The following is a 55,717-nucleotide window of genomic DNA, read 5'->3' as shown; positions in this document are numbered from 1 at the left end:
CTTCGCATTGCTGGTCGAGCTGGTCGGAGCGCTGCGCGCCGACGGACATGCGATCGAGCATGTCGATCTTGGCGGCGGCCTCGGCATTCCTTACCGCGTCGACAACAGCCCGCCGCCGCTGCCCGACGCCTATGCCGAGATCGTCAGGAAGCACGTCACCAGGCTCGGCCTGAAAGTGATGTTCGAGCCAGGCCGGCTCATCGTCGGCAATGCCGGCATCCTTGTGTCTGAGGTCATCTATGTGAAGGAAGGCGACGCCAAGAACTTCCTCGTCGTCGACGCCGCCATGAACGACCTGATCCGGCCGACGCTCTATGACGCCTTCCATGACATCAGGCCGGTGGTGCAGCCGCCTGCTTCGGCGCCGCGTATGAAAGTCGACGTCGTCGGGCCGGTCTGCGAGACCGGCGATTTCATCGGCCTCGACCGCGACCTTCCGAGACTGGAGTCGGGCGACCTGATTGCGGTTTCCACCGCCGGCGCCTATGGCGCGGTGCAGGCCGGCACCTATAACACCAGGCTCCTGGTGCCCGAGGTGCTGGTCGATGGCGACCGCTTCCATGTCGTGCGGCCGCGCCAGACCTATGAGGACCTGATTGGATTGGATTCGGTCCCCGACTGGCTAAGGTAACCGAGCGGCGCCTTAAGGAGCTGGCCATGCTGGAAAAAAAGACGATCACGCGCGAACGCATCGCCGCCGTGGAGCCGCGCATCCGGCCCTATGTGCGCCACACGCCGGTCATGCGCGTCGACATGGCGGATTTCGACCGGCCCGCCTTTCCGGTCGACCTGAAGCTCGAATGTCTCCAGCATTCCGGCTCGTTCAAGGTGCGCGGCGCCTTCGCCAACCTGCTCGAACGCCAGGTTCCCGAAGCCGGCGTGGTCGCCGCGTCCGGCGGCAATCATGGCGCCGCCGTCGCTTACGCCGCCATGAAGCTCGGGCACAAGGCGACCATCTTCGTGCCCGAAGTCAGCCCGCCGGCGAAGCTCGCGCGCATTCGCGGCTACGGCGCCGAGCTGATCGTCGGCGGCGCGCGCTATGCCGAAGCGCTGGCCGCCAGCGAAGACTTCGCGGTCAGGACCGGCGCCCTGCAGATCCACGCCTTCAACCAGGAGGAAACGCTGCTCGGCCAGGGCACGCTCGGTCTGGAGATCGAGGCCGATCTGCGTGGGATCGACACGCTGCTGGTCGCGGTCGGCGGCGGCGGCCTTATCGGCGGCATCGCCGCCTGGTTCGCTGGCCGCATCCGCATCGTCGCCATCGAGCCGGAAGGGGCGCCGACGCTTTACCGCGCCCTGGAGGCCGGCCAGCCGGTCGATGCGCCCGCCGAGGGCATTGCCGCCGATTCGCTGGCGCCGAAGCGCGTCGGCGAAATGATGTTTCCGATCGCCGAAGCCTTCGTCGAGCGCTCGATCCTGGTCGGCGACGACGACATCGTCGCGGCGCAGAAGGCGCTGTGGGACCGCGTGCGAATCATTGCCGAGCCGGGTGGCACCGCCGCCTTCGCGGCCATGCTTTCCGGACGCTATGTGCCCGGAGACGGCGAGCGCGTGGCCGTCCTCGTCTGCGGCTCGAACACGAATCTCGCCAATTTCTGATCATAACCCGGCCAAACCGCTTCACGTTTTTTGGAACCCGCCTCGCCTTTGCCGTGTTTGCTGGTATCCTTCTGGCGATGACGTCCGGGCTATCGTGCCCGGGCAGGAAGGGCCGATGACCGAACGACCCATTTCCAGCGGCGAACGCAGCCGGGCCAGCGATGGACGCGGCCTTGCTGGGCGCTTGGCGCTCAGCCGGTTGGCGACGCGGGCCTCGATGACCTTCGAGCGCGCCTGGCCGCTCGTGCTGCCGCTGCTGGTCGTCGCCAGCCTGTTCTTCAGCTTTTCGTGGTTCGGCCTGTTCCCGCGCCTGCCGGACACGGTACGCATCGGCCTTCTGATTCTGTTCGCGCTGGCGGCGGTCGCCGCGCTCTACCCGCTGCGCTTCTTCCGCATGCCCTCGGCAGCCGAGATCGACCGGCGCATCGAGGCGGCGAACGAATTGCTGCACAGTCCGGTGCAGGTGCAGACCGACCGGCCGAGCGGCGCCGAGAGCATCTTCTCGCAGGCGCTGTGGCGCGAGCACCAGAAGCGCATGGCCGAGCGGCTTTCGAGCCTCGGTGCCGACCGGCCGCGCACCGGCGTGCCGGACTACGACCGCTGGGGCTTGCGCGCCGTGGCGGGGCTGCTGTTCGTCACGGCGCTTGCCTTCTCCTTCGGACCCTTTGGCGGCAGGATCAGCGACGGTTTTGTCGCGCGCGCCTCGCACGATGCCGTGCCGCCGCGCATCGACGCCTGGGTGACGCCGCCTGCCTATACCGGCAAGGCGCCGGTGTTCCTGACGGCCGATGCCAACCAGGCCGTCCAGACCTTTTCCGTTCCGCAAGGCAGCGACATCTCGCTGCGCGTCACCGGCGGTTCGGGCGAGGAGACGCTGAGCTATGCCGATCAAGGCGGCAATGACCGCGCCATCGAGCCCGCCGCGCCCAAAGGTCCCGCGCCTGCCACCGGCCAGACCGCACCAAAAGTGCGCCAGTTCTCCGGCAAGCTGAACACCAACGGCACGCTGACGCTGAAATCCGGCGAAGGCGATCTCGGCCACTGGGCCTTTGCCGTCATTCCCGACAAGCCGCCGACGATCCGCTTCGTCGGCGAGCCGAAGCGCGCCGTCAACGGCGCCATCGAGCTCAATTACGAGATCGCCGACGACTATGGTGCAGCCTCCGCCAAGGCTGTTTTCGAGCTGTCGGATCGACCCGCCGCCAACGCGCATCCGCTTTACGGCGCGCCCGACATGCCGTTGACGTTGCCGCGCCGCGGCGGTAAGCCGAGCGCGGCCAAGACGACCAAGGACCTGACCGAGCATGTCTGGGCCGGCAGCAACATCAAGCTGACGCTCACTGCCACGGACGACGCCGGCCACACCGCGACCAGCGAAACCAAAACGCTTGTCATGCCGGAGCGGCCCTTCGCCAACCCGCTGGCTAGAGCGGTCATCGAACAGCGGCGGCTGGTGGCGCTCGACACCAATGCCAAGCCGCGCGTTCTCGACCTGATGGATGCGGTCACGCTGCGTCCCGAGGACACGTTCGACAACATGTCGAACTATCTTGCCATCATGAGCGCGAGGAGCCGGCTGAAGCTCTCCGAGAGCGACGATCAGTTGCGCAACGTCGTGTCTTATCTGTGGGAGATCGCGCTCGGCATCGAGGAAGGCAATCTGTCGGCCGCCGAGCGGCGGCTGCGCCAGGCGCAGCAGGCGTTGCAGGACGCCATCAAGAACGGCGCCAGCGATCAGGAGATCGAAAAGGCGATGAAGGAACTGCGCGAGGCGATGAACCAGTTCCTGCAGGAATTCGCCCAGCGCGCGCAGCAGAACCCGAACGCGCCGCAGATGCAGCAGAACGGTCGCGAGCTGCGCCAGAGCGATATCGACCGCATGATGGACCAGATCGAGAATCTGGCCAAATCGGGTGATCGCGACAAAGCCCAGCAGCTTCTCTCCGAACTGCAGGACATGATGAACAACCTGCAGGCCGGCCGCCAGCAGCCGGGCGGCGAGCAGGACAGCGAGCTGCGTCAGCAGATGGACAAGCTCGGCGATATCATGCGCCGCCAGCAGGAAATGATGAACGACACCTTCCGGCTGGACCAGATGCAGCGCGGGCAGCGTGGCGAAGGCGGCGAGCAGCAGCAGCTTGGCGAGGATGGCGAACAGGGCCAGTCCGACGACCAGCAGCAGCGGCCCGGGCCCGGCCAGGACCGCGATCCGCTGGGCCGGCCGAAAATGTCGCCGAAGGATTTGGCCGATGCGCTGAAGCAGCTGCAGGAAGGCCAGGGCCAGTTGCAGAGCGAGCTCGATCAGTTGAAGAAAGGCCTCGAAGGCATGGGCATGGAGCCCAATGAGGGCTTCGGCGAGGCCGGCAAGTCGATGGGCAATGCCGAACAATCGCTTGGCCAGGGCGACGGCGACCAGGCCGTCGGCCACCAGGGCCGCGCGCTGGAAGCGCTGCGCCGCGGCGCCAAGGAAATGATGAAGCAGATGCAGGCCATGCAGGGCGACCAGGGCGGCAGCGAGCAGGGCGGCCGCGAGCAGAATGCCGATCGCGATCCGCTGGGACGCCCGCGCGCCACCAACGGCCCCGATGACGGCACCTCCGTCAAGGTTCCCGACGAGATCGACGTCCAGCGTGCGCGCCAGATCCTCGACGCGATCCGCAAGCGGCTCGGCAACGCGCTCAGCCCCGATATCGAGCGCAGCTATCTCGAACGGCTGCTGGAGCTGAAATAAAGCTCACCCGTTCCGTTGCGCACCGCTAACTTCCCACGAATGTCCGTGAGATGATCGCTGCCAATTTGTCGGCTAGGTGTCGAGGAGCTTTCGGTGAGCCGCTGAGCACCAGATGCGTTTCGCCTAGCTGAGGCAGCTTCTCATCGCTCAGCGCCCTGATACGATCGGTCAGGGTGCTTTGCGGCAATACGCCGATCGCGACTCCCGCAGCAATCGCGGCCCGAACCCCTGAGACGCTCTGACTGGTGCAAACGATCTGATAGTCCAGTCCGGATTTCCGAAGGAGGTCAAGGCAGCGCTCTCTCCACCAGCAAGCTTTGTCGAACAGCGCCACGGGCAGAGGTCGCCGGGTCTCGACACTGTGGAAAGCGGAGCCGGCCCACACGGCTCGCTCACTATGAACAACGACGTCGCCGTTCGAGACGCGCTCAGGCGAGTGCAGGGCGATATCCAATTCGCCGGCAGCGAGCGCATGCGGAAACTCCATGCTCGAACTGCATCGCACGAAAATGCGAGCTGCAGGCTCCTCCTCGGTAAAGGTGGCCAAAATAGACGGTAGAATCGTGTCGCCATATTCCTCGGGTATACCGAGTCGGACTTCCTCCTCGGCTGGCAACCCGCGCAGATCGGCCACCACCTGGTTCAGCATTTCGACCACATCGCGGGCGACGGGTAGTAAGCGCTCGCCGGCAGCAGTCATGGCAACTCCGCGCCCATGCCTTTCAAATACCCGCTGCCCGATGGCACTCTCCAGCTTCTGCACCTGGAGGCTCACAGCGGACTGCGTTCGAAACAGACGGGCCGCGCCGCCGCTAAGACTCCCTGCCTTGGCCACAGAGAGGAACGTACGCAGCAATTCGCTGTCCAGTTGAGTGCTTTTCCCATCGTCAATGCTCATAGCTGATATTTAAGCTATTCGTTTCACATATGGAAGACAGGCGACCTATAGATGCCACAAAGAGAGTAATGCCGTGATCGTCACGCTCGCGAGGCTTCAAAGAAGGCAACTCATGTGGGCGACCGCCGCTGTGACAGTTGCTGTCGCGCTCACGTGGCCGCAACGGGCATATGGGACGCTCCATTTCGTCCTGCAGAGTTTTATGGACGTCGCGTTGATGATTGCAGCTGGGCTAATCATCTCGGCATGGGTTGCAGCCAGTGGAGCGGCGACCATTACAGCGCGATGGTTCAAAGGGCGCCCGGTCGCAACTGTTTTGATCGCGTCGGCAATCGGCACCGTGACACCTGTGTGCGGCGTGACGGTGCTGCCGCTCACGACGGGGCTTCTTGCTTCGGGCGTCCCGCTTGCGCCCATTATGGCATTTTGGCTTTCCTCGCCCGTTACCGGACCCACCATGCTCACCGCGACCTGGGCGCTACTCGGCCCTGGATTCGCCATTGGAAAGTTGCTTGCGGCGTTTGCGCTAGGAATCTTTTCTGGCGCGATGACAGCTCTGCTGGCCCGGACACAGATGGTCCAAAACCCGCTGCGGGCATCGGGCATCAGGCAGGTGGGACTGTGTGGCACATGCATGCCAACGGGCTTATCTTTCAGAATTTGGCGCGACCCGGCGCGTGTGCGTGCATTTGGAGAAAATCTCGTTCCCACGACTAGAACCGTCGTGACTTGTTTGACGTTTGCCTTTTCGGCTGAATTCCTGCTGCGCGATCTTCTGCCGCCCGAGATCCTTACCGCTTATGTCGGTGCAGACTCTCATTATGCCATCCCCCTTGCCGTGCTGGTCGGCGCACCGATGTATCTCGATGGTCTTGCGGCACTGCCACTGGTTCAAGGTTTGCTTGCTCTCGGCATGTCACCCGGTGCGGCAATGGCGCTCCTCGTCTCAGGGGGCGCGGTGAGCATTTGGGGCGTCATGGCAGTCGCTTTGGTCCTCAGACCGGCAACGATCGTCCTGTTCGTCGCGCTCGCGGTTTCCGGATCATTGGTCATTGGCTATGTCTTCCAGGCGCTCTGGACGCTTTTTTCATGAGCACCGAAAGCCGCAGGGCGAGATGACCGCCGGATTGAGCGCACTCCGGCCCTAAAGCCCGACCGCCACGCCCGTCTGCCGGGTCAGCATGAACGCCTCGCGGATCGCGTTCTCCATGCCGTCGATCGCTTCGCCGGTCGCCAGCGGATTGCGGTGCAGGACGACGTTGGAGGAATCGATGTCGCCGAAGCCGTCGGCGGCCGTCAGTTCGCGGCAATCAGGCGGGATGTTGCTGCGCGAGATCGGCGCGATCGCCAGGCCGGACGTGACGGCGAGCGTCAGGCCGCCATTCGTGTCGCTGGTATAGGCGACGCGGTAGTCGAGGCCGCGCTGCTGCAGCGACTTGATGGCGAAGTCGCGGCACCAGCCGTTGCGGCTATAGAGCGCGATCGGCACCGGCCGTTCCTCATGCATGTGGTGCAGCGTCGACGTCACCCAGACCGTCGGGTCGTGCATCAACACCTCGCCGCCGGAAGAGCCCTCCCATTCGAACACCACAGCGAGGTCGAGCTCGCCGGCCGCGAGCGCCCGCACCTGCGAATCCGAATGCGCGTAGCGCACCGTGACCTCGACGCGCGGATGCCGCTTGGCGAATTCGCCCAACGCCCGCGACAGGATCGAACGTCCATATTCGGCCGGGATGCCTATGCGCACCAGCCCGCCGAGCGGCGGCGCCACCAGCGAGGCCGCCGTCTCGTCGAGCAGCGAGACGATCCGGCGCGCGTTGGCGATGAGCTCGCCGCCGCGGCGCGTCAGCGCCACGCCGCGCGAGCCGCGCTCGAACAGATTGTCGCCGACCATGTCCTCCAGCTTCTTCATCTGCATGGACACGGCCGATTGCGTGCGCCCGGCTTTCTCCGCCGCGCGGGTGAAATTGCCGGTTTCGGCCACAGCCACGAAGGTGCGCAGGAGGTCGCTGTCGAGGACTGGTCGCATCGAGTCGCCATAAGCAAAGTTGATTGCTGGCATCATTCCAATTCGTTTGCCAGATGTCAAACGCCGCAGGATAGTCATGACACCCATTGGATATGCGGCCGCGAAATCGGTCGCGGACCAATCGAAGAGTCCTCACTCGTACCCGCTGCCTGAAAATGGTGGCGGGTTCTTTTTCGCTGGATCGATCATGCAGAACCGGACGGTGCTTGGCATTCTGAGCCTCTGTCTCGGCGTGCTGGTCTTTTCGCTGCAGGATCCGCTGGTGAAGGCGGTTTCCGGCGGCTATCCGGTGACCGAGGTGATGGCGATCCGCGCCATCGTCGCGCTGCCGATCCTGATCGTGCTGGTCCAGGCCGATGTCGGCCTGAAGGCGGTGCTGTCGAAGCGCTTCGGCATGCTGACGCTGCGCGCCTTCATCCAGTTCTCGTCCTACACGGTCTATTATCTGGCGATCGCCGCCTTGCCGCTGGCCGATGCGGTGGCGCTCTATTTCATGGCGCCGCTGTTCATCATGGCGATGGCCGGTCCCTATCTCGGCGAGCGCGTCTCATGGAAAACCCTGTCGACGGTGCTGATCGGCCTGGTCGGCGTGCTTGTGATGGTGCGTCCCGGCGGCGGCGTGTTCGACTGGGCGGCGCTGCTGTCGCTGGGTTCGGCCTTCCTCTACGGCTTCTCGCAACTGATGGCGCGCCGTATCGGCGATACCGAATCATCGACGGTGATGGCCTTCTACCAGAACGGCGCCTATCTCAGCGGCGCCGTTGCCGTCGCAACCGTCTTCCACCTTGCCGGCATCACCCATGCGGCGCATCCGAGCGTCGAATTCCTGGTGCGGCCATGGGTATGGCCGACCATGCCGGACTTCCTGAAGATGGCCGCCTGCGGCCTCGTCGCGTCCGCCGGCATGGTCCTGCTGTCGCAGGCCTACCGGATGGCGCCCGCCAACCGCGTCGCCACCTTCGAATACACAGGCATCCTGTGGTCGCCGCTCTGGGGGTTCCTGTTCTTCGCCGAAGTGCCGCGCGAAACCACCGTGCTGGGCGCGGCCCTGATCATCGGCGCCGGCCTGCTTGCGCTCAGCGGCGGGCGTCGGCGAAGTGCAGCGCCGGCCGCGCCTGTTACGACCGATGCGGTCTCAAGCGAAGCAGCTTAATGCCTTGCCGACGCGGCCACGGATCTCGGCAAGCGTGAACGGCTTCTGCACGACGTCGAGGATGATGCCGTCGAGTTCCTCGGCGCGCTCGCGCTGGTCGGCATAGCCGGTCATCAGCATGATCCGCATCGTCGGGAACTCTTTTGCAGCCGCCGTCGCCATCTTGATGCCGTCCATCTCCGGCATGCGGATGTCGGACACCACCAGATCGAAGCCGCCGCGCGCCTGCCGGATCATGTCCAGCCCTTGCGCGCCGTCGGTGGCGATGGTGACATTATGGCCATCGCGCTCGAGCGCGCGGGCAGCGAGGGTGCGGACGGACTCATCGTCCTCGACGATCAGAAGCTTTGCCATGCCGAGATTGATGCCGCCGAAATGTTGATGTTTTCTGAAAATTCTAACGATCGGCGGCTTTTCGCAATGGCCACTGCCTCCTCAGGCGTCGCCTTTCACCACCCCGACAAACGGCAGCTCGCGGAATGCGTGGGCGACATCCATGCCGTAGCCGACGACGAAATAGTCCGGGCAGTCGAAGCCCACATAGTCGGCGTTGAGCGAGGTCTGGCGGCGCATCCGCTTGTCGAGCAGCACGGCGACGGCGCAGCTCTTGGCGCCGCGCGAAAGCATCAGGTCGCGGGTGTAGGAAAGCGTCTTGCCGGATTCGAGTATGTCGTCGATCAACAGCACGTCGCGGCCGGCGACTTCGTTGTCGATGTCGCGCAGCACCCTGACCTCGCCGCTGGTCGTGCCGGCGCCGTAGCTGGAGATGAAGATGAACTCGACTTCCGGCGACAGGCCGACATCATGCATGGCGCGAATGAGATCGGCGGCGAAGACGAACGAGCCCTTGAGGATCGAGATCACCAGCAGGTCATGGTAGTCGCGCCCGGCGATTTCCTTGGCGAGCTCGAGATTGCGGCGCGCGATCGCCGACGCCGAAAACAGGACCTCGATGTCCTTGCCGCGTACAACTGGCATAGTTTTTCCTTCAAAAAAACGGCAGCGGTGTCGATAGACGGGTTGAGATTCAGGTCAGGCCGAGCCGAAAATAGCGGCTGCCGAGAACCGGAGCGGAGCGTACATTTCAGTACGTGAGCACCGGAAGCGTAGGAAGCCGCTATTTGCAGGCCGGCCTCACCTGAATATCGACCCGTCTAGCCGGCGAAGATGACTGCGACGGTTCTGACGCCGTCTTTAGGCACATCGAGGCGGCTCGAAAAGCCGAATCTTTCGCCCGGGCCCAGCGAACGGTTGGATGTCCCCAGCCTGTAGCGGATGATGTTGGAATTGTTGTCGGTAACGCGGATTTCGAGCGGCGGCAGCGTTTCCGACCCCATCCCGTCATTCGCGGCCTCGCCATCCACGAACAGCACCGGCTTCAAGCCCGACGCATCGATGCGCGACGTCACGCCGGAAATGGTGAGCGCGCTTGCCGGCGCGGCGATCGCCCAGAATGGGCCCTGCCGGACCAGCGCGTGGCCGCCCGACACCCAGAAGGAGATCAGCGCTATGCCGACGCCGGCTATCCAAAACAATGGCCCGCCACGCGAGGATCGCGACGGCGCCGCCTCCGGTCTGCGCAGCATGCCCATGCCGCCGATCGATGGCGTCGACGGCATCTGCGGCGGCGGTGCCGATTCTGGATAAGCGGCAAAACGCGGCAGCACCACATAATCGGCATCGACGATGTCGGCCGCATCGAACATGATGCGTTCCGGCGCGGCATTTGTTGCCGTGGCGGTCATGATTTCGCCGGAAACAGGGCGCGCGGTTCTCTCGTCAGCCATTACGGCACCAGTCCAGTCTTCGTTTCTTTTGCGTAAACGCAATTGGTTAACGCTTCCCCACCGGAATGGCTTTGATGCATGCTGGGCGTTGCAAAATTAACCGCCGGTTAACCATGCCGGCCGATGGTCTGTTAAAGTAGATTGTGGCGCGTCGCCGCCGCGAGTTTCAGGTCGCCGAACGTGATCCGCTTCGAAAATGTCGGCCTCCGCTATGGCATGGGTCCGGAGATCCTCCGCGATATCTCCCTGCACATTCCGGAGCGCTCCTTCCAGTTCCTGAGCGGCCCTTCGGGCGCCGGCAAGACGACCTTGCTGCGCCTTTTGTTCATGTCGCTGAAACCGACGCGCGGCCTGATCACCATCTTCGGCAAGGACCGCTCGCGCATATCGCGCGGCGAACTGCCGCTGCTGCGCCGCCGCATCGGCGTGGTGTTCCAGGACTTCCGCCTGCTCGACCATATGACGACTTACGAGAATGTCGCGCTGCCGCTGCGCGTGCGCGGGCGCGAGGAGGCGAGCTACCGCACCGACGTCACCGAGCTGCTGAAATGGGTCGGCCTCGGCGACCGCATGCATGTGCTGCCGCCCGTGCTGTCGGGCGGCGAGAAGCAGCGCGCCGCAATCGCCCGGGCGTTGATCGAACAGCCGGAGATCCTGCTTGCCGACGAGCCGACCGGCAATGTCGACCCGCCGCTGGCGCGCCGGCTGCTCAGGCTGTTCATCGAGCTTAACCGGCTGGGCACCGCCGTGGTGATCGCCACCCACGACCTCGGCCTGATGGAACAGGTCGATGCGCGCCGCATGATCCTGGCCGGTGGAAGGTTGGACGTTTATGACTGACCTTCCGGCCGATCACCTCCAGCACGAAACGCTCGAGACGACGACGGTCCGGCGTGTCCAGCGCAAGACGGCGCCGATCGTGCCGGCGCAGAACATCGCTGGACGGGCGCTGGTGCTGGTCATCGCCATCATGACCTTCCTGTCCTGCCTCACCTTCGGCGCCGTGACGCTGGTGCGCGATACCGCCTCCGTCTGGGAGAACCAGATATCGCGCGAGGCGACGATCCAGATCAAGCCGGCCGACGGTTTGGACATGGAGGCGGCCCTTGCGCAGGCCTCGCAGATCGCCAGCGACTTCCCCGGCGTGAAGGGCACCAAGATCATCGACCGCGACGCGACCGCGCGTCTTCTGGAACCGTGGCTGGGCAGCGGCCTCAACATTGACGAACTGCCGGTGCCGCGCCTCATCGTCGTCACCATCGACGAGGCCAGCCCGCCCGACTTTGCCGCCATGCGCGCCGCCATCACGCCGAAAATACCGACCGCAGCACTCGACGATCACCGCACCTGGGTCGACCGGCTGGTCGCCATGGCGCGCACGACCGTGACGATCGGCATTGCCGTTCTGGTGCTGATGCTGTCGGCAACCGTGCTGACGGTGGTGTTCGCCACGCGCAGCGCCATGGCCGGCAACGGGCACATCATCGAGGTGCTGCATTTCGTCGGCGCCGAGGCGCGCTTCATCGCGCGCGAGTTCCGCTGGCATTTCCTGGTCACCGGCATGAAGGGCGCGGCCGGCGGCGGCGCCCTGGCGATCGCCGTCTTCATCGTCTTTTCCTGGTGGTCGTCGCGCAACATGGCGACGCCCCAGGCCGACCAGGCAACCGCGCTGTTCGGCAATTTCGCCATCGGCTCAGCCGGCTATTTCGGCGTCGGCCTGATGGTGCTGGTGATCGGCGCGCTGACCGCGGCCACCTCGCATGCGACCGTCGTCGCCTATCTCAGCGACATCGACGTTCGCCAGCCAGATGCGGGCTGACCCATGAGATCAATCCGGAAACCAGCGCAAAGCGCTATAAACAAACAAGACAACGATCACACACGGGACACTTGCCGTAACGCAATGTGCGCCGTCTTACCTATCAACGGCTGCATTTCGGAGTTAACCATTAGAGGCTTTCAGGATTAACCTGAGGATGATGGAAGCGCGGGATTCGATCGAGACGGCTGGACGAATGCCGGCGATGCGCGTGCGCAGCGCTGCCTTCGCCGGGTTCGGTCGTTTGAGGCTCGCCCTGCGCGTCTGCGGTTTCGTGGTTCTCGCCGCGCTGGTGCTTTTTGCCGGCGGCTTCGGCTGGTTTGCCGACAAGGTCAGCCATATGACGACTCCGGCCAATCCGGCCAGGGCCGACGCCATCATCGTGCTCACCGGCGGGCAGTCGCGGCTTGACGCGGCGATGGAGCTGCTGGCCTCCGGCAAGGGCGAACGGCTGCTGATCAGCGGCGTCCATCCGTCGGCTACCAAGCGCCAGCTGCAGGCGGCGATGGGCGGCGACAAGCAGCTCTTTTCCTGCTGCGTCGATATCGACCGTGCCGCGCTCGACACCATCGGCAACGCCGAGGAAAGCGCCAAATGGGTGGAAAACCACGCCTATGGCAGCATCATCGTCGTCACCAACAACTACCACATGCCGCGCAGCCTGCTCGAGATGGGCCGGCTGCTGCATGGCGCGCGCCTCGAGCCTTATCCGGTGGTCAATACCAATCTCGGCAACGGGGGCTGGCTGACCAAGCCGGAGGCCCTGCGCGTGCTGCTTACCGAATACAGCAAATATGTGCTGTCTCTGGCGCGCGGCTTCCTGCCGCTTCGCACGGCACCCGAGGGCGTCACGCTCGCCGAAGCCTCGACGGTGGTCAAGAACTAGACTTCGCCTGGCGCGCTGTTGCGCAGGCGCGCAATCTCCTGCTCCAGGCCGGCGATGCGCCGGTCGCGCTCGGCAAGTGCGGCCGCGACATCCGCCGCCTCGAAGCGCTGCGGGATGTGCTGCGGGCAATTGGCATCCCAGGCGGAGACCGTGAACAGGATCGCCTGCTCCGGCCGCGCCTTGTAGTCCGCGGGCATCAGCTTCGCCGTCAGCTCCGGATCATTCTCGACGACACGCGCCCTGCCCCAGATCTTGATGCGCTGCCTAAGCATGTAATCGATCAGAAACAGGAAGGCCTGGTCATTGTCCTCGAGATTGCCCTGGGTGATGAACTGCCGATTGCCGGAAAAATCCGCAAAGCCGATCATGTGCTCGTCCAGCACCTTGAGGAAACCGGCCGGCCCACCGCGATGCTGGATGTAGGGCTGGCCTTCGGCGTTGGCCGTCGCCAGGAACACGCTGGTTTGCGCTTCGATGAAGGCGGCTAGATCCGGTGTGATGGTTGCCCGCCAGCCGCCGCGATGCTCGACGCGCGCATAGGAATCGCGCGACCCCTTGCGGGACTGGATGGCCTTGACGGTCGGCGTGAAGGCGACGTCGCTGGTGAATTCATTCATGCTGGCGCTCCGCGGACAGGATCGCACATCAATTAGGCTCTTCCGAAAACCGGATGTAGAGAGCATGTTTGCAATCTATCTTTCCATATTTCGGAAGAATAATGGACCGCCTCGACGCTATGTCCCTGTTCGTCGCCACAGTGGAGGCCGGCAGCCTTTCCGCTGCAGCCAAGCGCGCCGGCGTGCCGCTGCCGACGGTGAGCCGCAAGCTCTCCGAACTGGAGAAGCACTTGAAGACGCGCCTGCTCAACCGCTCGACGCGGCGGCTGACGCTGACCGATGCCGGCCAGTCCTATCTTGCCGCCTGCCGTCGCATCCTCGACGAGGTGAGCGAGGCCGAGCGCGATGCTGCCGGCGAATATTCGAGCCCGACCGGCGAGCTGGTCATCACGGCGCCGGTCGTGTTCGGCCGCCTGCATGTGCTGCCGGTGATCACCGGCTTTCTCGCCGTCTACCCGCAAGTGGATGTCCGCCTGACCCTGTCGGACCGGATCACCCAACTGGTCGAGGAGCATATCGATCTCGCCCTGCGCATCGGCGAGCTGCCGGATTCCGCCATGGTTGCAATCCGCGTCGGCTCGATCCGCCGTATCGTCTGCGCAAGCCCCGCCTATCTCGCCTTGCGTGGCACGCCGACGACCCCGCAAGACCTTGCCGGCCACGACTGTGTCACCTTCGAAGGTCTCGCCGCTCCCGCGGCATGGAGCTTCGGAACCGGCAAGACGGAAACGACAATCCCTGTTCGCTCGCGCCTGCAGATCAACACCGCCGAAGCGGCCATCGATGCCGCGATTGCCGGGCTCGGCCTGACGAAAGTGCTCTCCTATCAGGCCGATGCCGCCGTGTGCGCCGGCGCGCTGCGGCTGGTGCTGGAGCCGTTCGAACCGCCGCCCTGGCCGGTAAGCCTTGTTCATGCCGGCCAGGGCCGGCTGCCGGTCAAGCTGCGCGCCTTCCTCGATTTCGCCGCGCCGCGTCTCAAGGAACGGCTGACCAGGTCACTCTAGCGGCACCATTCGACAATGGCGGCGTTTCCTTTTTGCCGCCGCTTGGTGTAACCAACGCACACTTCCTCACGGGCCATTTGCATGCTCATCATCCGCTCGCTGGCGTTCAACTTCGTCTTCTATCTCAGCCTGATCGTCCAGATGATCTTCTGGACGCCTTTCTATTTCCTGTCGCCGCGCCACCGCGCCTGGTTCGTGCCGAAATTCTGGTCGCGCACCTCGATGTGGCTCTATGACAAGATCGCCGCGACGAAGAGCGAGATCACGGGTGTCGAGAACCTGCCCGAAGGCTCCTTCATCCTGGCGCCGAAGCATCAGTCCTTCTGGGATGCGATCGCCTTCTTCCCCTATCTCGACGATGCGCTCTACATCCTGAAGCGCGAGCTGACCTGGATCCCCTTTTTCGGCTGGTACATCTTGAAGATGCGCATGATCCCGGTCGATCGCGGCAGCCGCTCGAAAGCGCTGAAAGCGGTCGTTACCGCGACCAGGCAGGAGATGGACCGCAATCCGCGCCAGCTCATCATCTATCCCGAAGGCACCCGCCGCCCGCCGGGCGCCGAGCCGTCCTACAAATACGGCATCGTCGAGCTCTATACGCAGCTCGGCGTTCCCGTGGTGCCGGTGGCTCATGTTGCCGGTCTCTACTGGCCGCGCCGCAAGTTCCTGCGCTATCCGGGCACCATCAAGGCCCGCTTCCTGCCGCCGATCCCGCCAGACCTCGAGAAGGAGGAATTCATGCAGCGGCTGATCGGCGAGACCGAAGCGGCCTGCGACCAGATGCTTATCGAGGCGGCGCAGGCGCCGAACCCGCCGCCGATGCCGCCTACGGCGGTGAAGCGGCTGGCGGAGCTCGGCGTGACCGTAAAGACCTGATCCGCTATCGCAACACCGCCAGCGCAGTGGTCAGCACCAGCGTGCCGGCAAACACCAGATTGATGATCCGCGAGACCAGCGGATCGCGCAGGACGCGCGCGAACGCCGTTCCGGCGAGCAGCCACACCACGTGGATGGCGACGATCATCGCGGCAAGCACCAGCAGCCTGGTGGAGACGCCGAGCGCATCGGCCTGCGACGCGGCGCCGGCGAAAACGGCGGCGATCGCCACATAGGCTTTCGGGTTGGCGACGGCGAGCATGAAGCCGCCGAGAAAATCGGGCTTCGTCCCGGTGCTCCCGCGCTCCGCCAGTGGCGGTGCTGTCGCTATTCTGAAAGCGAGATAAAGGATGTAGGCGGCCGAAAGGATCGCCAGCACCGGCGCCACTCCCGGCACCGAGGTCAGCATGCCGAAAATCCCGCCCGCCACCGCCAGAAGCACGGCGATCGTGCCGAGCGCCACGCCAGACATGTAACCCAGGGAAGGACGCAGACCGAAAGCCGCGCCGACGGCGGTCACGCTGATGGTCGCCGGTCCCGGACTGCCCATGACGACAGTCGCGGCCACGATAAGCGCCAGCACTTGCTGCCAAGGCTGTGCCGCGCCCAGAACACCACCAGCCATGCCGAACCTCCTCCTGCCGCGATGTGGCAGGACTTAGGAGAGATCGTCATGGCCGTCTTGGACGTTCGTGCGCAGCGCCCGTCTCAGGCGCTGGCCCGGTCCAATGCCGCGATGTCGTCGGCCGAAAGCTTGAGCGACGCGGCCCGGATCAGGCTGTCCATCTGGGCCGGCGTGGTGGCGCTGGCGATCGGCGCGGTGACGCCCGGCCGCGCGATGATCCAGGCCAGCGCCACTTCGGCTTGCTTGGCCGAATGGCGCTCGGCCACGGCATCCAGCGCGGAAAGGATGCGCATGCCACGCTCGTTGAGATATTCGGCGACGTCTTCGCCGCGCGCGCTCTGGCCAAGATCGGCCTTGCCGCGGTACTTGCCGCTCAAAAATCCCTTGGCGAGGCTGAAATAGGTGATGACGCCGATATCCTCTGCCTTGCAGAGGTCGAGCAGCGGTCCGTCGAGCGACGAGCGGTCGTACAAATTGTATTCGGGCTGCAGCACCTCGTAGCGTGGCAGGCTGCGCAAGCTGGCGACGTCGAGCGCGGCGCGCAGCTGGCCGGCATCGAGATTGGAGCAGCCGGGATAGCGGATCTTGCCCTTTTCGAGCAGGCGCTGATAGGCGCCGAGCGTTTCCTCGTAAGGCGTGGCCGGATCCGGCCAGTGCGACAGATAGAGGTCGATTACATCGGTTTGCAGCCGCTTCAGTGAAGCGTCGACCGCCTTTTCGATATAGGCAGCGGAGAGGTCGCGCTTGCCCTGGCCCATGTCGGAGCCGACCTTGGTGATGACCACGACCTTATCGCGGTTGCCGCGGCTCTTCATCCAATTGCCGATGATGGTTTCCGATTCGCCGCCCTTGTTGCCGGGAACCCAGCGCGAATAGGCATCGGCCGTATCGACGGCGTTGAAGCCGGCAGCGACGAACCGGTCGAGCAGGTCGAAGGAGGTCTTCTCGTCGGCGGTCCAGCCGAAGACGTTGCCGCCCAGGACCAGCGGCGCGATGGAAAGGTCGGTACGACCGAGACGACGTTTCTGCAAGACTGATCTCCGTGATGCTGGAACGGGCCTGACGCCCAAGGATGCGATGCCGCTAAGCTAGGTCGTGCCCGGGCGAGGTCAAAGGCATGGTTTTGTTTTTTGATCGGACCAGAGCAATTCCAGCAAAAGTGCGCCGCGGTTTTGCGTCCGGAATTGCGTAAAAACAAAGAGATAGAGCATTGGAGGCGAAATTATTTCGCCGAAAATGCGCTTCACGAAGACGCGACCCGACGGCCCACCTCCTCCAGCCAGTGATCGCGGATGCCGAGCGCCTCGAGGTGATCGAGCGTGCTCAAGACATAGTCCTCGTTCCGCCCGGATTGGCCGACGGCGCCGCGAACGATCCTCGCCGCATGATCGGCATCGAGCGCGCCGGCATATTGCTCGTGCCGGCGGTCGACGATGTAGGCGACCGCCTCGACCGAGCCGCCGCCATCCAGCCGGACATCGAGAATGCGTTCGAGATAGACGCTGGTGACCAGCTCGCGCTCGCGCAGATAGGAAAGCACCTCGTCGCGCAGATTGCCGGGAACACGGTAAGCGAGGCCGACGCAGGAGCCTCCCCGGTCGAGGCCGAGCACCAGGCCCGGCCGTCCGCGCGTGCCGCGATGCACGAAGGAATAGACGCAAAGCGAGCGGCGATAGCCGTAAAGCCGGGCGCGGCGCGTCTCGACATGGGCAAATCCGGGCCGCCAGATCAGCGACCCATAGCCAAAAACCCAAAAATCGCCCATATCGCCAAGCCTGATCGCATTCGAGTGAACGACACCGCACCGCCAAGGTGCTTCTTCTGGCCCCCGCTGTTTGCGTATTGGTAAATGCCCGCTCGCCGGGTTAACGAGAGCCGCAGCATGACGTCAAGTGACGAGCGATCGCCCAAACTTCGCCGCCGGCTGTTCTGGCTTGCGGCGTTCATCCTCGTGCTGTTCGCCATTTACAGCGGCGGCTGGTTCTATCTCGCCGACAGGCTCAAGACCGAGGCCGATCAGGCGGTGGCGAGACTGGGCAGCAAAGGGATCGCAGCCGGCTGCGCCAACCTCGCCGTCAGTGGCTACCCAATGAGCTTCACGGTCTCCTGCGACAACATCGCCTATGAAGACGACGCCCGGAAGGTCGCCGCCTCCACCGGAAGCTTCAACGCCGTCGCCGGGATCGCCGGACCCTTGTCGCCGGTCGCCGACCTGCGCGGGCCGCTGAGAACGATGGCGCCCGGCATGCCGCCGCTCTGGATCGACTGGGACCGGTTGCAGGCCAATGTCAAAGTGTGGTGGCCGTTGCCAAGGAGCGTTTCCCTGCAGGCTGAAGGCCTGAACGGTCAGACCGATCCGCAGGACGACACGGATCCGATGCAATTGTTCAGCGCCGGCAAGGCGGCCGGCCAATTGCAGCCGGCCGGCCAGGACATCAACTATGTCGGCGGCTTCGGCGACCTGGAGATCAACGCGGATGCCATCGACGGACGCGTGCTGCCGGCGCTTGACGGCAGTGGCGACGTGACGCTGAAGAACGGCGTGGCGCTGATCGCAGCGCCCCCGAAGAGCCTGCGCGGCCAGTCGATCGAGATCGCTAAGCTCGACCTGTCGTCGGGTACGGCGCGCATCACCGTGTCCGGACCGGTCTCCGTCGACGCGGAAGGGCTGGTCGACGGCGACCTGACGATCAAGCTCAAGGACCCGAAAGCGGTGGCATCTATCCTTGCCGGCGCGATTCCCGAGCATAAAAGCGAAATCGAGCAGGGTTTTTCTGCCATTGCCATGCTTGGCAAGGAACCCTCCTTGCCGCTCAAGATCGTCAAGGGCAAGGCCTCGCTGGGCTTCATCCCGCTCGGCAAGATCAAGCCGCTTGAATAGAGCATGGTCCCGAACCGAAGGTCAGCGTAGCAAAAAGTGGGAACCGGTTTTCGGGTGAGACCATGCCGACTGAGAAGAGTAACGCAACGATGCCGCAGCCGGTCAGAGTGCTCAGCGTCGGCGCCTTCACCCTCGACACGATCCTTCGCGTCGAAACGCTGCCCGCGCATCAAGGCAAGTTCATCGCCAGCGACGGCGTCCAGATCGCTTCCGGCATGGCGACAAGCGCCGCCTGCGCCGCTCGGCGTCTCGGCGCGGAAGTCTCGCTATGGGCGAGCGCGGGCGACGATCCGGTCGGCGACCAGCTTATCGCCGACATTCAGGCCGAAGGTATCGACTGCAGCCTCATCCGTCGCGTCGCCGGCGCGCGATCGGCGCTGGCCGCGATCCTGGTGGACGCGCATGGCGAGCGCGTCATCGTCCCCTTCTACGATAAAAAGGCGCAAGCCGATCCCGAGGCCCTGCCGCTTGCCGACCTCTCCGGCTTTGACGCCGTGCTGGTGGATGTCCGCTGGCCGGGCGCCGCGGCGCTGGCTTTGGGCGCGGCCAGATCGACCGGCCGCCCGGCGATCCTCGACGCCGACACTGCGCCCGTCGAGGTGCTGGAGCGGCTCTTGCCCTTGGCCTCGCACATCGTCGCTTCCGAACCGGCTGCGCGCATCGTCTGCGGCCACGCGCTCGACCCCGAAAGCGCCTGCGCCGACCTCGCCTCGCGCACCGACGCCTTTGTCGCGGTGACCGGCGGCGCCGCCGGAACCTGGTGGCATGATCGGGCGACCGGGCGCATGCGCCATGTCGAGACGCCGAAGGTCAAGGCGATTGATACGCTCGCCGCCGGCGACGTCTTCCACGGCGCCTTCGCCGTCGGCCTCGCCGAGGCGATGCCCGTGGAAGAGGCCCTGCGCTTTGCCAGCGCCGCCGCGGCGCTCAAATGCCTGCGCTTCGGCGGCCGCCTCGGCGCGCCGGATCGGGCCGAGACGCTGGCGATGATGGCGGCGCACTGGCCGCCAGCCCAGGGCTAGAACGCAAGATTATCTCGGCCATTTCCGCGAAATCGGCACAAACGCCGGGGATTGGCTAAAGCCCCTCAACCTCGTCATTCCAGGGCGGAGCAGCCGCGAAGCGGCGTCGCGGAGACCCTGGAATCCATTCCGCGACCTGAGCCGTGGATGCAACGGAGCAGAATTCTGCACCGCAGCAGCGCTCGGAAGTCACGGAATGGATCCTCGGGTCTGCGCGCGTCGCTTCGCTCCTTGCTCCGCCTGTGGATGACGATCGCGACGGGTGTTTCGGCCAATCTTCAACGCATGCACCTGTCAAGGCTGGCCGAGCGGCAGGTCAAATCCACGCCGGCCAACCAGGGAAAAGCCTAGGGCTTGGCCGGGTGCTCGACCGCCTGGCGACCAAAATCCGGCACATCAATATCCTGGCCGGCCTCGATGATCGAGCGGCGGATGGCGCGGGTGCGGGTGAAGAGGTCGAACAGCTTCTCGCCGTCGCCCCAGCGGATCGCCCGCTGCAGCGAGGCCAGATCCTCCGAGAACCGCGCCAGCATCTCCAGGATCGCATCCTTGTTGTGCAGGCACACGTCGCGCCACATGGTCGGGTCGGAGGCGGCAAGACGGGTGAAGTCGCGGAAACCGGAAGCGGAATATTTGATGACTTCGCTCTTGGTCACCGCTTCCAGATCGTCCGCCGTGCCGACGATGTTGTAGGCGATGATATGCGGCAGATGCGACACGATCGCGAGCGTCATGTCGTGGTGCTGCGGGTCCATCGTGTCGATGTTGGAGCCGCAGCGCCGCCAGAATTCCGAAAGCGTATCGAGCGCGGCGGGATCGGTGCCCGGCAGCGGCGTGAAGATGCACCAGCGATTCTCGAAGAGATCGGCAAAGCCGGCATCGGGTCCGGACTTTTCCGTGCCGGCCAGCGGATGTCCGGGGATGAAATGCACGCCTTCCGGCACATGCGGCTGCATTTGCGCGATGACGGAGGCTTTGGTCGAGCCGACATCGGTGAGGATGGCGCCCTTTTTCAGCGCCGGCGCGATCTCGGCCGCGACCTCGCCGGACGAGCCGACCGGAACCGAGACGATGACGAGATCGGCGTCAAGCACCGCTTGGCTGGCGTCGGTGCTGTAGGAATCGCCAAGGCCAAGCTCCTCGGCGCGCCTCAGCGTCGATGCGCTGCGCGTCGCGATGGCGATATGGCGGGCCAGCCCTTCGCGGCGGATGACGCGGGCGAGCGACGACCCGATAAGGCCGATGCCGACCAGAGCTATTTTCTCGAACATCGGTGATGCCATGGCGTTCTAGCTTTTCAGGAAGGTCTTGAGCGCATCGATGACGCCGCGATTGGCTTCCTCGGTGCCGACGCTCATGCGCAGCGCGTTGGGGAAGCCATAGCCGGTGACGCTGCGCAGGATATAGCCGCGCGCGCTCAGATATTCGTCCGCGGCCGCTGCCGAATGCTTCTTGTCGTCGGGAAAATGGATCAGCACGAAATTGCCGACGCTGGGCGTGACGCGCAGGCCGAGCCCGGTCAGCTCGGCGCTGAGCCAGGCCAGCCATTTCTCGTTATGCGCCACGCTGCGCTCGATATGGGCGCGGTCGCGGATAGCGGCGATACCGGCCTCGATCGCTGTGGCGTTGACGTTGAAGGGGCCGCGAATGCGGTTGATCGCATTGACGATATGCGCCGGCCCATACATCCAGCCGATACGCGCGCCGCCAAGCCCGAGCTTGGAGAAGGTGCGGGTCATCACCACGTTTTCGGAACTGCCTGCCAGCTCGATGCCGGCCTCGTAGTCGTTGCGCCGCACATATTCGGCATAGGCCGCGTCGAGCACCAGGAGCACGTTCTTCGGCAAGGCCGTGTGCAGCCGGCGCACTTCCTGGAACGGCACATAGGTGCCGGTCGGATTGTTAGGGTTGGCGAGGAAAACGATCCGCGTCGCCGGCGTTACCGCGGCCAAAATCGCGTCGATGTCGGCGCGCTCCTCGGTTTCCTTCACCGCTACCGGCTTGGCGCCAGCCGCCTGGATATAGATTTTGTAGACCATGAAGGCGTGCTCGGTGAACACGGCCTCGTCGCCTGGCGCGAGATAGCTCTGCGCCAGCAGCCCCAGGATCTCGTCGGAGCCGTTGGAGCAGATGATGTTGGCCGGGTTCAGCCCGTGCACCTCGGCGATCGCCTCGCGCAGCCGGCGGGCAGAGCCGTCCGGATAGACATCGAGCTTCGCCGCCACCTCGCGCGCCGCCTCGATCGCCTTCGGCGAGGGCCCGAGGGGGTTTTCGTTCGCCGACAGCTTGTAGACTTTCGTCACGCCGGCCGGCGCGGTGCTTTTTCCCGGCACATAGGCCTCGATGTCCATGATGCCCGCGCGGGGCGTCGGACGGGGCTGATCCTGCTTCATGTCACAAATCCGTCGAGAAGGCCTTCAAGGCCGCAGCGGAAATACAGGCCACGGGCTGGAATGTCGAGTGGCGGCGCCTGGCACCCGCATCCGGTCGCGAGGGGGCCACCCGTTGACGAAGCGCGGCGCTGGTCCTAGAAGGATTGCCAGACTCCCGTGGTGATTTGGCCGGTCGGCTTGCAGCCACGTTAAACAACTCGCTAAAGGGCCGTTTGCAACCTGTAACCGGCTTTGCGACGGCAATGCCGGTTTTTTGTTGTCCGCTGCCGGCCGGACACCGCGTCGGGACGAGACCGATGCGGGACAGGATGAGGACGGACATGGCCGCTCAGCGCGCTGCAAGAACCAACGACGAGGCCGACCATCCATCGAGCCCGGTGCTGCAGTTCGGCCCCGACAAGCCGCTGAAGCTCGACGCCGGCACCTTTCTTGCGCCTTTCCGGATCGCCTACCAGACCTACGGCACGCTCAACGACGCGCGTTCAAACGCCATCCTCGTCTGCCACGCGCTGACCGGCGACCAGCATGTCGCCAACACCAATCCGGTGACCGGCAAGCCGGGCTGGTGGGAGGTGCTGATCGGTCCCGGCAAGATCATCGACACCAACCGTTTCTTCGTCATCTGCTCCAACGTCGTCGGCGGCTGCCTCGGCTCGACTGGTCCGGCCTCCACCAATCCGACGACCGGCAAGCCCTACGGGCTCGACCTGCCGATCATCACCATCCGCGACATGGTGCGCGCGCAGACGATGCTGGTCGATCATTTCGGCATCGAGAAGCTGTTTTGCGTGCTTGGCGGCTCGATGGGCGGCATGCAGGTTCTTGAATGGGCGGCGAGCCATTCGGAGCGCGTGTTCTGCGTCCTGCCCATCGCCACCGGCGCTCGCCATTCCTCACAGAACATCGCCTTTCATGAAGTCGGTCGACAGGCCGTCATGGCCGATCCGGAGTGGCATGGCGGCAAATATCTCGATTTCGGCAAGCGGCCGGAAAAAGGGCTCGCCGTCGCGCGCATGGCCGCTCACATCACCTACCTTTCGGAAGCCGCGCTCCACCGCAAGTTCGGCCGCAATTTGCAAGACCGCGAGGCACTGACCTTCGGCTTCGACGCCGATTTTCAAATTGAAAGCTATCTGCGCCATCAAGGCATGACTTTCGTCGACCGCTTCGACGCCAATTCCTACCTCTATCTGACCCGCGCGATGGACTATTTCGACCTTGCCGCCGATCACGGTGGGCGCCTCGCCGACGCCTTCGCCGGCACCAAGACGCGTTTTTGCCTGGTCTCCTTCACCAGCGACTGGCTGTTCCCGACCGAGGAGAGCCGATCGATCGTGCATGCCTTGAACGCGGCGGGCGCTTCCGTCTCCTTCGTCGAGATCGAGACCGATCGCGGCCACGATGCCTTCCTGCTCGACGAGCCGGAACTGTTCGCGGCCATCAACGGCTTCATCGCCTCCGCCGCCCGCGCCAGGGGGCTCAGCCTATGACCCCGACAAGTCGCGGACCTTTCGGACCGGGATCATGCGCCATGCAGGAGGCGAAGCCATGAGCGTCAATCGCGCCCAGCGTGTCGACCTCGAGGTCGTCACCGATCTCATCCCGGCCAATTCGCGCGTGCTCGATGTCGGCTCGGGCGACGGACTGCTTCTGGAACTCCTGCAGGAGACCAAGCAGGTCGACGGCCGCGGGCTGGAACTGTCGCAGCGCGGCGTCAACGAATGCGTGGCGCGCGGCCTTTCCGTCGTCCAGGGCGATGCCGACAAGGACCTCGAATTCTATCCCGACAAGGGCTTCGACTTCGTCGTGCTCTCACAGACCCTCCAGGCGACCCGCAACCCGAAGCTGGTGCTCGACGAGTTGCTTCGGATCGGCAACCGCGCCATTGTCTCCTTCCCCAATTTCGGCCACTGGCGCGTGCGCTTCTCGCTGCTGGTCAAGGGCAGGATGCCGGTCACCAAGGACCTGCCCTACTCCTGGTATGACACGCCCAACATCCATTTCTGCACCATCCGCGATTTCGTCAACCTGTGCGAGGAGCTTGGCGCGACCGTCGAGAAGGCGACCGCACTCGACGCCAACGGCCAGAAGATCGGCCTGTCGATGCCCTGGTGGTTCTGGAATTTTTTTGGTCAGCAGGCGGTGTTTTTGTTGAGGCGATGACGGAAATGCGTTTCTTTCGTCGGTCGCCGGCAGTGGTGGAAATCCCTCCGAACATTCGTTCTGAAATACGGGCGGGAATTCTCGTTTGCACATCGCCGCGCAGCGGTAGCAATCATCTTGCAGGTTTGATGGCTTCCGCCGGGCTGGGCCATCCGCTGGAATGGTTCGGCGGGCGACGTCTGCTAGAGCTGCCGGATTATCCGCGAGATCCCCGCGCCCAGCTTCTGCGTGCGCTGACACAGGGGCGGTCCTCTACCGGCGTCTACGCAATCAAGCTCTTTGCGAGCCAGTTCGCACAACTTGCCAAGAAGGTGAAGCTGCCAGCCAGCCTTCCGAATTTGAGTTATGTGCGGTTAACACGTGACGATCTGCTCGGCCAGGCGATCTCATGGGCACGTGCGCGTCAAACCCGCGAATTCCGATCCACCGAGATCAGTCATCTGCCGCCACGCTATAACGGCCGGGCAATCGTGGAGTCTCTGGATAAAATTCTGATGGAGAACCTCGCATGGGATGCTTGGTTCGCGAAGAACGGCCTGCTCTGCCTTTCCCTGACCTACGAGCAGATTCAGCGCGATCCGGCAGACAGCCTGACGAAACTCGCGCAGCTGGTGGATGTGGAACCCAACTGGGAAACCGACCTGCGATCGGGTCTCGAAATCCAGCGCGATGCAATCAATAAAGAATGGCGAAAGCGTTTCCTGTCCGAATATGCCGACCCGTCCAGCTTCCGATACCGAATGATAAGATAGCTTAACTGACAAATTCGCAGCGCATAATTGCATCCCGATCGTTTGACAGCATGCCGTCACGGCTATAGCCACTGGTTTGATTAACCGGTGTGCCGCGATGGCTGGACATCCCACCTATTCTATCGTCTTGGAGATGGAGAATGCCAAATCCATCGACTGGGACGAGATTGGCCTTGGCCTGAAGGCCTTGGCGCGCGAGATCGCCCAGGCTTCCGCTACCGGATTTTCGAAGCCGAAGGTCATAATCTCGCATGGCGGCGTCGAAACTGACGCAGTCTCACTGCGAAGCAGCATTGGAGCTGAAGCGCCACAACTGGAGCAGGTTGCCGATCTGGCCTTCGCGTCGTGCCCTGGCGGCAGATATTACGACCTCAAGAACAACGGCATTCCCTCGTGCGAAGGGAGCGTCCTTGTTTTTCTCGATTCCGATACAGTTCCGGAAAGGAACTGGCTCTCAACTCTACTGAAACCCTTCGTCGACCAGCCTGAAACCATCTGTGTGAATGGACACACCTATCTTTCATACGACGACTTCTTCTCGCGAACTTTCGCGTTGATCTGGTTTTTCCCGATGGCTGAGGGAGACGAGAGATTCGCCTCGAAGCGTGCTCTCAACGCCAACAACATCGCCTTCCGGCACGACTGGATATCCAGTCACCCATTTCCAGCCCACAACGGCTTTAAGGTCTCGTGCACGTTGCTGATGCACCAGCTTTGGAGCGAAGGCCACAAGATAGTCAACGTGGACGCACGCGTTCACCACTACTCGCCGCGGGGCTGGGGGTTCTTCTTTTGGCGCGCGCTGGTAACCGGCAGGGACGCCGATCGAAAATTCGTCGAGCTTCATGCACCTGGCAGAGCTCAGCGTATCGTCAAATCCTTCACGCGCTGGGGGACTATGTCTTGGCGCACGATCCGGCGAGTGACAGGCCATGCGCGGCAGACCGGCATGCCGTTCTGGCAAATCCCGTTTGCTGTCATTGTCGGACTGGCGTTCTATACGCTGGCGTTTTTCGGCCATTTCAGCCTGGCGGCCGGCCTTGTTCGCGACGAGGTCGAAATGGTGCCGGACCATATCGGGCACAGCTAACGTCAATCTTTTCCCGCTGGCCAAGCACATCCGTAGCATTGTGCGGATGCTCGACGCCGTCGACGAAGATCACGTCGGACTGCGAGTTCTCGGTGCGCAGCGAAAGGATCGCCTGATAGGCCGGTGAATTGTACCAGTCCCGCACATGCTGCCTGCCGGGGAATTCGATGACGATCAGGTGCCCGGGCCAGCTGTTCTCGACGACCTCGACGTCGCCGCCATGGACGACGAACCGCCCGCCGAACGGCGCCAGGGTGGCGTCTATCGTCTCGAGATATTCGACTATCCAGGGCCCCGGGGTGACTTGGCGCATATGGGCAACGGCGTAAGCGGTCGTGATCCTGCTCCTTGATGAAACAAAGCCGATCGCTCGGCTTCTTGGAGATCACCATGCGGGAACCAGGTAATTCGGTCGATTACCTCAGACGTCATCGGGACAAAGCCGCCCGTTGGTTCGTGTTGGCGGGCCGCCGAACTAACAGGAAGGCCAGTTGTGTTGCCATCAGACCGCAATGTTGCGGAAAAACCGCCAATTTCGGCATTTCTGGGCCGGCCTGGCGTGACACAAAGGTGGCTTTTCTGTAGCGTCGGCCGCAAATCAGAGGTGGACACGAAGATAGCCGTCAGACCTATCCGACAAACGCCAGATCCGACCGGTGGTGGCAGCTCGATGCCGAACCAAGAGGTTCCGCTGATCTCAGTGATCACGCCGACCCACAACCGCCGCAGCCAGGTCGTGCGCGCGGTGGAAAGCGTTCTGGCGCAGACACTTACCCGCTTCGAGCACATTGTGGTAGACGACGGTTCGACCGACGGGACGGCCGCCGCGCTCGCCGAAATCCGCGACCCGAGGCTGATTTATGTCGGCGCCAAATGGCGCGGCGCCAATGCCGCGCGCAATGCGGGCATCGAGCGCGCGCGGGCGCCGGTCGTGACGTTCCTCGATTCGGACGACGTCTATCTGCCCGACCGGCTGGAACGAACACTGGCGCGCTTCGACGGGAACCCCTCGCTCGAAGTCCTCATCAGCTCGTTCGTATCGCTGAAGGGCGGCCGCAGCACCAAATGCATCAATCGCGACGCCTTCCTCGACAAAAGCACGCTGCAGCGCGCCCTGGTCTCGCAGACCATCTTCATTGCCGGCTCGGCGATCACCGCAAGACACGAGTCGCTGCTCGCGATCGGCGGCTATGACAGCGACATCACGCGCATGCAGGATCGCGAATTGCTGCTGCGCTTTGCCCAACGCGGCGGCGCCTTGCTGTCCGAGGACATCGACTGGAAGAAGTACAATTCGGAGAATTCGATCTCCGGTCGCCGCGATGGCTATGTCGAGGCCTATGCCAGTCTGATCGACAAGCATCCTTATATCGCCGACCGCTATCCCGACGTTCCGCCTTACATGATAGCGCGCCAGATCATCGCCGATATCCTCAAGGGCAGGTTGCCGCAGGCGTTTTCGGGCTATCATGCCAACCGGTCGTCCAAGTCGCTCGGCTACTCGCCCGCCGAACTCTTGCGCGGCTATGTCGTCGGCCGCCGCTGGCGGCGCGACTGCTACGACGAGTTCCGTGCCAAATACGGCGCCCGGGCGGTCTGAGAAAACCGCAAGACGGCTATCTGTCGAGTTCCGGAAAATAAGGATCGGAAAACCGCTGCCGCAAGCGCTCGCCAAGCAGGCAATCGACCGGCGTCGCATCCTCGACATGGAAGGATCTGGCGTCCGTCAGGCCGCTGACTTCCTGGACCAGCTTGCGGCGGACGGCGGTCGAGAATTCGGACGCCGCGTAGATCGGCAGCACGAACGAACCGGCTCCCCCGGTCACGCAGTCGGCGTAGTAGCGGTCGAGACGGGCGACACTCGGCGACGGACTGATCAGTATGGGTAGGCCGTTGATGACGATACCGCTGGCAACGGCGGCATCGCGGATTACCGTGACGGGCAGCCCGCTATTGTTGGGCCCGTCTCCCGATATGTCGATGACGCGGCGTGGCGCCGAAAAGCCGGTTCTCTCCAGGAGCCCCGCGCCGAAGCCGAGGGCGCCCGAGATCGAGGTGCCGCGGAAGCTGCGGAACGGCCGCGTGGCGATCTTGTCGGCGAAGGCATGGGCGCTGTCCTCCCCGTCGATGATCTGCCAGGCGATGGCCCCGTCCTCGCGCACGACGCCCGCCCATTCGAAATAGGCGAGCGCAATGCGGCCATGTGGACCCGAGCGTACGGCGTTGATGAAGTCGGGGTGGCGCAGCGCGTCGACATAGCCGGCGCGCTGCAGGGCGAGTTCACGCTGGTCCATCGACTGCGAGATGTCGACGGCAAGCACAAGTTCCACGTCCACCGGCGCGCCTTTGCCCGGCATGGGCAATGGCGCCGCCTCGGCGCAGGCAAGGCACACAAGCAGGCCGAGCATCGCAAGCATGGCAGCCTCGAACGACCCGGCGGATTTTCCCGGCGATCGCGGCGAAAATAAAGCTATTTCTTCCCGTGACGGGCAGCGATGGGTGGCGGCTCGATCGCGCCGGCGCGGACACGGGCCGGCTTCAAAGCCGGTGCGCCGGTATCCTTCACGATATTCAGCGCGCGCGGGAAGAACTGAGTGTTGTGCTGGCCCCGCCCGATATTGATGATCGCGGTTTCGGGCAGGCGCTTCTGCAGCATGGACAGCACCCGCCGCAACGTCGGTCCGTCGAACGCATCCAGGGCTTCGTCGATGATCACCCATTTCGGCTTGCGCAAGGCGAGCCTGGCGAAAGCCAGCGCCCGTTGTTCGTCATCGCCGAGCTCGCGTTCCCACCGCCTGGGACGGTCAAGGGTGGTTGCCAGTGGATCGAGGCCGACCTCGCCAAGCACGGCCGCGATCTCGGCATCGCTGGCCGGGGCCTTGCCGTTCGGATGATCGAGCACCTCGCGCAGCGTGCCGGCCGGGAAATAGGGCACGCGCGGCACGAAGATGGGGGCCTCGCCGGCCGGCAGGCCGATCCGGCCGCTCCCCCATGGCCACAGGCCGGCAATGGCGCGGAAGAACAATGTCTTGCCGGCGCCCGGCTCGCCGGTGATCATGACGCGCTCGCCGGCGTGGATTTCGACATCCGTATGGGCAAGCTTGGTGCAGCCTTCCGGCGAAGCCACCTGAAGCATGTCGAAGGTCAGGCTGCCATTGGCGTTTTCGCCGAACTGGATGTGTTTTTCGGTATCATGCAGCGCGTCGGTTTCGGTGAGCGCGATGCGGAAATCGGCCACGCGCATCAGCGTCGCGCGCCAGTCGGCTATGCTGCCGATGTTGTTGATGAACCAGCGCAGGGACGAATGAACCTGGTTGAAGGCGCCGACCGCCATCATCAACCCGCCGAATGAGATGTCGCCCGAGAAATAGACCGGCGAAGCCACCAGGATGGGCGCCACGACGGTTATCCAGCCATAGGTGTCGGTCACCCAGGACAGGTTGATCTGGGCGGTGAAGATGCGCCGCATGGCGCCCAGCACCGTGCCGAGATCGAGCTCGAGCCGGCGTCTGGCGTCGGGCTCGCCATGATAGAGCGCGATCGCATCGACATTCTCGTTGACCCGCACCATGGAGGAGCGCAGCTCCGCCTCGCGGGTGTAGCGCTCGCTGTTGAGGCCGATCAGCGGACGCCCGACCAGCCAGCTCAGCCACGACGCGATGCCGGCATAGAGGAACGCGGCCCAGACCATGTAGCCCGGTATCTCCAGCGAATAGCCGCCGACATGGAACATGAAGCCGGAAGACAGCTCCCACAGCACGCCGATGAAGGAGACCAGCAGGATGAAGGACTGCAGCAGGCCGACGCCAAGATCCGTCGACAGATCCGACAAGTGAGCGGCGTCCTGCTGCATGCGCTGGTCGGGATTGACGCCGATGGCGCCGGCATTGGCCAGCCGGAAGGCCCGCGCCGGGCGCATCCATTGGTCGATCAGGTCGAGCGTCAGCGCCTCGCGCAGCCTCAGACGGATCATCTGGTTGAGCCAGGTCTGGCCGATATTGAGCACCAGAAGCCCGCCGGCGATCATCGCAAAGACCAGAAGCTGGTGCAGGAAACCCGTCATGTCGCGCCGGGCCAGCGCATCGTAGAAAGGCTGGTTCCAGCGATTGAGCAGGACCTGTCCGATCGAGGTTGCGACGATGACTGCGACGATGCCGGTGGAGATCCCGGCAAGTTGCCTGCGCACCGGCGACGACTTCAGCCCCAGCTTGATCGTCGCCACCTGGTCGGCGAGGCTGCTCGCCTCCACCGAGACAACGGGTTTCTGCGGCTCCGGCTTTCTATCGGTCTGGTCGTCCATGAAGGATATTCCTGGTTTCCGCTGCGGTCATGAACACCGCGCCGAGCGAGCATGCCTTAGATCGGGCATGCCTCAGATAGGGTGACGATTGCCGCGCGATGCAAGGCGCGGCGATCACGAACGCGTCACTTGGCCAGGCGCGGCGTCAGCCGCACGCCGGCCAAGCCGCGTTGCGCCCTGCGGCGAGAAGACCGGCACGAAGACGCGGCGAGAGGCACGCTGCGCGACCGGCACACCCTGATAGAGCCGCTTCTGCGCCTCGACGACGATGACGCCGGAAAAGATCGGCCAGAACCGCCGGCCGGCCTTCTCCAGCACATTGTGGAAGCGCATCATGAAACGCCGCGGCGACGGCGGGAAGAACAGCGCATCGCTCCATGTCGCCGGGGTGAAATTCGCCTCGCGCAGCAGCTCGGTCAACTGGCCGCGCGAGAACGGCCGGCCATTGCCGAAGGGCGTGTGCTCGAACCGCGCCCAGACGCCGCGCCGGTTGGGCACGACGATGACCACGCGCCCGGCCGGCGACAGCACCCGCCAGATCTCGTTCAGCGTCTCGCGCGGATTTTCGGCATGTTCGAGCGAATGCACCAGCAGCACGCGGTCGATGCAGGAATCGACCAGCGGCAGCTCCTCGTCGAAGACCAGCGCCGTCGCCGTCGGCCCCGACACTGGCCACACCACCGCGCCTTGCGTTGCCGGCATGAAGGCGAAGACGCGCTCGGCATCGGTGCCGAAGCGTTCCAGCCATGGCAGCGCATAGCCGAGGCCGACCAGCCGCTCATTGGGAACGGTCGCCCATACGGTCGACAGCGCCATGGTGATCGAATGCTCGGCCAGGCGCCCGAGCGTGGTCGAATAGAAGGAACGCAGGTCGACGATATCCGAATGCATGCGCGCGACGGTAGCTGTGAAGGGGCCCAAGTTCAACAAAGGCGGAAAGTTCAACAGAGGCGCCGAGTTCAACAAACCCGGATGACATCGGCGGCCGGCCGCCCTATGTCTGCGACGACAAAGGGAGACATGCGATGCCGGTCGAAATCGAGCAGTTCATGTGCCGCACCGACAATTTCGGCGTGCTGATCCATGATCCGAAAAGCGGCGAGACGGCAATCATCGACGCTCCGGAAGAAGCGCCGATCCTGGCGGCGATCAAGCGCACCGGGTGGACGCCGACATTGATCCTCACCACGCACCACCATGCCGACCATGTCGAAGCCAATCTGGCGCTGAAGGAACGCTTCAAATTGCACATCGTCGGCCCGGAAGCCGAGAAGGCGAAGATCCCCGGCATCGACGAGACGGTCAGCCAGGGGTCGGTCGTGCTCCTTGGCGAGGAACGCATCGAGGTCATCGAGACGCCCGGCCATACCGCCGGCCACGTCTCCTACTATCTGCCGGCTTCGAAAGTGGCCTTCACCGCCGATACGCTGTTTGCGCTGGGTTGCGGCCGCCTGTTCGAATGCAAGCCGCCGGTCATGTATGAATCGCTGAAGAAGCTAGCGGCGCTGCCGGCGCAAACCGCCATCTATTGCGGCCATGAATACACCTTGGCCAATGCCCGTTTCGCGGTGACTGTCGACCCGAGCAACCCGGCGCTGAAGCAGCGCGCGGCGAGGGTCGAAGCGCTGCGCGCCGACAACAAGCCGACATTGCCGACGACCATCGGCGAGGAATTGTCGACCAACCCGCTCCTGCGCTGGCACGACCCGGCGATCCGCAAGCATCTCGGCATGGAGAAAGCCTCGGACGCCGAGGTGTTTGCCGAGATCCGCAAGCGCAAGGACAATTTTTAGTTCCACCGCATGTCGACCAAAAGGCTCGAGTTCGTCGCAGCAAAGACCGCCAATGACCAGCGCCGCCGAGATCATCGCAACGCTAGGCCTCAAGCCGCATCCCGAGGGCGGCTGGTACGCCGAGACCTTTCGCGACGCCGCGGGCGGCCCGCGCGGTCATTCGACCGCGATCTACTTCCTGCTCGAGCACGGCCAGCTTTCGGCCTGGCACCGGGTGAAGGACGCGGCCGAGGTCTGGCATTTTTATGCCGGAGCGCCGCTGGCGCTGTCGATGCATGAGGAAGGCGCAGGCGCCGTCATCGAGCAGGTGCTTGGCGCGGCCCTTGCCGCCGGCGAGCGGCCGCAGATCGTCGTGCCGGCCGGCTGGTGGCAGTCGGCGCGCAGCCTCGGCGAATGGACGCTGGTCGGCTGCACCGTGGCGCCAGGCTTCGATTTCGCCGCTTTCGAGCTGGCCGAGCCGGGCTGGCAGCCGGTCTAGAGCAATTCCAGGAAAAGTGTGAGCGGTTTTCCTTCCGCGTAAAAAACAAGGAGATAGGGCGTTTCGTCGTTTCCGTGAAACGGTGAAACGCACTAGGCGAGTAGAATTCCCAGCGTGATCGCCAGTTGGGCGGCGTAGTAAAGCACCCAGACCGCGTGGCGCATCCACAGGCGCTGCGGCGAGATCGCCGCGACCAGGAAGCGCTCGGCCGCCAGCAGCCCGTCCGAGGCGATGAACAGCACCGCGCCGGCAATCACCCAGGGATAGTCCGTGGTGAGCGCCGAAATGCCCATGGCGAGGATCGCCGCGACATAGACGGCAACCGGCGCGCGCAGTTGGGGGCCGACGCGGCGCCAGAGCGCGGCAAGCATGACGATGCTGAATGCGGCCATGGTCAAGGCGATCGCGCCGCGCCAGGATTCGGCCCTCAACAGGCCGAGCCCGCCGCCTGCCTGCGAAAACAGCGCGACATAGGCGATATGACCGGCGAGAAAGCTCGCCAGCCCGCCGAGAAAGGCCTTTTCGCCGTCGCGCGACAAGAAGGCGTCGCCGACGGCGCTGAGTGCCAGCGCCGCGACCAGCAGCAGCGGACCGCCCTGCATGGCGGCAAGCACGGCCAGCAAAGCCACGGCAAGCGTCTTTGCCGCCGTGCGCGTCCATTTCGGCGGCATGTCGAGCGCAAAGGCGTAGATCACGGCCGCGACGAACGAGAACAAAAGCGTCGCGTTGGCGTTGGCCTCGATGCCGCCGGAAAACGGCATCATGCGTTGACCTCCTTGGCCGCCGGCTTGCGCATCAGCAGCGACTTCGCCGCGAGCGCGGCGCCTCCGGTGATGAGCACGCAGGCCGCGAGGATGCGCAGTGACGGCTCGGCGACGCCAGCGGCGATCAGCACCAGCGTCGACAGAAGCGGCGCAGCGTAGCTCGCGGCGCCCAGCACCTGGATGTTGCCGCGCTTGACGCCGATATCCCAGGCATAGAAGGCCGCGCCCACCGGCATCAGGCCGAGCCCGATGACGGCCAGCCATTGTCCAAGGCTGTCCGGCAGCACCGTCTTCTCAAGCAGCAGATGGCAGGCCAGCGACAGCACCGACGTCGCGGCGCAGAACCAGGTGACGATCGAGGTCGGCACCGACGGAAAGCGCCGTGACAAGAGCGAATAGGACGACCATAACAGCGCGCAGACGGCCGCCATAGCATAGCCGAAGGCGTAGCGCGCGTCGAAGGTCAGCCCGCCGCCCTTGGTGACGATCAGGAAGGTGCCGGCAAGGCCGAGCAGCGCGCCGACGACATGGTTCCAGGCAAGCCGCTCACCCGGCATCAGCGCCGAGCCGAGCACGATCAGCAGCGGCCACAGATAGGCGATCAGGCTCGCCTCGACCGCCGGCGCATTGCGCAGCGCCGTGAAGTAGAAGAAATGATAGCCGAACAGCCCGGCAATGCCGATCACCCAGACCTGCGGCGGGATCTTCCGGCTCCGGTCGGGAGCCGGCATCACCAGCCGCGCCGCAAGGCCGACGCAGGTGCCGATGGCGAAGGTGATGGCCGATAACAGGAAGGGTGGCACCTGTCCGGAAGCGCTGGTGAGCAGCGCCAGCAGCGCCCACATGGCGACCGCCGAAAACCCGATCAGTGTTGCGCGCCCCATGTTTCCCCCGCCGGCGCGCGGTGGCGCCTGTCCTAATTTACCGCCTCGAACCGTCTCGCGCTGATGGTCAGCGGACCGATCTGGGTCCCGACCGTGGCGCGGATCGGCGCATATATGCCGGATTGGCCGAGCGGTGCAAACGTCACCAGCATGCGGCTCCTGTTCTTCAGGAAATTCAAAGCCTTGCGGCCCTTGCGATAGCCCGCCACCGGCTCGAAGCCCATTTTGCAGGTCACCGTGTCGCCCTTGTAGCCCGGCACCGAGATCGAACCCTTGGAGGCATAGGTCAAGGTCAGGTCGGCGCGCATCTCGCCATCATAGAACTTGACCGTGCGTCCGCAGACCTTGTCCAGGCTGTCGGCATGGATGACGGTCGCGGCCATCGGATCGAGCACCGATTTCAGGTCGCTATCGCCGAGCGGCACCCAGCTCTTCGGATCGCGCTTCTTTGGCGCGGGAACGACTTGCGTGGAGGTGACGGCGCCGTTGTTGAAGCGGATGTCGACCATCGAGGCATTCTTGCCGGACGTATAGTCTGCCCGGAATGCATGCGGCTGCATCTGCTTGCCGGAAATGGTGCCTTTCGAGGAAATCGTGCCTTTCGTGTCGTCGAACAACTTGCCGAGGCCGGCGGCCGAGACGGTGCCGTCGATGGCATAGCTGTCGCCTTGGTATCGGCTGGAGAAAGTCGCCCTGGCGATCGAAAGGCCGAGAAAGGACACCGTATACTCGCCCCTGAAGGACTGAGGCGCGGCGGCGAAGCTCGGTGCCGGCACGGCAACGGAAAGCAGGGCGGCGAATGCATGGGAAGGACGGAGCATGGCGGCTGACTGATCCCTGGCGGTTCGGCCGGAACGCAGAGGCTCCAGCCTGGCATTTCCCTTCGCGATGGGCTTATACTGTGAAATCCGGCCTTTATATGGAGCGTGCCTGACAACGGGGCGCGTGCCGGAGCTTGACGCAGTGGTGAAATGCCACTATGGAACGCCAACTTTTCCAAAGGCCGCCTGACCGAGACCGCGCGCCGCCCGGCGCGGGCAGAATGGTTTGGCAGGCTTAGAACTGAGGTTAGACAAGATGTCCCGCACCTGCGAACTCACTGCCAAGGCAGTCCAGACCGGCAATAATGTGAGCCACGCCAACAACAAGACCAAGCGTCGCTTCCTGCCGAACCTGGTCAATGTGACGCTGATTTCCGAAGCGCTGAACCAGAATGTTCGCCTGCGCATTTCGGCCAACGCGCTGCGTTCGGTCGAGCACCGCGGCGGCCTCGACGCTTTCCTGGCCAAGGCCGACGTCAAGGAATTGTCGCAGCGCGCCCGTCTGCTCAAGAAGCAGATCGCCAAGAAGCTGGCCGAGCAGTCGGCCGCTTAAAGCAGCAGCTTTCAGGCGGGGGACGACCGCCTCGAGCCCGGCCAGACCGGTGCTCGAAACAGGAGCGAGCGTCGGCATGACGCTCGGCTGGTTCCATTACCCAGGATAAAAAAATGTATTTCCTGACGCGATATTTGCCCTTCGTGGCCGCCATGGCGTTTGTCGTCGTGGCGTCGAACATCCTCGTGCAGTTCCCGATGCAGGGCCAAGTCGGCGGCTTGTCGCTGGCGGACCTGCTGACCTGGGGCGCCTTCACCTATCCTTTCTCATTCCTGGTCACCGACCTCGCCAATCGCCGCTATGGCCCGGCCGTGGCGCGCAAGGTGGTGTTCGTCGGATTCATGACGGCGGTGACCTGCTCGATCCTGATCCCGCCCTTCCTGTTCCGTCATGGGCTGATCGAGTTCGAGACCGCCGCCGACCGGCTGGTGCGCATCGCAGCCGCCTCGGGAGCTGCCTTCCTCGCCGCGCAATTGCTCGACGTTGCCGTCTTTAACCGGCTGCGCCGGCAGAGCTGGTGGCGCGCGCCGATCGTCGGCACGCTGGTCGGCTCCATCTTCGACACCGTCGTTTTCTTCGGCGTCGCCTTCTCCGCCGCCTTCGCCTTTGCCGGTCCCAACGACAGCTTCGCGCTGGAGACCGCGCCGCTGGTGGGCGTGCTGCCGGTCGAGACGATGCGCTGGGTCTCCTGGGCGCTCGGCGACCTTTCGGTGAAGCTGATCATCGCCGTGGTGGCGCTGATCCCCTACCGGCTGCTCGCTGCCCGCTGGAGCCAGCCGGCAGTCGCTTTCTAGGCCATGAACCCGGCAAGCGGAATCAGGCCGTGATCCCCTGGGTTCAGCTTGACTCCGCCCGCACGCCCGATGGCGGCCAGGAGCTGCGCCTGAAGCGGCGCGGCGCTGAATTCTCGATCATGCTCGGCACCAACGAGCTGATGAACAGCCGCCTCAGCGGCTCCGAGGAAGCGTTGGCCAGGCTTTCCTGTCAGCGTATCGCCGGACGCAAGCGGCCAAGCATCCTCATCGGCGGGCTCGGCATGGGCTTCACCTTGCGCGCCGCCCTCGCCGCGCTCAATGGCGATGCTGCCGTCACCGTTGCCGAACTCGTCCCCGCGGTCGTCGCCTGGGCACGCGGCCCCATGGCGGAAATCTTCGGTGGCTGCCTCGACGATCCCCGCGTCGCCATTCGCGAAGCCGATGTCGGCCAGGTGATAGGGGCGGACAAAGCCGCCTGGGACGCGATCCTGCTCGATGTGGACAATGGTCCCGAAGGCATCGTCCACAAGGGCAATGATGCGCTCTATGGCGCCGCCGGCCTTGCGGCCGCGCGCGCCGCGTTGAAGCCCGGCGGCGTGCTGGCGGTCTGGTCGCAGGGACCGGACGGCGGTTTCACCCGGCGGCTGAAACAGGCCGGCTTCGCGGTCGAGGAGATCAACATCCGGGCCAACGGCAAACGCGGCGCCCGCCACGTCATCTGGATCGCAGCCAAGGGGCTGTGATCTGGATCGCAGCCAACCAGGCCTGATCCTTCAGCTACGGCGGCTTTACGCTTTGTTACGCCCGATCGTGCAGGATCGCGAAAATTCTCCAGGGCATCGCGACCAGCATGACCATGCCAGGCACCGGTTGGAAAAACGACCTTCTGCTTGCGCTGTGCGCCACGCTGGTGGTGCTGACGATCAACGCCGTTTCCGGTTTTCCGACCCTTGGCGACTACGGCGCCGACAATGACAGCATGCTGCGGCTGGTCGAGGTTCGCGACCTGCTCGGCGGCCAAAGCTGGTTCGATCTCCACCAATACAGGATGGGAACCTCGGGCGGCTTCGTCATGCATTGGTCGCGGCTTGTCGATACGCCGCTCGCGCTGATCATCATGGCCTTCGATGCGCTGGGTACCGGCCCTGCCACCGCCGAACGCGCCGCGCAGATCATCTGGCCGACCTTGCTCTACGGTCTGACCATATTCGTGCTCATGCGCGCCTCGCAGCGCTTCGCCGCCGCGAATGTCGCGATGCCGGCGGTCATTCTGTCGACGGCGGCGCTGTTCTATCTGGTAATCTACAGCCCGGGCGTGATCGATCACCACAATGTCCAGCTGTTGCTGACGGCGGCCGGCCTCTGGCTCCTGATGGAAGCTCGCTCCTGGCGCCCTGCGGCTCTTCTGTCGGGCATTTGCGCCGGCCTGACGCTCGCCATCGGCATGGAGACCGCTCCTTATGTGGCGGTGCTCGGCATCTGCGCCGCGGTCCTGTTCATCCTCGACGAGGAGGAGCGCGTAACGGCGCGAGGCTTCGGCCTCGGATTTGCCGGCATCGCCTCCTTGGTCTTCGTGGCGACCATCCGGCCGGCCGACTGGGGCGTGGCCCAATGCGACGCCTTCTCCTCTTTCCAGTTCGCCGTTGCCGCATTATCCGGCTTCGGCCTCGTGATCGCCAGTACCTTTGCCGCATCCAGCCGCCGGGCGCGGCTGGTTTCGATGCTGGCGCTGATGGCGGTGGTCGCGGTCGTTGTGATCGTGTTCTTCCCGCAATGCCTGGCATCGCCCTATGCGGGCATGGACGAACGTATCCGCACCTATTGGCTGGCCGACGTGGTCGAAGCGCAGCCCTTCTGGAGCGTCGCCATCCACCAGCCGAAGCTGATGGCGGCGCGCTATGTGACGCCCTTCATCGCGATCCTGCTGGTCGGCTTTCAGCTCCGAACCCGGCTGCGCCGCGCCGAGATGCTCGGCGCCATCCTGCTCGTCGTCGCCTTCGGCGTCAGCCTCTGGCAGGTGCGCGGCTCGACCTTCTCCGTCGCCTTCGCCGTGCTGCCGCTTTCGGCCTGGATCGCGAGAACCCGCCTGCGGGCGGACGCCGCGCCCTCATGGCGCCTTTCCACCGGCATCGTCATGGCGTGGCTGGTCTCGCTCAACGCGACCTGGGCCGGGGTCGCGGTGGCGGCGCAGTCCGTGGTCCAGCAGGCGCCGCAGCGGGTTAGTTCCGATCCCGACCATGCCGTGACCTGCGGCAAGCCGGGCGACTTCCACGATCTTGCCGCGATGCCGGCGACGACGGTGCTTGCCTCGTCCAATCTCGGCTCAGGAATATTGACGTTCACCGGCCACCGGGCGCTGGCCGGCCCTTACCACCGCAATGTCGGCGGCAATCTCGCCATGCTCGACGCGTTCATGGGGACGCCGGACGCCGCCCGCGCCGTCATCGAACGCGAGCATGTCGGGCTAGTCGCGATCTGCCGCGGCAACACGGAAGAGATATCGCTGGCTCTGGACGCGCCGAAGGGTTTTGTCGCGGCGTTGCTGCGGGGCGACCTGCCGGAATGGCTCGAACTGGACCAGTCTACCGCCGGAAAGCCGATCGAGATCTACAAGGTCCGTTGAATATCGGCCCGCGGCCATATCAGCATCGTCGACAGCGCCCCTCGCAACACAGCTGCTTTGCGCTGATGCAATTTCACTGCGTGATTTAGAAAACCGCTATCGAAATCAGTCCGTGAATCGTTGCAGTCCAGCCTGTGCTTTGGTTAGCATTTCGCTCGGGCGGCGATATATGTATTCAAGAAATTTGAATTCGGGGTTTTAGCTTGGGGAGAAGACATCCATGTCGGCCATAGAGGGCGCGGCGGCGCCAGCATCAGCCACGCTGCAGCATGTTATCTCCCACATGGTGGACGCCGTGAACCGCGCCGCCTTTGTGGAAAAGCCTTTCTGGCATCTGGAAATGACCGATGTTTTCCCGGCGGACCTTTATCAGCGCATGCGCGCCGCCATGCCGGAGGCGCGCGAATATCGTGCGCTCAAGGGGCGCAACAATGTGAATATCAAGGCCGACGGCACCCCGACGCGCATCAAGATCGACCTCTACCCCGAATACATCCGCCATCTGCCGCAGGAGAAGCGGGCGATTTGGTCCCTGGTTGGCAAGGCATTGCATGCGCCGCAGCTGAAGGACGCATTCATGCGCCGCCTTGCCCCGGGCTTGGAGCGCCGGTTCGGCTCGGACTTCATGAAGGTCGGCATGTATCCGGTGCCGATGCTGACGCGCGACGTGGCGGGCTACAAGATCGGCTTCCACACCGACACGAAATGGAAAGGCATCACGGTCCAGTTCTACCTGCCGGAGGACGACTCGATCAACCATATCGGCACCCGCTTCGCCGAGCGCATGCCGGACGGGCGTTTCGAGAATTCGCACCGGATGTCGTTTTCGCCGAACACCGGCTACGCCTTTGCGGTCGGCACCGACACCTGGCACGCGGTCGACACCGTCGGACCGGAAGTCCGCACCCGCGACAGCATCCTTCACACCTATTTCGTGGACAACACCGCGACGCTCAAGATCCGCAACCGGAGCAAGCGCGCGGCCAATTTCGTGATGAACGAAGTCCGCCACGTCGGCCGGTAATCTCTCGGCGCCCGCCGTCGGCACGGCTGAATCCATGCCGGCCAGCCGTCGTCAATCCTGGTGCAGGATGAATTCCAGGTAGAGGTTGCGCTGCAGGATCGAATGGTTGTCGTCGGATATCAGCGACACCATCAGCGCGCCGTCGTCGCGGGTCCAGACGTCGAGCCCTTCCATATTGTCGATCTGGTAGCCCATATCGGCCTCCATCAGCACCGGCCCGTCGGCGACCGCGCCCTTCTCGACGCTTTCGCCATAGATGCGCCGCAGCCGCATCTTCACCCCGCGCGCGATCGAAAAACTGCGCTCCAGCAGCAGCAGATCGCCGTCCGGCAGGAAGGCGCCGTCGGTTACGTCGAAATCGCCGTCGCGTCTGACGGTGAAGACGCCCTTATGCGGCCCCTCGATGATGGCGGCATAGACGTTGCCAGCTTCGTCGAGGCTCCTCTCCGAGACCACGATCAGGCCGCCCGCGTGCTGCCCATAAGCGTTGGCATGGGTGACGGTCTCGAAACCGCGGTTCTGGCGCAGCTCCTCGGCGGGGACCTGATAGTCGAGCTGCCTGACCGGGGCTTTCATATTGTCGGGATCGATCTTGAACTGGGCGACGCGCTGGTCGCGCTCAAAGCCGACGGTGGCGATACCGTCCCTGACCGCGAGCCCCTCAGCGTCGACCTCCCATTTCCGGTCGATCGGCCGGCCCGAAGCGTCGACCATCTGCTGCATGCGGAAGTTCGAAACGCCCGACGGACGTCGGTCGGCGTCATGCGTGATCGTGCCGAAGAACCAGAAGCCGGTGTCGGCGACGCCGATGAAATCGCTGCCCGGCTTCAGAAAGCGAAAGGCCGACAGCGCGCCGAAATCGCGCGCCGGCGAGGTCATCTCCAGTCCGCCGACGAATTCGAGCGGCCCGAACCGCGTCTCGTCGCGGCCGATATGGAACTGCCCGATCGGCCGCGCCGAAATCTCGGCCGTTTCGACGGGAGTTCCCGGAGCGGCAATTGCCGGCGATGCGCAGGCCAGCACGCAGGCGAAAAGCGTCCGCCGCGCACACCGCCCCGAAAGGATCATCCGGCGCGTCGCAATCCGCCGCGCCGCGTGTCGCGCGCGCTCTCCTCGCCGAACAGCGAGGCGAGCTGCTCGGTCATGGCGCCGGCGAGTTCCTCGGCATCGACGATCGTGACGGCGCGGCGATAATAGCGCGTGACGTCGTGGCCGATGCCGATCGCCAGCAGCTCGACCGGCGAGCGCGTCTCGATCAGCTCGATGACCGCCCGCAGATGCCGTTCCAGATAGTTGCCCGGATTGACCGACAGCGTGGAATCGTCGACCGGCGCGCCATCCGAGATCATCATCAGGATCTTGCGCTGCTCGGGCCGGCCGATCAGGCGGTTATGCGCCCATAGCAACGCCTCGCCGTCGATGTTTTCCTTGAGCAGGCCCTCGCGCATCATCAGCCCGAGATTGCGGCGCGCGCGCCGCCATGGATGGTCGGCTGATTTATAGATGATGTGGCGCAGGTCGTTGAGCCGGCCGGGGTTAGGCGGCTTGCCGTCCTTCAGCCATTTCTCGCGCGCCTGCCCGCCTTTCCACGCCCGCGTGGTGAAGCCGAGTATCTCGACCGATACGCCGCAGCGCTCCAGTGTGCGCGCCAGAATGTCGGCGCAGGTCGCGGCGACGGTGATCGGCCGGCCGCGCATGGAGCCCGAATTGTCGAGCACCAGCGACACCACCGTGTCGCGGAACTTGGTGTCGCGCTCCTGCTTGAAGGACAGCGGCTGCATCGGGTCGATGACGACGCGCACCAGGCGGGCCGGATCGAGATAGCCTTCCTCCAGGTCGAAATCCCAGGAGCGGTTCTGCTGCGCCATCAGCCGGCGCTGCAGCCGGTTGGCGAGCCGCCCGACGACGCCGGAAAGGTTGGCGAGCTGCTTGTCGAGGAAGGCGCGCAGCCGGTCGAGCTCCTCTTCCTCGCACAGCTCCTCGGCGCCTACCGTCTCGTCGAAGGCGGTGGTGAAGACCTTGTAATCGATCTCTTTCGGCAGGTTCAGGAACGGATTGTCGTTGCGCTTGGCCTCGCCCGGCGACTCGGCGTCGGCGTCGTCCTCATCTGACAGGTCGTCGGAGGTGGCGTCGGTCGCTTCGGTCTCGGCCGACTCTTCGTCGTCGGCGGAGGCTTCGGCATCTTCCGATTGCGACTGCTCGGAGCCTGAATCCTCCTCGCCGCCTTCCTCGCTCTGTTCCTCGCCCTGCTGCTCGTTCTCTTCGTTTTCCTCCGAGTCGTCGGTTTCCTGGTCGTCGCCGAGTTGCTCGGCCATCTCCATGGAAACCAGCATGTCGCGCACGACGCGGGCAAAGGCCTGCTGGTCCTCGAGCTTGGCCGACAGGCCGTCCAGGTCGCTGCTCGCCTTTTCCTCGATCCAGGGACGCCAGAGATCGACCAGCCGCTCGCCGCTCTTCGGCACGGAACGTCCGGTGAGCTTCTCGCGCACCATCAGCGCAATCGCTTCCTCGAGCGGCGCGTCCGCCTTGTCCCTGACGTCGACGAGGTTCGCCTTGGCGTATTTGTCCTCAAGCATCGAGCCGATATTGTCGGCCACGCCCTGCATGGCGCGGCTGCCGATCGCCTCGACGCGCGCCTGCTCGACGGCGTCGAAGATGGAACGCGCCAGCTTGCCTTCCGGCGCCAGCCTGTTGTGGATGCGCTGATCGTGACAGGCGCGCTTCAGCGCCATGGAATCGCCCAGGCCGCGCGTGATCGCAATGTCGTTGCGGGACGCTTTCTTCGGCAGTTCGGGCAGGCGCGCGCGGTTGCCGGCCAAAGCCGGCCGGTCCTTGGCAAAACCGACCTCGAGGTCCTTGTCGCCGGCGACGGCGCGCATGCACACGGTCACCGCGCGCTTGAAGCTGTCGGCTTCAGACCCGTTCTTCGGCTTGTTGCGCGTGTTGTCGCCTGGACCCGCCATGATCATTCCCTGCGCGATTCATGCTGAAAGGCTGGAGGCCTTTTCAGCCGCGCGCCTACCCCAGCACCACGTTCGCGGCGCTCTCCGGCAGATCCTCGCCGAAGGCGCGCTGGTAGAACTCGGCCACCACCGAACGCTCCAGCTCGTCGCATTTGTTGAGGAAGGTCAGCCGGAACGCCATGCCGATATCGCCGAAAATTTCGGCGTTCTCGGCCCAGGTGATGACGGTGCGCGGGCTCATCACGGTCGACAGGTCGCCGTTGATGAAGGCCGAACGCGTCATGTCGGCGACGCGCACCATCTTGTTGACGATGTCCTTGCCCTTGCTGTCGCGATAGTGCTTGGCCTTGGCCAGGACGATATTCACTTCATTGTCGTGCGGCAGGTAATTGAGCGTGGTGACGATCGACCACCGATCCATCTGCGCCTGGTTGATCTGCTGGGTGCCGTGATAGAGGCCCGTGGTGTCGCCGAGGCCTACCGTGTTGGCGGTGGCGAACAGCCGGAACGCAGGGTGCGGGCGGATGACCCGGCTCTGGTCGAGCAGCGTCAGCCGGCCCGACGATTCCAGCACGCGCTGGATGACGAACATCACGTCCGGACGGCCGGCATCATATTCGTCGAAGCAGAGCGCCACATTGTGCTGATAGGCCCAGGGCAGGATGCCGTCGCGGAATTCAGTGACCTGCAGCCCTTCCTTGACAACGATCGCGTCCTTGCCGACGAGGTCTATGCGGCTGACATGGCTGTCGAGGTTGACGCGCACGCAGGGCCAGTTGAGCCGCGCCGCGACCTGCTCGATATGCGTCGACTTGCCGGTGCCGTGATAGCCCGACACCATGACGCGGCGGTTGTAGGCAAAGCCGGCGAGGATCGCCAGTGTCGTCGCCTTGTCGAACAGATAATCCGGGTCGATGTCCGGTACATGCTCCGTCGCCGCCGAATAGGCGGGAACGACCATCTTGGAATCGAAGCCGAATTTCTCCTTCACCGGCACGGTCGTGTCGGGCAGGTTGGCGATGTCGCGATCGACCTTGTTCATCACTATCAACGTCTCCACGGGCGAAACGCCGCGTTTCGCCGGCAATCGATTTTGTCCGGGGGCGGTCTTAGAGCCTTTTCCAACCATATGAAAGTTGGAAAAACGACTTGGTACCGTGGGGCCGCTCAGCACAATCCTGCTTGCTTGAGCACGCGATAGGCCTGCAGCACATCGCGGAACCGGTCTTCCGAACCTCTGTCGCCGCCATTCGCATCCGGATGGTGACGCTTAACGAGTTCCTTATAGCGCGCCTTGATGTCCTGACCAGTCGCCTTTGTGTCAAGGCCAAGCGTTTCCAGCGCCTTGGCCTCAAGTGGCTTTGCCTTGCGCTCGCGCGGCTCGCGTGCTCCGCCGCTGAACAGGTTGAAGGGATCGCGCATGCGGTTGTAGTAGCCGGCCCGCCCCGAACGCTGCTGCGCGAAATCCGGCGCCGAGCGTGTCCCGCCGACATTGGCGCCCATGCGCCATGTCGGCCTGTGGCCGGTCAGCGCCTCCTTCTGGAAGCGGGCGATCTCTGTGTCCGATACGCCGGAGAAGTAATTGAAGCCCTTGTTATACTCGCGCACATGGTCGAAGCAGAAGCGAAAATACTCGCCCTCCTTGAGGCGCCCGACCGGCGCGCGATGCGTGCCGGCTTCGTTGCAGCCGTCCCACTGGCAGATCGGCGCGCGCGACTTCAGCTCCGCGTCCTTCTCCGGCCGAATTCGAATTTTCTCGAAATATTTGGGATACGCTTTCATCTCACCCATTTATGGGCTGTTCGCATATGCGAAACAAGAATTGACATTTCGCCGATGATCGCCCTAACCGCTGAATCGCGGCTTAAAAGCGGTCGAAATTCAAGATTTTGCGGCTACGCCGTCAACAAAATGCGGCTATGCCCTCGCCAACAAGGTGCGGCCACGCCGTCAACAAATTGCGGCCAACCGTCAACAACTTGCGGCTATGCCGTCAAATGGGGAAGGGAAACCCGGATGTCCATACAGTCGACAATTGAAAACAAGCTGAAAGCGGCATTTTCGCCCGAACGGCTTGCCGTCATCAATGAGAGCCACCTTCACGCCGGTCATCATCACGTCGAGTCCGGCCACCACGCGACGTTCGACGGCGCCGGCGAGACGCATTTCCGCGTTCGCATCGTTTCGCCGAGCTTTGCCGGCATGGCTCGCATCGAGCGCCACCGTGCCGTCAACGAATTGCTCGCGGACGAACTGAAGGCCGGCGTGCATGCGCTGGCGATCGAGCCGGCGGCACCCGGCGAGAAGACGCGCTGGTAAGCTCTCAGCCGACGCTCGCCTTGAGGAAGGCCAACACAGCCGCGGTCAGGGCGTCGCCGTCCTGGCCGAAATCGCGATTGATCGACATATGCGTATAGGCGCTGCCGTCGAACAGCGTGACCTTGGCGCCGGTGGCGCGCAGGCGTCCCGCGAAAGCCTTCGACGCTTCGCCTCGCCCGGGCGCGCGCGAATAGGCGATGAAGGTCGGCGGATGTTTCCTGCCGTCGACATGGGTCGACGGCGATAGCGCCGCCCATTGTGTCGGGTCGGGAAAGGCACGCGCATAGGCGCCCACCATGCCGCCATTCCTGGATAACGCCACAAGATCATAGGCCCTGGTATCGTCCAGGATCAGCGCGGCGACACCGGGCAACCCGCCGCGCATGCCGGTCAAGGCGATAAGATGGCACCCGGCCGAATGGCCCATGCCGACGATGCGACTGGGATCGCCGCCGTATCGGGCGATGTTGGCGCGCACATAGGCATAGGCCTTTTCGACGTCGCCGGCCTGGGTGGCGACATCGGCTTCCGGCAGCATGCGGTAATCGATCGAGATGAACACGAATCCATTGGCGAGCAGGAAGTCCGGCTTTGAGCCGACTTGGCTGCGTTTGCCGAACCGCCAGGCGCCGCCATGGACAAAGAAGACCACCGGCAAGTTGTTTGCGTCGTCCGGCGCGTAGATGTCGAGCTTAGCCGGACCGTAATCGACGGTTTGCGGTGCCTGCCGGCCCGGACGACTGGCGGCTGACGCACCTGCCGGCAGCAGCGCCCCCAGCGATGCCGCGATGAAGCCGCGTCGATCGATCATCGTCATCTCCGGCCAGGTTGCGGCGCAAGCGCGCCGCGCACCTCGATTGGATCAATAATGACAACTTGTGGGTAGCAAACCAAATCAGGACCTTGAAGCTCCGCCGGCAATCACCACGTATTTCTGGGGCGAGCATTTTCGGCCGCGTCGGGTATCCCCCGGGTCAATGCCAGATTGCATGCGCTATCCTTCATGTGAAGGGAACAAACAGTGCTTTCCGGCAGTTGATGCAGCGATGAGCCGATTGGCAGCCCACCGGCTCCGAGGCAAAGCACCATGCGCGAGAACCAATCAGACGTCTTCGATCTGTTTTCGGAGATTTATTCCAACGCGGCTCAGGAAGAGATCAGCCTGCAGCAATATCTCCTGGCCTGCCGCGAAGACAAGTCCATGTATGCGTCGGCGCCCGAACGCATGGTCGAGGCGATCGGTGAGCCGAACCTGGTCGACACCAGCAAGGACGAGCGGCTCGGCCGCATTTTCTCCAACCGCACCATCAAGGTCTATCCCTCCTTCTCCGATTTCTACGGAATGGAGGATACGATCGAGCGCATCGCCGGATATTTCCGCTATGCCTCGCAGGGCCTCGAGGAGCGCAAGCAGATCCTCTATCTCCTCGGCCCGGTCGGCGGCGGCAAATCCTCACTGGCCGAACGGCTGAAGAAGTTGATGGAGGAGCGCCCGATCTACACGCTCAAGGTCGGCAACAAGATCAGCCCGGTCTTCGAATCGCCGCTCGGGCTTTTCCATCCCGATCGCATGGGCGATCTGCTGGAGGACAAATACGGCATCGCCCGCCGCCGCCTGAACGGACTGATTTCGCCCTGGGCGGCCAAGCGCCTCGACGAACTGTCGGGCGACATCTCCAAATTCAGCGTGGTCAAGCTGATGCCGTCGCGGCTGCGCCAGATCGCCATCGCCAAGACCGAGCCCGGCGACGAGAACAATCAGGATGTCTCGGCCCTGGTCGGCAAGGTCGACATCAGGCAGTTGGAGCACTTCAGCCAGTCCGACCCGGACGCCTACTCCTACAGCGGCGGCCTCAACCGGACCACGCAAGGGCTGCTCGAATTCGTCGAGATGTTCAAGGCGCCCATCAAGGTCCTGCACCCATTGCTGACGGCAACCCAGGAAGGCAGCTACAACGGCACCGAGAATTTCGGTGCCTTCCCCTATCAGGGCATCGTCGTGGCCCATTCCAACGAATCGGAATGGCAGCAGTTCAAGAACAACAAGAACAACGAAGCCTTCCTTGACCGCATCCTCGTGGTCAAGGTTCCCTATTGCCTTCGTGTTACCGAGGAGAGGCACATTTACGAGAAGCTGCTGCGCGAGAGCGAGCTGGCAAACAGCCCCTGTGCGCCCGAAGTGCTGGACATTCTCAGCCGCTTCACCGTCTCGACCCGCCTTGCCGAACATGAGAACTCGCCGCTCTACACCAAGATGCGCGCCTATGACGGCGAGAACCTCAAGGAGATCGACCCCAAGGCCAAGTCGGTCCAGGAGTATCGCGACGCCGCCGGCGTCGACGAGGGCATGACCGGGGTCAGCACGCGCTTTGCCTTCAAGATCCTGTCGCAGACGTTCAACTACGACACCAAGGAGGTGGCGGCCGATCCCGTGCACCTGATGTACATCCTCGAGGAGGCCATCAAGCGCGAGCAATTCCCGAAGGAAACGGAGGCCGCCTTCCTCGAATTCATCAAGTCGGAACTCGCGACGCGCTATGCCGAGTTCATCGGCCATGAGATCCAGAAGGCCTATCTGGAATCCTACAGCGAGTACGGTCAGAACCTCTTCGACCGCTACATCGCCTATGCCGACGCCTGGATCGAGGATCAGGACTACAAGGACCCCGACACCGGCCAAATCCTCAACCGCGAGGTGCTGGACAAGGAATTGTCGCAGGTCGAAAAACCGGCCGGCATCGCCAACCCCAAGGACTTCCGCAACGAAGTGGTCAAATTCACCTTGCGTGCCCGGGCGCGCAACCATGGCCGCAATCCCTCCTGGACGAGCTATGAAAAGCTTCGCGAGGTCATCGAGAAGCGCATGTTCGGCCAGGTCGAGGACCTGCTGCCGGTGATCAGCTTCGGCTCCAAGCAGGACAGCGTCACGGAGAAGCGGCACAACGAATTCGTGCAGCGTATGGTGGAACGCGGCTACACCCAGCGGCAGGTTCGCCGGCTGGTCGACTGGTACATGCGCGTGAACAAGGCGGGTTGAGCAAAGCCGGGACGGTTCCATGCCGATCTTCATCGACCGCCGCCTGAACCCGAAGGACAAGAGCCTGGGCAATCGCCAGCGCTTCCTCCGACGCGCCCGTGATGATCTCAAGCGTAGCATCCGCGACCACGTCCGGACAGGTCGTATCGCCGACATTGACCGCGAGCATGCCGTGCCGATGCCTCGCAAGGGCACAAGCGAACCGACCTTCGGCGACGACAAGGAAAGCGGCAGGCGCCAGCACATCCTGCCCGGCAACAGGACATTCAGCCCTGGCGATCTTATCTCCAAACCGGGCGGCGGCGGAGGCTATGGATCGGCTCCAGGGACCACGGAATCCGAAGACGACTTCCGCTTTGTGCTGTCACGCGAGGAAGTGCTCGACCTTTTCTTCGAGGACCTCGAACTGCCGGATCTGGTCAAGCTCAATCTCAAGCAGATACTGAGCTTCAAGCCGAGACGGGCAGGCTTCACGGCAAGCGGAGCGCCGACCAACATCAATGTCGGACGCACGATGCGCAACAGCCATGGGCGCCGCATCGCGCTCAGGCGTCCCAAGCAGGCGGAGTTGGACGCAATCGCCCTGCAGATTGCCGAGCTTGAAGCGAAGCCGGCAAGCGCGGCGATGAGCGAACGCATCGCTGCCCTGCGCGAGGAGTTCGACCGGATCGAGCGCAGGCGCAGGCGAATTGCCTATGTCGATCCGGTCGATATCCGGTTCAATCGCTTCGATCCCCAGCCGGTGCCGAACGCCAGCGCGGTGATGTTCTGTCTGATGGACGTCTCCGGCTCGATGGGTGAGCGCGAGAAGGATCTGGCCAAACGCTTTTTCGTGCTGCTGCATCTGTTTCTGACACGGCGCTACGAACGCACCGAGGTCGTCTTCATCCGCCACACTCACGAAGCCAAGGAGGTGGACGAGCATACGTTCTTCTACCACACCGAAAGCGGCGGCACGGTCGTCTCCACCGCGCTCGAGGAAATGCACCGCATCATCGAGGAACGCTACCCGGTCGCCGAATGGAACATCTACGCCGCCCAGGCCTCCGACGGCGACAATTTCGCCACCGATTCCGAGCGCTGCATAGAACTGCTCGACCGCAAGCTGATGCGGCTTTGCCAGTATTTCGCCTATGTGGAGATCATCGACGAGCGGGAGAGCCACATTTTCGGCTCGACCGAGAACGGAACGTCGCTCTGGCGCGCCTATAACGCCGTCGACGGAAAATGGCCGAATTTCCAGATGAGGCGCATCGCCGCGCCGGCCGACATATACCCGGTCTTCCGCGAGCTCTTCGCCAGGCAACCTGATCTGCGCAAGAGCGCTTGAGGACTGAGGCTCGAAGGGACATAGGCCGATGGTCAGCCAAGCGCGCAAATCCGAATTGCTGTTTTCCGGGTCGGACTGGGATTTCAACAAGCTGTCCCGGGTCTATGACGAGATCGAAGCGATCGGCCTCGAAGAGCTTCGCCTCGACATCTATCCGGTGCAGATGGAGATCATCTCTTCCGAGCAGATGCTCGACGCCTATTCGTCGGTGGGCATGCCGCTGATGTACCGGCATTGGTCATTCGGCAAGCACTTCCTCTATAACGAACTGCTCTACCGTAAGGGCGCACGCGGTCTGGCCTATGAACTGGTCATCAACTCCAATCCCTGCATCGTCTACCTCATGGAAGAAAACACCATGGCCCTGCAGGCTTTGGTGACGGCGCATGCCGCGCTGGGACACAACCATTTCTTCAAGAACAATCACCTTTTCCGGCAATGGACGGACGCCGGCGGCATCCTGAGCTATCTGGATTTTGCCAAGAGCTACATAGCCCGATGCGAGGAACGGCATGGCCTGGCAGCCGTGGAGGCAATCCTGGATTCGGCCCACGCGCTGATGGAGCAGGGTGTGTTCCGCTATCATCGGCCGCCGAGACTGTCGTCCGAGCAGCAGCGCGAAGGGCTGCGCGAGCGCCTGGAATACGAGGAGCGTTCGTTCAACGATCTCTGGCGGACACTACCGCCTTCGCAAGAGAGCGACGATACCAAAACAGCCGGTGACGACGACGCGGCCGAGCGGAAGAAATCGCTCAATCTGCCAGAGGAGAACCTGCTCTATTTCCTCGAGAAGAACAGTCTCGTCCTTGAGCCCTGGCAGCGCGAGATCGTCAGGATCGTGCGCGTCATCGCCCAATATTTTTATCCGCAGCGGCAAACCCAGGTGATGAACGAAGGTTGCGCGACCTTCGTGCATTACACGCTCATGAACATGCTGTTCGACCGTGGCCGCATCAACGAAGGCGCCATGCTCGAAATCCTGCGCAACCACTCGAACGTGGTCTTCCAGCCGGCCTATGACGACCCGCGCTTTTCCGGCATCAATCCCTATGCGCTGGGTCTCGACATGATGCAGGACATCCAGCGCATCTCGACCGCGCCGACCGCCGAGGACCGCGACTGGTTTCCCGACATCGCCGGCCGCGGCGACTGGCGCGACACCTTGCTCGACGCCTGGGCCAACCATCGCGACGAATCCTTCATCCGGCAGTATCTGAGCCCAAGGCTGATCCGCAAATGGCGCCTCTTCGTGCTGGCCGACGGTGCCGACGAGCCGCACTATGAGGTGGCCTCGATTCACAATGAGCGCGGCTATGGCAAGATAAGGTCGGCGTTGGCGCAAAGCTACGATATCGGCGCCAACCGTCCCGATATCCAGGTGGTTGACGTCGACCTGCTCGGCGACCGGCATCTGCGGCTCAAGCACGTGGTCAAGGATGGCGTCATGCTCGAGGGCCAGAGCCGCGACGCGACGCTGCGCCATATCCGCAACCTCTGGGGCTATGATGTCAGCCTGGCGGCAATCGATGCCGGTACCGGCGCGATGCTCAGCGAGCGTTGGACCAAGGAGCTTTGAGCCGGGTCTCTGAGACGCCTGCTTTCTTAGGCGTACGGGTTTTGAAAGGTTGTCGGGCGGCAAGATTTTCACCGTTCGCTTCGGTGAGATCAGCGCAAACGCGGGTCATTGGCTGAAGCCTTCCAACCTCGTCATTCCAGGGCGGAGCAGCCGCAAAGCGGCGTCGCGGAAACCCTGGAATGACGAGGCCGGACAGTTTCGGCCAATCTCCAAGACATGCCGCCTGCCAACGCGACATAGCCGACCAGTCAAGATCTCCGTGTTAGTGCTCTAACCCTCGCTGGCGGGACGTATCCTCAATCGGGCGATGCGGTTCTTCTCGCGCTTCATCACCACGAAACGCTTGCCGTGGAAGGTGAAGGCCTGCTTCTCCTCCGGGATCGACTGCGTCTCATGAATGACGAGGCCGGCGATCGTCGTGGCTTCCTCGTCCGGCAGGTCCCAGTCGAGCGCGCGGTTCAAATCGCGGATTGGCACCGTGCCGTCGACCACGACCGAGCCGTCGGCCTCTTTTTTGACGCCCTGCATGTCGATGTCGTGCTCGTCGGCGATCTCGCCGACGATCTCCTCGATGATATCCTCCAGCGTCACCAGCCCTTCGACCTCGCCATACTCGTCGACGACGATGGCGAAATGCGCCTTGCGCCGCAGGAAGGCGTTGAGCTGTTCCTGCAAGGTGGTGGTGTCCGGCACGAACCACGGCTTGGCCGCGATCTTCATGACGTCGATCCGCGAAAAATCGTTGCCGACCTCGTTGAGGGCCCTCAGCAGATCCTTCGCGTGCAACATGCCAACGATGTTGTCGAGCGAGCCCTTCCATAGCGGCATGCGGGTGTGCGGACTCTGCAGGATCTCGCGCACCACCGCCTCCGGCGCATTGTCGGCATTGACTGAGCGCATATTGGTGCGGTGGACCATGACATCCGACACTTCGAGCTCGTCGAGATCGAACAGGCCCTCGAGCCGATTGCGCTCCTCGGCAGCCGTGCCCTCGCGGCGGGGTTCGTCGCCGTCTTCATCCTTGCCGTTGCGCTCGGACCGCTGCGGCGGCTCGATCGGCCGCAACGCATAGCCGCAAGCGGCAAGCAATCGCGCGCGGAAGAAAAGCGCCAAAAGCACGATGGCGGCAAGGACGGCGGCGACGATCCAGCCGACGCCGTTCATCTGGGATGGCTCATCTCGAGCCATCCGGGATGGCTCGATTTGAGAAAGGAGAGCACTTCCGAGGACGGCACGTCCTTGGCGATGAAAGCCTGGCCGATGCCGCACGTCAGGATGAAGGTCAGGGCGCCGCGCGAAACCTTCTTGTCCTGGGTGATGAAGCCGAGCAGCGCCTCGGCATCCGGCAGCTCGCCTGGAATATCGGCCATCCGCCACGGCAGGCCTACGGCGCGCAGATGCGCTTCGACGCGCTCCGCGTCGTCGGGGCTCGCCAGGTTGAGACGCGCCGAGAAGCGGTGCGCCAGCGCCATGCCGACAGCGACGCCCTCGCCATGGACGAGCCGGCTCCCGTCATACTGCGTGGCAGCTTCGAGCGCATGACCGAAAGTGTGGCCGAGATTGAGCAAGGCGCGGTCGCCGGTCTCGAACTCGTCGCGGGCAACGACGTCGGCCTTGGCGCGGCAGGCCTCGGCGATCGCCTCGACCCGCGCCGGACCGCCGGCGAAAACGTCCCGCCAGGTCTGTTCGAGCCAGGCGAAGAAGGCCGGGCGGTCGATCAGCCCGTATTTGGCAAGCTCGGCATAGCCGGCGCGGAACTCGCGGATCGGCAGCGTGTCGAGCACCTGGGTGTCGGCGAGTACCAGCCTGGGCTGGTGGAAGACGCCGACGAGGTTCTTGCCGCGCGCGCTGTTGATGCCGGTCTTGCCGCCGACGGAAGAATCGACCTGCGCCAGCAGCGAGGTCGGGATCTGCACGAAATTCATGCCTCGGCGCACGATGCCGGAAGCAAAACCGGCAAGGTCGCCGATGACGCCGCCGCCGAGCGCGATCACCACGTCGCGGCGTTCGAGCCTTGCCCCGAGCACGCCGTCGACCACTTCCTCCAGATGGACGAAACTCTTGGTCTTCTCGCCCGCGGGCAGCGTGATGACAGCGGACTGGATGCCGCCTTTGTCCAACCCAGCCTTCAGCGTGTCGAGATGCGCGGCGGCGACATTTTCGTCGGTGACGATGGCCGCGCGGGTACCGGGAAGCCGGCGCGCGATCTCCTCGCCGGAGCGCGCCAGCAATCCTGAGCCGATCAATATGTCATAGGCGCGGTCGCCGAGACCGACCTCGACCTTCACCGGTTCGCTCACGACTGAACCTCGTCAGTTGTGGCGCTCGTAGCGCCCGTTGCGATCGCGTCGATGCCAAGATGGGCGCAAAGCGCCGCGACGACTTCGCCGGCGATGATCTCCTTGCGGTCGTCGCGCGTCGGCACAGTCAGGTCGGCGATGGCATAGACCGGATAGCGCTCGCCCATCAGCTTCTCCAGCACGCCACGCGGATCGGGATTCTTCAAGAGCGGCCGGTTCTGCTTCTTCGAAACGCGCTCCATCAACAGGTCCAGATCGGCCTTCAGCCAGACCGATACGCCATGCGCGGAAATCGCCTCGCGCGTTTGCGCATTCATAAAGGCGCCACCGCCGGTCGACAGCACCTGCGGTCCGTTCTCCAGCAGACGCAGGATCACCCGCTGCTCCAGCGCGCGGAATTCCGGCTCGCCATAGCGCTCGAACAACTCCGGCACCGTCATGCGCGAGACGCTTTCGATCTCCTGGTCGCTGTCCATGAAGGGCAGCGACAGCATCGTCGCCACCTTGCGGCCGATCGCGGTCTTGCCGGCGCCCATCAGTCCGACGAAGACGATCGACCGGCTTCCGAGCCGTTCGATCAGCGCGACGCGGCCTTCGTCCGTCGGATTTGGTGGCAGAGCGTTCATCGGGGCCTCTTTGCGCCGTATCGACATCAAAAGCCTGTTTGCGTCAAGCACGGCCGGACAAACGGCCGCGAAGCTTCACCGGCAAAACCTCCTGTTCAGCGGAGTGCTTCGTGCTTGAATTGGCCGGATTGGCGTCCCATAAGGGCACAGGGCTTTGGAAACGCAGAACAACAAGACGGGCGAAAATTGAATGCCGACTTTGTTTCGCTTCGTCGTGACGCTGGCGGTTCTTGCAGGCATTGCCTATGGCGCGATGTTCGCGCTGGCGATGTTCGTGGAGCCGAAAAAGGCGGAAATGAGCATCCGCATTCCGGCTGAAAAGCTCAACCCGAAGAAAAACTGACCCACGAAAAACCAACAAAGAGCTGATCCCGGCCCGATGAACAGCGCCGCCCGCATCGAAGCCTTCCTCGAGATGATGAGCGCCGAGCGAGGCGCGGCCGAGAACACGCTTTCGTCCTATCGTCGCGACCTGGACGATGCTTCCGAAGCGATCAAGGGCGGACTGGCGGGCGCGGGATCGGCCGACATCCGCGCCTATCTCGACGACATCGCCGCGCGCGGCTTCGCGCCGACCTCGCAGGCGCGCAAATTGTCGGCGATCCGCCAGTTCTTCAAATTCCTCTATGCCGAAGGGCTGCGCGGCGACGACCCGACCGGCACGCTGGACAGCCCACGCAAGGGCCGGCCGCTGCCGAAGACGATGAGCGAAGCCGAGACCGGGCGCCTGCTCGACCGGGCTGCGCAGGAAGCCGGAGAATCCGGGCCGGACGGCGACAGGCTGGCTGCGTTGCGCCTGCACGCGCTGGTAGAAGTGCTCTACGCAACGGGCTTGCGCGTGTCGGAACTGGTCGGCCTGCCGGTCACGGTGGCGTTGCGCGACGATCGCTTCTTCATGGTGCGCGGCAAGGGCGACAAGGAACGCATGGTGCCGCTCTCGACCAAGGCGCGCGCCGCCATGCGCGCCTGGCTCGCCGCAAGGGCCGAGCGGCCGGCCTTTGCCGAGAGCCCGTTCCTGTTTCCGGCCTCTTCCGATAGCGGCCATCTCTCCCGGCAGGTTTTCGCCCGCGATCTCAAGGGGTTGGCCGCGCGGACGGGGATCGCCGCGGCAAAAATCTCGCCGCATGTGCTTCGCCATGCTTTTGCCAGCCATCTCCTGCAGAACGGCGCCGATCTCAGAGCCGTTCAGCAACTGCTGGGCCATGCCTGCAAGAACCGCCAGCGTCACGACGAAGCGAAACAAAGT

The 55,717-nt window shown here is 63.9% G+C and carries 56 protein-coding genes and 1 riboswitch (1 of these 57 cut by a window edge); of the genes, 30 read left to right on the top strand and 26 right to left on the bottom strand.

Features of this window, described 5'->3' with window-relative positions; all coding sequences use genetic code 11:
* From lysA to FJ980_RS09135, 3 genes are all read left to right on the top strand, one after another.
* A protein-coding gene (lysA, locus tag FJ980_RS09145) for a diaminopimelate decarboxylase (protein WP_140542587.1) crosses the window boundary here: on the top strand, positions 1–631 show its final stretch. Its footprint begins 638 nt before the window's first position; the window shows 631 of its 1,269 coding nt (coding positions 639–1,269); its start codon lies beyond the left edge, outside the window; the stop codon is at positions 629–631.
* A gap of 26 nt (positions 632–657) precedes the next feature.
* Positions 658–1,599, top strand: coding sequence for a threonine/serine dehydratase (locus tag FJ980_RS09140; RefSeq protein ID WP_140542586.1), 942 nt, complete (start codon positions 658–660; stop codon positions 1,597–1,599).
* Positions 1,600–1,714: 115 nt separating this feature from the next.
* Entirely contained in the window at positions 1,715–4,330 is a 2,616-nt protein-coding gene (locus FJ980_RS09135) for a TIGR02302 family protein (RefSeq protein ID WP_140542585.1), read from the top strand.
* 25 nt (positions 4,331–4,355) lie between these two features.
* Here FJ980_RS09135 and FJ980_RS09130 read toward each other — a convergent pair whose 3' ends face one another.
* The gene (locus tag FJ980_RS09130; RefSeq protein ID WP_140542584.1) at positions 4,356–5,228 is read right to left on the bottom strand and encodes a LysR family transcriptional regulator; all 873 of its coding nucleotides are present in this window, start codon (positions 5,226–5,228) and stop codon (positions 4,356–4,358) included.
* Between the two features lie 73 nt (positions 5,229–5,301).
* Between FJ980_RS09130 and FJ980_RS09125 the strand changes: the two genes are divergently transcribed.
* The gene (locus FJ980_RS09125; RefSeq protein ID WP_210243735.1) at positions 5,302–6,321 is read left to right on the top strand and encodes a permease; all 1,020 of its coding nucleotides are present in this window, start codon (positions 5,302–5,304) and stop codon (positions 6,319–6,321) included.
* A gap of 51 nt (positions 6,322–6,372) precedes the next feature.
* On the opposite strand, the gene FJ980_RS09120 is transcribed toward FJ980_RS09125, so the two are convergent.
* Positions 6,373–7,257, bottom strand: a complete 885-nt coding sequence (locus FJ980_RS09120) for a LysR substrate-binding domain-containing protein (protein WP_140542583.1) — start codon at positions 7,255–7,257, stop codon at positions 6,373–6,375.
* Between the two features lie 187 nt (positions 7,258–7,444).
* Here FJ980_RS09120 and FJ980_RS09115 point away from each other — a divergent pair, with 187 nt between their 5' ends.
* The gene (locus tag FJ980_RS09115; protein ID WP_140542582.1) at positions 7,445–8,410 is read left to right on the top strand and encodes a DMT family transporter; all 966 of its coding nucleotides are present in this window, start codon (positions 7,445–7,447) and stop codon (positions 8,408–8,410) included.
* On the opposite strand, the gene FJ980_RS09110 is transcribed toward FJ980_RS09115, so the two are convergent.
* The 3 genes from FJ980_RS09110 to FJ980_RS09100 form a co-directional block, all read right to left on the bottom strand.
* The gene (locus FJ980_RS09110) at positions 8,393–8,764 is read right to left on the bottom strand and encodes a response regulator (protein ID WP_140542581.1); all 372 of its coding nucleotides are present in this window, start codon (positions 8,762–8,764) and stop codon (positions 8,393–8,395) included. The two genes, FJ980_RS09115 and FJ980_RS09110, sit on opposite strands and share 18 nt — an antisense overlap.
* Before the next feature lie 81 nt (positions 8,765–8,845).
* Positions 8,846–9,388: a hypoxanthine phosphoribosyltransferase gene (gene hpt / locus FJ980_RS09105; protein ID WP_140542580.1), complete on the bottom strand. Its 543-nt coding sequence runs from the start codon at positions 9,386–9,388 to the stop codon at positions 8,846–8,848.
* A 176-nt stretch (positions 9,389–9,564) separates the two neighbouring features.
* Positions 9,565–10,155 (bottom strand): hypothetical protein, encoded by a 591-nt coding sequence (locus FJ980_RS09100; RefSeq protein WP_246676365.1) that lies wholly within the window; start codon positions 10,153–10,155, stop codon positions 9,565–9,567.
* Between the two features lie 222 nt (positions 10,156–10,377).
* On the opposite strand from FJ980_RS09100, the gene ftsE reads away from it, so the two are divergent.
* The 3 genes from ftsE (at position 10,378) to FJ980_RS09085 (ending at position 12,902) form a co-directional block, all read left to right on the top strand.
* A complete protein-coding gene (gene ftsE / locus FJ980_RS09095) occupies positions 10,378–11,037 on the top strand; it encodes a cell division ATP-binding protein FtsE (protein WP_027167480.1) in 660 nt (219 codons plus the stop codon).
* Positions 11,030–12,016, top strand: coding sequence for an ABC transporter permease (locus FJ980_RS09090; RefSeq protein ID WP_140542578.1), 987 nt, complete (start codon positions 11,030–11,032; stop codon positions 12,014–12,016). The genes ftsE and FJ980_RS09090 overlap by 8 nt, the downstream gene beginning before the upstream one ends.
* Positions 12,017–12,173: 157 nt before the next feature.
* Positions 12,174–12,902, top strand: a complete 729-nt coding sequence (locus FJ980_RS09085; RefSeq protein WP_140542577.1) for a YdcF family protein — start codon at positions 12,174–12,176, stop codon at positions 12,900–12,902.
* Here the strand turns inward: FJ980_RS09085 and FJ980_RS09080 are convergent.
* Positions 12,899–13,519, bottom strand: coding sequence for a pyridoxamine 5'-phosphate oxidase family protein (locus FJ980_RS09080; RefSeq protein WP_140542576.1), 621 nt, complete (start codon positions 13,517–13,519; stop codon positions 12,899–12,901). The genes FJ980_RS09085 and FJ980_RS09080 overlap by 4 nt on opposite strands.
* Positions 13,520–13,620: 101 nt before the next feature.
* Here FJ980_RS09080 and FJ980_RS09075 point away from each other — a divergent pair, with 101 nt between their 5' ends.
* Positions 13,621–14,523, top strand: a complete 903-nt coding sequence (locus FJ980_RS09075; RefSeq protein ID WP_140542575.1) for a LysR family transcriptional regulator — start codon at positions 13,621–13,623, stop codon at positions 14,521–14,523.
* Positions 14,524–14,604: 81 nt separating this feature from the next.
* Positions 14,605–15,399 (top strand): 1-acyl-sn-glycerol-3-phosphate acyltransferase, encoded by a 795-nt coding sequence (locus FJ980_RS09070; protein WP_140542574.1) that lies wholly within the window; start codon positions 14,605–14,607, stop codon positions 15,397–15,399.
* A 4-nt stretch (positions 15,400–15,403) separates the two neighbouring features.
* Here FJ980_RS09070 and FJ980_RS09065 read toward each other — a convergent pair whose 3' ends face one another.
* The 3 genes from FJ980_RS09065 to FJ980_RS09055 form a co-directional block, all read right to left on the bottom strand.
* Positions 15,404–16,024 (bottom strand): LysE family transporter, encoded by a 621-nt coding sequence (locus tag FJ980_RS09065; RefSeq protein WP_140542573.1) that lies wholly within the window; start codon positions 16,022–16,024, stop codon positions 15,404–15,406.
* Positions 16,025–16,107: 83 nt separating this feature from the next.
* On the bottom strand, positions 16,108–17,055 hold the full coding sequence (locus tag FJ980_RS09060) for an aldo/keto reductase (protein ID WP_140542572.1): 948 nt from the start codon (positions 17,053–17,055) through the stop codon (positions 16,108–16,110).
* Positions 17,056–17,267: 212 nt separating this feature from the next.
* Positions 17,268–17,789 (bottom strand): gamma-glutamylcyclotransferase, encoded by a 522-nt coding sequence (locus tag FJ980_RS09055; RefSeq protein ID WP_140542571.1) that lies wholly within the window; start codon positions 17,787–17,789, stop codon positions 17,268–17,270.
* 117 nt (positions 17,790–17,906) lie between these two features.
* Here FJ980_RS09055 and FJ980_RS09050 point away from each other — a divergent pair, with 117 nt between their 5' ends.
* Positions 17,907–18,905, top strand: a complete 999-nt coding sequence (locus FJ980_RS09050; RefSeq protein ID WP_140542570.1) for a DUF2125 domain-containing protein — start codon at positions 17,907–17,909, stop codon at positions 18,903–18,905.
* Between the two features lie 89 nt (positions 18,906–18,994).
* A complete protein-coding gene (locus FJ980_RS09045; protein ID WP_140542606.1) occupies positions 18,995–19,927 on the top strand; it encodes a sugar kinase in 933 nt (310 codons plus the stop codon).
* Between the two features lie 347 nt (positions 19,928–20,274).
* Here the strand turns inward: FJ980_RS09045 and FJ980_RS09040 are convergent, their stop codons facing one another.
* The gene (locus FJ980_RS09040) at positions 20,275–21,210 is read right to left on the bottom strand and encodes a prephenate/arogenate dehydrogenase family protein (RefSeq protein WP_181181155.1); all 936 of its coding nucleotides are present in this window, start codon (positions 21,208–21,210) and stop codon (positions 20,275–20,277) included.
* 6 nt (positions 21,211–21,216) lie between these two features.
* Positions 21,217–22,320 (bottom strand): histidinol-phosphate transaminase, encoded by a 1,104-nt coding sequence (gene hisC / locus FJ980_RS09035; protein ID WP_140542568.1) that lies wholly within the window; start codon positions 22,318–22,320, stop codon positions 21,217–21,219.
* 146 nt (positions 22,321–22,466) lie between these two features.
* Positions 22,467–22,544: riboswitch (SAM riboswitch) on the top strand.
* A gap of 96 nt (positions 22,545–22,640) precedes the next feature.
* On the opposite strand from hisC, the gene FJ980_RS09030 reads away from it, so the two are divergent.
* The 4 genes from FJ980_RS09030 to FJ980_RS09015 all read left to right on the top strand — a co-directional run bounded on the left by FJ980_RS09030 (position 22,641) and on the right by FJ980_RS09015 (position 26,325).
* Complete coding sequence (locus FJ980_RS09030) at positions 22,641–23,810, top strand: homoserine O-acetyltransferase (RefSeq protein ID WP_140542567.1); 1,170 nt, start codon at positions 22,641–22,643, stop codon at positions 23,808–23,810.
* A 58-nt stretch (positions 23,811–23,868) separates the two neighbouring features.
* The gene (gene metW, locus FJ980_RS09025; protein ID WP_095767561.1) at positions 23,869–24,483 is read left to right on the top strand and encodes a methionine biosynthesis protein MetW; all 615 of its coding nucleotides are present in this window, start codon (positions 23,869–23,871) and stop codon (positions 24,481–24,483) included.
* Positions 24,432–25,235 (top strand): Stf0 family sulfotransferase, encoded by an 804-nt coding sequence (locus FJ980_RS09020; RefSeq protein ID WP_140542566.1) that lies wholly within the window; start codon positions 24,432–24,434, stop codon positions 25,233–25,235. The genes metW and FJ980_RS09020 overlap by 52 nt, the downstream gene beginning before the upstream one ends.
* A 97-nt stretch (positions 25,236–25,332) precedes the next feature.
* Positions 25,333–26,325 carry a glycosyltransferase family A protein gene (locus FJ980_RS09015; protein WP_140542565.1) on the top strand — a complete coding sequence of 331 codons (993 nt, stop codon included), beginning with the start codon at positions 25,333–25,335 and terminating at the stop codon, positions 26,323–26,325.
* Here the strand turns inward: FJ980_RS09015 and FJ980_RS09010 are convergent.
* Positions 26,258–26,665, bottom strand: a complete 408-nt coding sequence (locus FJ980_RS09010; RefSeq protein ID WP_281406326.1) for a DUF1330 domain-containing protein — start codon at positions 26,663–26,665, stop codon at positions 26,258–26,260. The two genes, FJ980_RS09015 and FJ980_RS09010, sit on opposite strands and share 68 nt — an antisense overlap.
* A 330-nt stretch (positions 26,666–26,995) precedes the next feature.
* Here FJ980_RS09010 and FJ980_RS09005 point away from each other — a divergent pair, with 330 nt between their 5' ends.
* The gene (locus FJ980_RS09005; protein ID WP_140542563.1) at positions 26,996–27,925 is read left to right on the top strand and encodes a glycosyltransferase family A protein; all 930 of its coding nucleotides are present in this window, start codon (positions 26,996–26,998) and stop codon (positions 27,923–27,925) included.
* Positions 27,926–27,941: 16 nt separating this feature from the next.
* On the opposite strand, the gene FJ980_RS09000 is transcribed toward FJ980_RS09005, so the two are convergent.
* From FJ980_RS09000 to FJ980_RS08990, 3 genes are all read right to left on the bottom strand, one after another.
* Complete coding sequence (locus FJ980_RS09000) at positions 27,942–28,742, bottom strand: DUF1194 domain-containing protein (protein ID WP_140542562.1); 801 nt, start codon at positions 28,740–28,742, stop codon at positions 27,942–27,944.
* A gap of 53 nt (positions 28,743–28,795) precedes the next feature.
* A complete protein-coding gene (locus FJ980_RS08995) occupies positions 28,796–30,625 on the bottom strand; it encodes an ABC transporter ATP-binding protein/permease (RefSeq protein WP_140542561.1) in 1,830 nt (609 codons plus the stop codon).
* A 114-nt stretch (positions 30,626–30,739) separates the two neighbouring features.
* Positions 30,740–31,516: a methyltransferase domain-containing protein gene (locus FJ980_RS08990; protein ID WP_140542560.1), complete on the bottom strand. Its 777-nt coding sequence runs from the start codon at positions 31,514–31,516 to the stop codon at positions 30,740–30,742.
* Between the two features lie 134 nt (positions 31,517–31,650).
* Between FJ980_RS08990 and gloB the strand changes: the two genes are divergently transcribed.
* A complete protein-coding gene (gene gloB, locus FJ980_RS08985; protein WP_140542559.1) occupies positions 31,651–32,418 on the top strand; it encodes a hydroxyacylglutathione hydrolase in 768 nt (255 codons plus the stop codon).
* A gap of 52 nt (positions 32,419–32,470) precedes the next feature.
* On the top strand, positions 32,471–32,896 hold the full coding sequence (locus FJ980_RS08980) for a cupin domain-containing protein (RefSeq protein ID WP_140542558.1): 426 nt from the start codon (positions 32,471–32,473) through the stop codon (positions 32,894–32,896).
* A gap of 92 nt (positions 32,897–32,988) precedes the next feature.
* Here the strand turns inward: FJ980_RS08980 and FJ980_RS08975 are convergent, their stop codons facing one another.
* Genes FJ980_RS08975 through FJ980_RS08965 form a run of 3 tightly spaced genes read right to left on the bottom strand, consistent with a single transcriptional unit; the run spans position 32,989 to position 35,365 of the window.
* Positions 32,989–33,660 (bottom strand): lysoplasmalogenase family protein, encoded by a 672-nt coding sequence (locus FJ980_RS08975; RefSeq protein ID WP_140542557.1) that lies wholly within the window; start codon positions 33,658–33,660, stop codon positions 32,989–32,991.
* Positions 33,657–34,544, bottom strand: a complete 888-nt coding sequence (locus FJ980_RS08970) for an EamA family transporter (RefSeq protein ID WP_140542556.1) — start codon at positions 34,542–34,544, stop codon at positions 33,657–33,659. The genes FJ980_RS08975 and FJ980_RS08970 overlap by 4 nt, the downstream gene beginning before the upstream one ends.
* A gap of 32 nt (positions 34,545–34,576) precedes the next feature.
* The gene (locus FJ980_RS08965; protein WP_140542555.1) at positions 34,577–35,365 is read right to left on the bottom strand and encodes a DUF3108 domain-containing protein; all 789 of its coding nucleotides are present in this window, start codon (positions 35,363–35,365) and stop codon (positions 34,577–34,579) included.
* Between the two features lie 256 nt (positions 35,366–35,621).
* On the opposite strand from FJ980_RS08965, the gene rpmB reads away from it, so the two are divergent.
* From rpmB to FJ980_RS08940, 5 genes are all read left to right on the top strand, one after another.
* The gene (gene rpmB, locus FJ980_RS08960; RefSeq protein ID WP_095767449.1) at positions 35,622–35,918 is read left to right on the top strand and encodes a 50S ribosomal protein L28; all 297 of its coding nucleotides are present in this window, start codon (positions 35,622–35,624) and stop codon (positions 35,916–35,918) included.
* Between the two features lie 113 nt (positions 35,919–36,031).
* Entirely contained in the window at positions 36,032–36,712 is a 681-nt protein-coding gene (locus FJ980_RS08955) for a queuosine precursor transporter (RefSeq protein ID WP_140542554.1), read from the top strand.
* Positions 36,713–36,741: 29 nt separating this feature from the next.
* Positions 36,742–37,416: a hypothetical protein gene (locus FJ980_RS08950; protein ID WP_140542553.1), complete on the top strand. Its 675-nt coding sequence runs from the start codon at positions 36,742–36,744 to the stop codon at positions 37,414–37,416.
* 107 nt (positions 37,417–37,523) lie between these two features.
* Complete coding sequence (locus FJ980_RS08945; RefSeq protein ID WP_140542552.1) at positions 37,524–39,296, top strand: GtrA family protein; 1,773 nt, start codon at positions 37,524–37,526, stop codon at positions 39,294–39,296.
* 220 nt (positions 39,297–39,516) lie between these two features.
* Positions 39,517–40,320: a hypothetical protein gene (locus FJ980_RS08940; RefSeq protein WP_140542551.1), complete on the top strand. Its 804-nt coding sequence runs from the start codon at positions 39,517–39,519 to the stop codon at positions 40,318–40,320.
* A 51-nt stretch (positions 40,321–40,371) separates the two neighbouring features.
* Here the strand turns inward: FJ980_RS08940 and FJ980_RS08935 are convergent, their stop codons facing one another.
* The 4 genes from FJ980_RS08935 to FJ980_RS08920 form a co-directional block, all read right to left on the bottom strand.
* Positions 40,372–41,388 (bottom strand): esterase-like activity of phytase family protein, encoded by a 1,017-nt coding sequence (locus FJ980_RS08935; RefSeq protein ID WP_140542550.1) that lies wholly within the window; start codon positions 41,386–41,388, stop codon positions 40,372–40,374.
* Positions 41,385–43,283, bottom strand: coding sequence for a cobaltochelatase subunit CobT (gene cobT, locus FJ980_RS08930; protein ID WP_140542549.1), 1,899 nt, complete (start codon positions 43,281–43,283; stop codon positions 41,385–41,387). The genes FJ980_RS08935 and cobT overlap by 4 nt, the downstream gene beginning before the upstream one ends.
* Before the next feature lie 55 nt (positions 43,284–43,338).
* Positions 43,339–44,325, bottom strand: a complete 987-nt coding sequence (gene cobS / locus FJ980_RS08925; RefSeq protein ID WP_140542548.1) for a cobaltochelatase subunit CobS — start codon at positions 44,323–44,325, stop codon at positions 43,339–43,341.
* A 125-nt stretch (positions 44,326–44,450) separates the two neighbouring features.
* Entirely contained in the window at positions 44,451–45,074 is a 624-nt protein-coding gene (locus FJ980_RS08920) for a J domain-containing protein (RefSeq protein WP_140542547.1), read from the bottom strand.
* Between the two features lie 225 nt (positions 45,075–45,299).
* On the opposite strand from FJ980_RS08920, the gene FJ980_RS08915 reads away from it, so the two are divergent.
* Entirely contained in the window at positions 45,300–45,602 is a 303-nt protein-coding gene (locus tag FJ980_RS08915) for a BolA family protein (RefSeq protein WP_095767436.1), read from the top strand.
* A 4-nt stretch (positions 45,603–45,606) separates the two neighbouring features.
* Here FJ980_RS08915 and FJ980_RS08910 read toward each other — a convergent pair whose 3' ends face one another.
* Complete coding sequence (locus FJ980_RS08910) at positions 45,607–46,413, bottom strand: alpha/beta hydrolase (protein WP_140542546.1); 807 nt, start codon at positions 46,411–46,413, stop codon at positions 45,607–45,609.
* Between the two features lie 276 nt (positions 46,414–46,689).
* Here FJ980_RS08910 and FJ980_RS08905 point away from each other — a divergent pair, with 276 nt between their 5' ends.
* The 3 genes from FJ980_RS08905 to FJ980_RS08895 are packed head-to-tail and all read left to right on the top strand — an operon-like array spanning position 46,690 to position 51,545.
* Positions 46,690–48,639: a PrkA family serine protein kinase gene (locus FJ980_RS08905; protein ID WP_095767435.1), complete on the top strand. Its 1,950-nt coding sequence runs from the start codon at positions 46,690–46,692 to the stop codon at positions 48,637–48,639.
* Positions 48,640–48,658: 19 nt separating this feature from the next.
* On the top strand, positions 48,659–49,969 hold the full coding sequence (locus tag FJ980_RS08900) for a YeaH/YhbH family protein (RefSeq protein ID WP_140542545.1): 1,311 nt from the start codon (positions 48,659–48,661) through the stop codon (positions 49,967–49,969).
* A gap of 28 nt (positions 49,970–49,997) precedes the next feature.
* Positions 49,998–51,545, top strand: coding sequence for a SpoVR family protein (locus tag FJ980_RS08895; RefSeq protein ID WP_140542544.1), 1,548 nt, complete (start codon positions 49,998–50,000; stop codon positions 51,543–51,545).
* Between the two features lie 270 nt (positions 51,546–51,815).
* Here FJ980_RS08895 and FJ980_RS08890 read toward each other — a convergent pair whose 3' ends face one another.
* From FJ980_RS08890 to FJ980_RS08880, 3 genes are read right to left on the bottom strand one after another with little or no spacing between them, the layout of a single operon-like run.
* On the bottom strand, positions 51,816–52,709 hold the full coding sequence (locus FJ980_RS08890; protein ID WP_140542543.1) for a transporter associated domain-containing protein: 894 nt from the start codon (positions 52,707–52,709) through the stop codon (positions 51,816–51,818).
* Positions 52,706–53,845, bottom strand: a complete 1,140-nt coding sequence (gene aroB / locus FJ980_RS08885) for a 3-dehydroquinate synthase (RefSeq protein WP_140542542.1) — start codon at positions 53,843–53,845, stop codon at positions 52,706–52,708. The genes FJ980_RS08890 and aroB overlap by 4 nt, the downstream gene beginning before the upstream one ends.
* On the bottom strand, positions 53,842–54,471 hold the full coding sequence (locus FJ980_RS08880; protein ID WP_140542541.1) for a shikimate kinase: 630 nt from the start codon (positions 54,469–54,471) through the stop codon (positions 53,842–53,844). The genes aroB and FJ980_RS08880 overlap by 4 nt, the downstream gene beginning before the upstream one ends.
* Positions 54,472–54,661: 190 nt before the next feature.
* Here FJ980_RS08880 and FJ980_RS08875 point away from each other — a divergent pair, with 190 nt between their 5' ends.
* Positions 54,662–54,814 (top strand): hypothetical protein, encoded by a 153-nt coding sequence (locus tag FJ980_RS08875; RefSeq protein ID WP_042643428.1) that lies wholly within the window; start codon positions 54,662–54,664, stop codon positions 54,812–54,814.
* A gap of 36 nt (positions 54,815–54,850) precedes the next feature.
* Positions 54,851–55,717: site-specific tyrosine recombinase XerD (locus FJ980_RS08870; protein WP_140542540.1), on the top strand; the 867-nt coding region annotated here is incomplete at its 3' end.

The organism is Mesorhizobium sp. B1-1-5, assembly GCF_006443065.1.
GTDB lineage: Bacteria > Pseudomonadota > Alphaproteobacteria > Rhizobiales > Rhizobiaceae > Mesorhizobium.
The sequence above is the reverse complement of the archived record's forward strand: the minus strand, read 5'-3'. Positions and strand labels throughout refer to the sequence as shown.

Bases quoted from the DNA above. Each gene is read 5' to 3' on its own strand.
- FJ980_RS09140 (WP_140542586.1), top strand. From the start codon at position 658: ATGCTGGAAAAAAAGACGATCACGCGCGAACGCATCGCCGCCGTGGAG.
- FJ980_RS09135 (WP_140542585.1), top strand. From the start codon at position 1,715: ATGACCGAACGACCCATTTCCAGCGGCGAACGCAGCCGGGCCAGCGAT.
- FJ980_RS09130 (WP_140542584.1), bottom strand. From the start codon at position 5,228: ATGAGCATTGACGATGGGAAAAGCACTCAACTGGACAGCGAATTGCTG.
- FJ980_RS09120 (WP_140542583.1), bottom strand. From the start codon at position 7,257: ATGCGACCAGTCCTCGACAGCGACCTCCTGCGCACCTTCGTGGCTGTG.
- FJ980_RS09115 (WP_140542582.1), top strand. From the start codon at position 7,445: ATGCAGAACCGGACGGTGCTTGGCATTCTGAGCCTCTGTCTCGGCGTG.
- FJ980_RS09110 (WP_140542581.1), bottom strand. From the start codon at position 8,764: ATGGCAAAGCTTCTGATCGTCGAGGACGATGAGTCCGTCCGCACCCTC.
- hpt (WP_140542580.1), bottom strand. From the start codon at position 9,388: ATGCCAGTTGTACGCGGCAAGGACATCGAGGTCCTGTTTTCGGCGTCG.
- FJ980_RS09100 (WP_246676365.1), bottom strand. From the start codon at position 10,155: ATGACCGCCACGGCAACAAATGCCGCGCCGGAACGCATCATGTTCGAT.
- FJ980_RS09090 (WP_140542578.1), top strand. From the start codon at position 11,030: ATGACTGACCTTCCGGCCGATCACCTCCAGCACGAAACGCTCGAGACG.
- FJ980_RS09085 (WP_140542577.1), top strand. From the start codon at position 12,174: ATGATGGAAGCGCGGGATTCGATCGAGACGGCTGGACGAATGCCGGCG.
- FJ980_RS09080 (WP_140542576.1), bottom strand. From the start codon at position 13,519: ATGAATGAATTCACCAGCGACGTCGCCTTCACGCCGACCGTCAAGGCC.
- FJ980_RS09075 (WP_140542575.1), top strand. From the start codon at position 13,621: ATGGACCGCCTCGACGCTATGTCCCTGTTCGTCGCCACAGTGGAGGCC.
- FJ980_RS09070 (WP_140542574.1), top strand. From the start codon at position 14,605: ATGCTCATCATCCGCTCGCTGGCGTTCAACTTCGTCTTCTATCTCAGC.
- FJ980_RS09065 (WP_140542573.1), bottom strand. From the start codon at position 16,024: ATGGCTGGTGGTGTTCTGGGCGCGGCACAGCCTTGGCAGCAAGTGCTG.
- FJ980_RS09055 (WP_140542571.1), bottom strand. From the start codon at position 17,789: ATGGGCGATTTTTGGGTTTTTGGCTATGGGTCGCTGATCTGGCGGCCC.
- FJ980_RS09050 (WP_140542570.1), top strand. From the start codon at position 17,907: ATGACGTCAAGTGACGAGCGATCGCCCAAACTTCGCCGCCGGCTGTTC.
- FJ980_RS09045 (WP_140542606.1), top strand. From the start codon at position 18,995: ATGCCGCAGCCGGTCAGAGTGCTCAGCGTCGGCGCCTTCACCCTCGAC.
- FJ980_RS09040 (WP_181181155.1), bottom strand. From the start codon at position 21,210: ATGGCATCACCGATGTTCGAGAAAATAGCTCTGGTCGGCATCGGCCTT.
- hisC (WP_140542568.1), bottom strand. From the start codon at position 22,320: ATGAAGCAGGATCAGCCCCGTCCGACGCCCCGCGCGGGCATCATGGAC.
- FJ980_RS09030 (WP_140542567.1), top strand. From the start codon at position 22,641: ATGGCCGCTCAGCGCGCTGCAAGAACCAACGACGAGGCCGACCATCCA.
- metW (WP_095767561.1), top strand. From the start codon at position 23,869: ATGAGCGTCAATCGCGCCCAGCGTGTCGACCTCGAGGTCGTCACCGAT.
- FJ980_RS09015 (WP_140542565.1), top strand. From the start codon at position 25,333: ATGGCTGGACATCCCACCTATTCTATCGTCTTGGAGATGGAGAATGCC.
- FJ980_RS09005 (WP_140542563.1), top strand. From the start codon at position 26,996: ATGCCGAACCAAGAGGTTCCGCTGATCTCAGTGATCACGCCGACCCAC.
- FJ980_RS09000 (WP_140542562.1), bottom strand. From the start codon at position 28,742: ATGCTTGCGATGCTCGGCCTGCTTGTGTGCCTTGCCTGCGCCGAGGCG.
- FJ980_RS08995 (WP_140542561.1), bottom strand. From the start codon at position 30,625: ATGGACGACCAGACCGATAGAAAGCCGGAGCCGCAGAAACCCGTTGTC.
- FJ980_RS08990 (WP_140542560.1), bottom strand. From the start codon at position 31,516: ATGCATTCGGATATCGTCGACCTGCGTTCCTTCTATTCGACCACGCTC.
- gloB (WP_140542559.1), top strand. From the start codon at position 31,651: ATGCCGGTCGAAATCGAGCAGTTCATGTGCCGCACCGACAATTTCGGC.
- FJ980_RS08980 (WP_140542558.1), top strand. From the start codon at position 32,471: ATGACCAGCGCCGCCGAGATCATCGCAACGCTAGGCCTCAAGCCGCAT.
- FJ980_RS08975 (WP_140542557.1), bottom strand. From the start codon at position 33,660: ATGATGCCGTTTTCCGGCGGCATCGAGGCCAACGCCAACGCGACGCTT.
- FJ980_RS08970 (WP_140542556.1), bottom strand. From the start codon at position 34,544: ATGGGGCGCGCAACACTGATCGGGTTTTCGGCGGTCGCCATGTGGGCG.
- FJ980_RS08965 (WP_140542555.1), bottom strand. From the start codon at position 35,365: ATGCTCCGTCCTTCCCATGCATTCGCCGCCCTGCTTTCCGTTGCCGTG.
- rpmB (WP_095767449.1), top strand. From the start codon at position 35,622: ATGTCCCGCACCTGCGAACTCACTGCCAAGGCAGTCCAGACCGGCAAT.
- FJ980_RS08955 (WP_140542554.1), top strand. From the start codon at position 36,032: ATGTATTTCCTGACGCGATATTTGCCCTTCGTGGCCGCCATGGCGTTT.
- FJ980_RS08945 (WP_140542552.1), top strand. From the start codon at position 37,524: ATGACCATGCCAGGCACCGGTTGGAAAAACGACCTTCTGCTTGCGCTG.
- FJ980_RS08940 (WP_140542551.1), top strand. From the start codon at position 39,517: ATGTCGGCCATAGAGGGCGCGGCGGCGCCAGCATCAGCCACGCTGCAG.
- FJ980_RS08935 (WP_140542550.1), bottom strand. From the start codon at position 41,388: ATGATCCTTTCGGGGCGGTGTGCGCGGCGGACGCTTTTCGCCTGCGTG.
- cobT (WP_140542549.1), bottom strand. From the start codon at position 43,283: ATGGCGGGTCCAGGCGACAACACGCGCAACAAGCCGAAGAACGGGTCT.
- cobS (WP_140542548.1), bottom strand. From the start codon at position 44,325: ATGAACAAGGTCGATCGCGACATCGCCAACCTGCCCGACACGACCGTG.
- FJ980_RS08920 (WP_140542547.1), bottom strand. From the start codon at position 45,074: ATGGGTGAGATGAAAGCGTATCCCAAATATTTCGAGAAAATTCGAATT.
- FJ980_RS08915 (WP_095767436.1), top strand. From the start codon at position 45,300: ATGTCCATACAGTCGACAATTGAAAACAAGCTGAAAGCGGCATTTTCG.
- FJ980_RS08910 (WP_140542546.1), bottom strand. From the start codon at position 46,413: ATGATCGATCGACGCGGCTTCATCGCGGCATCGCTGGGGGCGCTGCTG.
- FJ980_RS08905 (WP_095767435.1), top strand. From the start codon at position 46,690: ATGCGCGAGAACCAATCAGACGTCTTCGATCTGTTTTCGGAGATTTAT.
- FJ980_RS08900 (WP_140542545.1), top strand. From the start codon at position 48,659: ATGCCGATCTTCATCGACCGCCGCCTGAACCCGAAGGACAAGAGCCTG.
- FJ980_RS08895 (WP_140542544.1), top strand. From the start codon at position 49,998: ATGGTCAGCCAAGCGCGCAAATCCGAATTGCTGTTTTCCGGGTCGGAC.
- FJ980_RS08890 (WP_140542543.1), bottom strand. From the start codon at position 52,709: ATGAACGGCGTCGGCTGGATCGTCGCCGCCGTCCTTGCCGCCATCGTG.
- FJ980_RS08880 (WP_140542541.1), bottom strand. From the start codon at position 54,471: ATGAACGCTCTGCCACCAAATCCGACGGACGAAGGCCGCGTCGCGCTG.
- FJ980_RS08875 (WP_042643428.1), top strand. From the start codon at position 54,662: ATGCCGACTTTGTTTCGCTTCGTCGTGACGCTGGCGGTTCTTGCAGGC.